29 protein-coding genes (1 of these 29 cut by a window edge) are annotated in these 45,502 nt (G+C 71.1%); 1 reads left to right on the top strand and 28 read right to left on the bottom strand.

The window, feature by feature from the left end:
* Positions 1 to 205: 205 nt before the first annotated feature.
* Positions 206 to 814, bottom strand: a complete 609-nt coding sequence (locus LUM46_RS25105) for a hypothetical protein (protein ID WP_274997838.1) — start codon at positions 812 to 814, stop codon at positions 206 to 208.
* A 331-nt stretch (positions 815 to 1,145) separates the two neighbouring features.
* On the opposite strand from LUM46_RS25105, the gene LUM46_RS25100 reads away from it, so the two are divergent.
* Positions 1,146 to 1,733, top strand: coding sequence for a hypothetical protein (locus LUM46_RS25100; RefSeq protein ID WP_274997837.1), 588 nt, complete (start codon positions 1,146 to 1,148; stop codon positions 1,731 to 1,733).
* Between the two features lie 28 nt (positions 1,734 to 1,761).
* Here LUM46_RS25100 and LUM46_RS25095 read toward each other — a convergent pair whose 3' ends face one another.
* The 27 genes from LUM46_RS25095 to LUM46_RS24965 form a co-directional block, all read right to left on the bottom strand.
* Positions 1,762 to 2,412 (bottom strand): hypothetical protein, encoded by a 651-nt coding sequence (locus LUM46_RS25095; RefSeq protein ID WP_274997836.1) that lies wholly within the window; start codon positions 2,410 to 2,412, stop codon positions 1,762 to 1,764.
* Positions 2,409 to 3,020, bottom strand: a complete 612-nt coding sequence (locus tag LUM46_RS25090; protein WP_274997834.1) for a hypothetical protein — start codon at positions 3,018 to 3,020, stop codon at positions 2,409 to 2,411. Before LUM46_RS25090 ends, LUM46_RS25095 begins: the two co-directional genes overlap by 4 nt.
* A 16-nt stretch (positions 3,021 to 3,036) precedes the next feature.
* Positions 3,037 to 4,482: a hypothetical protein gene (locus tag LUM46_RS25085; protein ID WP_274997833.1), complete on the bottom strand. Its 1,446-nt coding sequence runs from the start codon at positions 4,480 to 4,482 to the stop codon at positions 3,037 to 3,039.
* Positions 4,475 to 4,798 (bottom strand): hypothetical protein, encoded by a 324-nt coding sequence (locus LUM46_RS25080; RefSeq protein ID WP_274997832.1) that lies wholly within the window; start codon positions 4,796 to 4,798, stop codon positions 4,475 to 4,477. Before LUM46_RS25080 ends, LUM46_RS25085 begins: the two co-directional genes overlap by 8 nt.
* 179 nt (positions 4,799 to 4,977) lie before the next feature.
* A complete protein-coding gene (locus tag LUM46_RS25075) occupies positions 4,978 to 9,453 on the bottom strand; it encodes an FtsK/SpoIIIE domain-containing protein (RefSeq protein ID WP_274997831.1) in 4,476 nt (1,491 codons plus the stop codon).
* 12 nt (positions 9,454 to 9,465) lie between these two features.
* Positions 9,466 to 9,720, bottom strand: a complete 255-nt coding sequence (locus LUM46_RS25070) for a hypothetical protein (RefSeq protein WP_274997830.1) — start codon at positions 9,718 to 9,720, stop codon at positions 9,466 to 9,468.
* Complete coding sequence (locus LUM46_RS25065) at positions 9,717 to 10,433, bottom strand: hypothetical protein (protein ID WP_274997828.1); 717 nt, start codon at positions 10,431 to 10,433, stop codon at positions 9,717 to 9,719. The genes LUM46_RS25070 and LUM46_RS25065 overlap by 4 nt, the downstream gene beginning before the upstream one ends.
* Positions 10,434 to 10,500: 67 nt before the next feature.
* Positions 10,501 to 12,117: a serine/threonine protein kinase gene (locus LUM46_RS25060; protein WP_274997826.1), complete on the bottom strand. Its 1,617-nt coding sequence runs from the start codon at positions 12,115 to 12,117 to the stop codon at positions 10,501 to 10,503.
* A 37-nt stretch (positions 12,118 to 12,154) separates the two neighbouring features.
* Complete coding sequence (locus LUM46_RS25055; protein ID WP_274997824.1) at positions 12,155 to 13,930, bottom strand: FHA domain-containing protein; 1,776 nt, start codon at positions 13,928 to 13,930, stop codon at positions 12,155 to 12,157.
* Positions 13,931 to 14,039: 109 nt separating this feature from the next.
* Complete coding sequence (locus LUM46_RS25050; protein ID WP_274997823.1) at positions 14,040 to 14,846, bottom strand: PP2C family protein-serine/threonine phosphatase; 807 nt, start codon at positions 14,844 to 14,846, stop codon at positions 14,040 to 14,042.
* Positions 14,843 to 16,351, bottom strand: coding sequence for an RDD family protein (locus tag LUM46_RS25045; RefSeq protein ID WP_274997822.1), 1,509 nt, complete (start codon positions 16,349 to 16,351; stop codon positions 14,843 to 14,845). The genes LUM46_RS25050 and LUM46_RS25045 overlap by 4 nt, the downstream gene beginning before the upstream one ends.
* The gene (locus LUM46_RS25040; protein ID WP_274997821.1) at positions 16,348 to 18,822 is read right to left on the bottom strand and encodes a transglutaminase TgpA family protein; all 2,475 of its coding nucleotides are present in this window, start codon (positions 18,820 to 18,822) and stop codon (positions 16,348 to 16,350) included. The genes LUM46_RS25045 and LUM46_RS25040 overlap by 4 nt, the downstream gene beginning before the upstream one ends.
* Positions 18,819 to 20,138: a DUF58 domain-containing protein gene (locus LUM46_RS25035; RefSeq protein ID WP_274997819.1), complete on the bottom strand. Its 1,320-nt coding sequence runs from the start codon at positions 20,136 to 20,138 to the stop codon at positions 18,819 to 18,821. Before LUM46_RS25035 ends, LUM46_RS25040 begins: the two co-directional genes overlap by 4 nt.
* On the bottom strand, positions 20,135 to 21,109 hold the full coding sequence (locus LUM46_RS25030; protein WP_274997818.1) for an AAA family ATPase: 975 nt from the start codon (positions 21,107 to 21,109) through the stop codon (positions 20,135 to 20,137). The genes LUM46_RS25035 and LUM46_RS25030 overlap by 4 nt, the downstream gene beginning before the upstream one ends.
* A 103-nt stretch (positions 21,110 to 21,212) precedes the next feature.
* A complete protein-coding gene (locus LUM46_RS25025; protein WP_274997817.1) occupies positions 21,213 to 27,260 on the bottom strand; it encodes an Ig-like domain-containing protein in 6,048 nt (2,015 codons plus the stop codon).
* Between the two features lie 214 nt (positions 27,261 to 27,474).
* The gene (locus LUM46_RS25020; protein WP_274997816.1) at positions 27,475 to 33,552 is read right to left on the bottom strand and encodes an Ig-like domain-containing protein; all 6,078 of its coding nucleotides are present in this window, start codon (positions 33,550 to 33,552) and stop codon (positions 27,475 to 27,477) included.
* Between the two features lie 139 nt (positions 33,553 to 33,691).
* Positions 33,692 to 34,531, bottom strand: a complete 840-nt coding sequence (locus LUM46_RS25015; protein WP_274997815.1) for a hypothetical protein — start codon at positions 34,529 to 34,531, stop codon at positions 33,692 to 33,694.
* Positions 34,506 to 35,501: a type IV toxin-antitoxin system AbiEi family antitoxin gene (locus LUM46_RS25010; RefSeq protein WP_274997813.1), complete on the bottom strand. Its 996-nt coding sequence runs from the start codon at positions 35,499 to 35,501 to the stop codon at positions 34,506 to 34,508. Before LUM46_RS25010 ends, LUM46_RS25015 begins: the two co-directional genes overlap by 26 nt.
* A 157-nt stretch (positions 35,502 to 35,658) precedes the next feature.
* Entirely contained in the window at positions 35,659 to 36,747 is a 1,089-nt protein-coding gene (locus LUM46_RS25005; protein ID WP_274997812.1) for a polyprenyl synthetase family protein, read from the bottom strand.
* Positions 36,744 to 38,540 carry an NADH-quinone oxidoreductase subunit NuoN gene (gene nuoN, locus LUM46_RS25000; RefSeq protein WP_274997811.1) on the bottom strand — a complete coding sequence of 599 codons (1,797 nt, stop codon included), beginning with the start codon at positions 38,538 to 38,540 and terminating at the stop codon, positions 36,744 to 36,746. Before nuoN ends, LUM46_RS25005 begins: the two co-directional genes overlap by 4 nt.
* Entirely contained in the window at positions 38,537 to 40,120 is a 1,584-nt protein-coding gene (locus LUM46_RS24995) for an NADH-quinone oxidoreductase subunit M (RefSeq protein WP_274997810.1), read from the bottom strand. Before LUM46_RS24995 ends, nuoN begins: the two co-directional genes overlap by 4 nt.
* An 11-nt stretch (positions 40,121 to 40,131) precedes the next feature.
* On the bottom strand, positions 40,132 to 42,057 hold the full coding sequence (gene nuoL, locus LUM46_RS24990; protein WP_274997939.1) for an NADH-quinone oxidoreductase subunit L: 1,926 nt from the start codon (positions 42,055 to 42,057) through the stop codon (positions 40,132 to 40,134).
* A 108-nt stretch (positions 42,058 to 42,165) separates the two neighbouring features.
* The gene (gene nuoK / locus LUM46_RS24985; protein ID WP_253876018.1) at positions 42,166 to 42,465 is read right to left on the bottom strand and encodes an NADH-quinone oxidoreductase subunit NuoK; all 300 of its coding nucleotides are present in this window, start codon (positions 42,463 to 42,465) and stop codon (positions 42,166 to 42,168) included.
* On the bottom strand, positions 42,465 to 43,283 hold the full coding sequence (locus LUM46_RS24980; protein ID WP_274997808.1) for an NADH-quinone oxidoreductase subunit J: 819 nt from the start codon (positions 43,281 to 43,283) through the stop codon (positions 42,465 to 42,467). Before LUM46_RS24980 ends, nuoK begins: the two co-directional genes overlap by 1 nt.
* Positions 43,280 to 44,206: an NADH-quinone oxidoreductase subunit NuoI gene (gene nuoI / locus LUM46_RS26785; RefSeq protein ID WP_374726945.1), complete on the bottom strand. Its 927-nt coding sequence runs from the start codon at positions 44,204 to 44,206 to the stop codon at positions 43,280 to 43,282. The genes LUM46_RS24980 and nuoI overlap by 4 nt, the downstream gene beginning before the upstream one ends.
* Entirely contained in the window at positions 44,199 to 45,497 is a 1,299-nt protein-coding gene (gene nuoH, locus LUM46_RS24970) for an NADH-quinone oxidoreductase subunit NuoH (protein ID WP_274997807.1), read from the bottom strand. The genes nuoI and nuoH overlap by 8 nt, the downstream gene beginning before the upstream one ends.
* A protein-coding gene (locus LUM46_RS24965; protein WP_274997805.1) for an NADH-quinone oxidoreductase subunit G crosses the window boundary here: on the bottom strand, positions 45,494 to 45,502 show its 3' portion. It continues 2,586 nt past the right edge of the window; only the last 9 of its 2,595 coding nucleotides appear in the window; its start codon lies off the right edge, out of view — the gene reads right to left on this strand; its stop codon occupies positions 45,494 to 45,496. Before LUM46_RS24965 ends, nuoH begins: the two co-directional genes overlap by 4 nt.

Genomic DNA, 45,502 nt, shown 5'->3' with positions numbered 1-45,502 from the left:
AGCTCCTCGTAGGTCACATTCATGTTCGCCATGAGAATTCCCCTTCTTCAGATCCCGGCCGGCCCCCACGGCCGATCCGACTACCCCAGACAGTAACCAACGCCCTACCGACCGTCGATGGGGAGGGCTACCCATGACGACCCGACCACCAGCGCAGGCTCTGTCACGGGCTCCGCTGCTGGTGTCGACACAGCCTCGGCCGGGGTCAGGCCGGGAAGAAGCGCCCTCGGAACGCCCGGACTCCCAGGACCAGGGACACGAGCGTGAGCACGACCGCGACGACGAGGCACACCGCCCGCAGCGTCGGGTCGAAGCCCGGTACCACGACGGGGACCAGGAACGACCACGCGGCCCCGACCGGCAGCATCGCCTTGAACATCGGCCCGTCGAGGCTCCAGCCGGCGATGTAGAAACGCATCACCGCGTTGGTGAACCGTGTCGACCGGACCGGCTGCAGCGAGAGCGCCAGGTCGCCGACGGTCGGCGGGCCGATCGACTCGCCCCTCGCCTGGTACGTGGTGAACGACAGCTTCTCGCCCGCGTAGGAAGGCCGAAGCGCGCGCACCGTGTACGTCAGGCACAGGACGGCCAGCGGCCAGCACATGAACGGCAGGTGGAAGATCGCGCCCGGGCCCATGATGAGCGCGAGCAGGGGCACGAGGAAGACGACCATCGCGACCGCCTCGACGGGGTTCGCGAACCGCTGGCTCAGGTTGCCCACCACCGCCTCCGGGTCGTCGACCGCCAGATAGACGAGCGCGCCTGCCGGGATCGCGAGCGCGATCAGCCAGATCGACGTCCAGACGACAGTCATGCCCAGGTAACCGAGCGGCCGCAGGACCAGGGCAGCCGGTCCTGGCCCCTCGACCGTTCTCGTCGACCGACCGGCATCTCCCGCGACGACCTCGGACACTCGCTTCCCCCTCCAGTCCGTGCGACAGGGCTTCGGCCCTGTTTCGCCCAGCAACCGTAGCGAGCGCCGGGCACCCGGACCACACCGGGACAACCCAGGTCGGCTCAGGTGTGCCCGCTGCTACTGTCAGCCAGTCCGAAAGTTCGCCCGTGACGGGCCTGCACGGCAGGGGAGAAAGAAATTGGCACAGCTCGACTGGCTGCACACCGGGCCGCGCTCGGGGAAGCCCATCATGACCGCGCCTGGCAGCTCCGACACCGCCGACGCCGTCGCCCGGGTGGACGCGGCCCTCGACGGATGGTCAGGAAAGGTCCCCGCCTGGTACTCGGCTGTCGGCCGGATCGGCTACTGGTGGATCGCGATCTGCCTGGTCGGCGGCCTGGCCATCGGGCTCGTCGCCAACCCGTCGGAGATCGAGTGGCGCATCGCGTCCGGCCTCATGATCGGCATCGTCGCCATCCCGGTCGGCGGAACCCTGCTCCGGCTCATCGCGAGGTCCCAGAGCCGCGCGACCGGAGCCGCCGGCCCGGAGCGAGCCCTCGCTGACGCCGCCCGCACCGCCCGGCCCGTAGCCGCTGACGTCAAGAGGGCGATCGACGCGGTGCTGGCCAGGGATGCCCGGCAGGAGCCCACGGTCCACCGGCTCGCGTGGCGGAGCAACGAGGACGACGCTGCCCTCAAGGCGCTCGACGGGCTCTGGCGGCAGGCCGACCCCGAGTCCGTCGCCGCGCGGGACGCCGAGACGGCCGCCCTCGAGGCGCGCGTCGCCGTCGTCCGGGAGCAGGCTCAGGAGAGGGCACGCGCGAAAGGCAAGAAGTAGGTCCGCAGGCGTCTCCCCCGTGCACCGCTCAGCTGACGTTCGGCACCGTCGCAGGCTCCGCCAGGACCGCCGCAGGCTCCGCCTCGTCCGGCTCCGGGAACGAGATCGAGTCGATGATCTCGTTGAAGAGCAGACCGAACGGCTCCGCCCTCGGGATGTTCGGCACATTGGCACGCGCTACGAGCACCTTGGTGCCGTCCGGATAGGGCACGAAGTACTCCAGCCGGAGCGTCAGCATCTCCTCCTCGCCCAGCGTCTGGGTCAGGACCTCCCACCTCCGACCGAACGGGCCGTTCCGGGAGTCGCCCATCTCGACCGCCCCGAACGTCGCGGTCAGCGCGGCCTCGACATCGCCGTCGGCCAGCGCGCTGCGCGCCGCCTCGGTCCAGTCCTGGTCGAGAAAGAGCAGCGCCGCGGGGAACGGCACGCGCGGCAGGATCTCCAGCGACATCAGATACGTGTGCACACCGATCCGGGTAGCGTCGCGGGCCGATGCCACGAGGTCCTGGACCGTCTCGCGCCGCACCTTGGCAAGCCGGTCGGCCTTGCCTGTCTGCCGCTTCACGAACCGCTTGACGAACGCCACGGTCTGTTCCGGGTCGTCGAGGGGGATCTTCGTCCACGATCCCGGGAGGACGATGGTCATCCCGTCGACCGTCATGCCCAGCTGCTTCGTCACGCCGCCACCCCTCTCGTGACCTCGAGGTCCTCCAGCAGGCCGACGACGACCGCCGGGAGGTCCTCGAAGATGCCGATGCCCGCCGCGATGGCGGTCACGTCGATCATGTCCGGGCACTCGTGCGGGAACACACCCAGGTGGACGCGCTCCTCGAGATGGACTCCTGCCGGGTCCTCCTGGGCCGGGAGATGCCCGATCAGGAAGTGGGCGCCCCGGACGTCACCGGCCGGGACGGTCGCCTCGATCGCCTGCTTGCCCATCACCTGGGCCGTGTCCACGTTCTCGACGACGTGCTCGAGCTGCTCCTCGTAGGCCTCGAGACCGAGCTGCCGCCCGAGCACCATCGTCATCATGGCCTGGATGGTCGGCGCCTCGGGATGCTCGACGAGAACGGCCGAGTGCGCGCCACGCACGCGCGTCGCGTCGACCGACGCCTTGACCTCCAGCAGCTGGCGAGCGAGGGCGTCGACCGTCCCCTCAGGAACCGCCGCCCCCGCGACGACGGCGGCGGCCGTCACCTCGGCCCACTCGGGTGGCACCTCGCCCGAAGGGACGGGGTGCCACCCGAGTGGCAGCCCGATGGAAAAGCCGCTGATCGGTCCGGTCACCGGTGTAGCTCCGCTCTCAGAAGATTCCGTCGATGGTCTTGCCCCAGCTGACGGCCTTGCCCGGGAGCTGGGCGATGTTGGAGTAGACGCCCTCGACCACGGGACCGGTCGTCCCGATGACAGAGTTTGCCTGCGCCCACCCGTCATTGCCACCGAAGGCGGCATCGATGCCGATCGCGGACTTGACGCCGCTCGACGCCAGGTTCGCCAGCTCCATGCTCGCCGTCGCTCCGACCAGCCCGCCCGCGTTGTGGAACAGAGCCGGGTCCCTCAGGATCGCGGCGCTCCCACCGAACGGGTTCTTCAGAGGGAAGACGAAGGCTTCCTTGGCCGCCTTGCCCACGCCCTCCATGAAGCCCAGATTGCCGGCCTTCCGCAGCTCGAAGAGGTCGGCTGCGCTGTCGGACCGCGTGAACGGCGACTTGAGGACCGACTTGAAGCTCAGCAGGTTGTCGGCGTTGGCCATGGTCTCACCCGCCTCGTCGATGAGCTTCATGCCGTCGGCGATCTTCTCGGCCTGGTTCGCACCGGTCCCCAGTCGTGCCGCGAGCCGGGACGTCGAGTTGGTCGTCGCCACGGCGTTCGTGACGGCCCGCGCCTTCGCGACCTTCCCGAGGCTCGTGGCCAGCTTGCCGCCGAACAGGCCGACCAGGCCCAGCCCGACACCGAGGAGGAGCCCACCCCAGCCGATCTCACCCTTCGCGAACTTCACCACCGACTCGAGGATCGTCAGGATCGCACCGATCGCGGCGAGCACCAGGAGCACCTGGCCGAGGATCGGCACCCAGGACAGGAAGATGGCGAGGATGCCTGCGATGTCGCAGATGATCTTGAAGACCTTGTACACCCCGGACACGAAGTCGACGACCTTGTCCCAGCCGCTGTCGTGGAGGTCGTTCTTCTCGTCCCGCTCGAACTGCTCGTCGATCGCGTTGCGAGCCGTCCTCGCCGCCGTGTCCTTGGCGTCCTTGGCGTCCTGCCACCGACCCTGCCAGTAGATCAGGTCCGACTCCAGCGTCTCGACCTTGCTGCTCGCCGCGGTCGCCGCGCTGTTCGCCTCGGACTTGTCGGCCGGGGTCGCGTCGTCCCGGAGGTCGTCCACGCCGTTCTCCGCGTTGAACTTCGCGAGCCGCGCGTCGTACAGGTCGCTCTGGATCTCGGCGATCCTGGTCGCCGCGGTCTCCGAGGTTTCGATCGAGCTCGCGAGCGTCGGCGCGTACTTGTCCAGCGCGTCACCGGTGACCCGGTACCGGCCGGTCGCCTTCTTGATGTCGTCCCGCACGTCGCCGGCGAGCTCGCGCGTCTTCGCCATGGACTGCGCAGTGGTGCCGTTGTCGTCGACGATCGCGTCGAGCGCCGTCAGAGCGTTCTCGATGGATTCGGCGATCGCCTGGTACGACCGACCCTTCGAGAGGACGAGGTCCGCGTTCCCGTCCAGCTTCTGGTACTGGGCGTCAGACACTGGTGTACCCCTTGTAGTCCGTGGCCTGCTCGGCCTTCTGTTCCAGGGCTTTGGCGAGGTCGTCGTCGACCTGGGTAAACGTGTCCACCACCTGCTGGATGATGCCCTGCAGCTTGGTGACGTTGCCGCCCATCTCGTCGCGCTTGACGCGCCACTTGTCGGCGAAGTCCTGCACCTTGTCGCGCAGCTCGTCGTCGCCGGTCGCGTCCGCCGCGTCCTCCGAGTTGTTGTCCGCGTTCTTGAACTCGTCGGCGATCGCCTTCAGGTCTGAGGCCAGGCCCCGGAGCTGGCCCATGTTGATCTTCAGATCGCTCACTGCATTCCGCCCCCTGCCCACCAGTCGGTTGCCGCCCGCAGGAGCGGCTCAGTTGAAGTCCTGCCCGAAAGATATGCGCCCGCCGCACGGCGCGCCATGGGCAGGACTCCCCATCCGCACGGGCGGCACAGAAGGGCGGGCGGGCGCAGTTCCGCGCCCGCCCGCCCTCCCGGACCGCGTCAGCCCTCCGTGCCCAGCACCAGCGGCACCTGCACGCGGACGCTCTTGCCGCGCGCGATCCAGGCGCCGCGCCCCACGGGGAACTCGCCCTTCGCGGCGCGCGGGAGCGACGTCTTGAGGATGGTGTCGCCGTCGAGGTTCTCCGGCTGCAGCAGCAGGCCGCGGCGGCCGTTCTTGACCTCCGAGAGCAGCGGCCACGTGGCGCCCCACGAGCCGGTCTCGGCCTCGGCGACGAGCAGGTGGTCGCTCTTGCGGATCGCCTTGGTGAGGTCCTGGATTGGCTTGTCCGCGGGCGTCTGCAGGTACTCGTTGATGCCCTCGATCAGGACGACGATCCCCGGCTCGGTGTCCTCGTCCTGAACCGCGATGAGCAGCTCCTTGGCCATCTCGGCGACCTTGTCCACGCCCATCGCGACGTCGGCCCACGTCATCTCGCCCGCGATCGCGGAGCGCGACTGCGCGAACAGGTAGAGCCGTGCGTTCGGGTTGGCCCGCTGGACCGCCCGCGCAATGTGCACCAGGGCGTTCGATCGGCCCGCACCGGGCGGACCGGCCACCACCAGCGTGCCCGTCGGGTCGAACGGCAGCGGGGCCATCCCGATGTTCTCGATGCCGAGGACCGGGTGCCCGTTGACCGACGGCGGCAGCTCCTGCGCGGAGTACTCCGTGGGCAGCACCCTGACCGAGGGAGCCGGCCGCACGCCGGCCCGGCGCATCGACTCGGCCAGCCGGTCGGTGGCGACCGCCTGCTCCTGGACCGACGTCGTGCCGCCGACCACTGCCACCTGGACCTCGAGGCCCTCCAGGACGGCGCGCCCGCTGGGCGACGTCGCCGTGACGATGTCCCGCGGCGCGTTGAACGCGAGGAACCCGTCGTCGGACATCCGCAGCAGGATGTTGCGCTGCACCATCGACCGCACGTACGTCGGCACGGCGCCCGACCGGTCGGCGGTGAACATGACGTGCATGCCCAGACCTCGGCCGTCGTTCAGGATGTCGCGGAACACCTCGAACCACTCGGCGCGGCCTGCGCCCACCTCGTACTCGTCCCGGAAGTTCGCGAACCCGTCCACGAGCAGGAGGATGCGTGGCACGTCCTGCCGGCCGGTCACCTGCCGGTACTCCGTGACGCTCGCGGCGTTCACCGCGGCGAACGCCTCACCGCGGCGCTGCAGCTCGTCGCGCAGCATCCGCATCAGTCCGACGATGCGCTCGTTGTCGTCGCCCTTGGCGATGGTGCCCACGTGCGGCAGCGCCTCCAGCATGCGCAGCGCCCCGGCGGCGAAGTCGAGACCGTACACGTGCACGGGGCCGCCGCGCGGCGTGATGCCCGCGACCGCCGCGAGCGTGCGCAGGGTGGTCGACTTGCCGGACCCGCCCGTGCCGTAGATGCCGAGGTGGCCGTCCTGGTCCGGGTGGAAGTACTGGGGCGCCTGCGCCTGGTGCTCCGGGATGTCGGCCACACCGATGAGCAGCTCGGTGTCCGTGCGCTGGTACAGCCGCGTCAGGTCGTAGACGTCTGCGAGCGAGTCCAGCCATGGGCGGCGCGGGACCGGCAGGCGTCCCCGCTCGAAGGCCTCCTGGATCCGGGAGACCAGCCGCTGCTGGTCGTTGGGCCCGAGGTCCTTCTCGTCGAGGGAGACGTCCGAGTCGACGACGGGCTCCTCCCACTTCTCCTCACGGCCGAAGTGCAGGCGTGCCACCTCGACCTTCGCGCGCTCGGGCGCCCGGGTGCTCCAGGCCCCGGCGTAGCCGGACTGGAAGGCCTGCACGCGGCCGGGGCCGGTCTTGACGAGCCCGCGACCGGGGATCGACGGGTCGATGAACGCGGCGTCCTTCACGTCGACGACGTCGGAGGAGTCCGACTCGTCGGCCATCCGGAGGGCGACACGCATGTTCGTGTTCGCGCGCAGGTTGTCCTTGATGACGCCGGCCGGGCGCTGCGTGGCCATGATCAGGTGGATGCCGAGCGAACGGCCGCGCTGGGCGACGTCGACGACGCCGTCCACGAACTCGGGGACGTCACCCACGAGGGCGGCGAACTCGTCGATCACGATGACCAGGGCCGGCGGGGTCTCCGGGTCGCCGCGCTTCTCCAGCTCGAGCAGGTCCTTCGCCTTCTTGCGGTTGAACAGGTGCTCCCGGTGGTGCAGCTCGGCCCGGAGGCTCGTGATGGCCCGCAGCACCAGGTGCGGCGACAGGTCGGTGACCAGGCCGACACAGTGCGGCAGGTTCACGCAGTCGGCGAACGCCGAACCACCCTTGTAGTCCACGAACAGGAACGTCACACGGTCCGGGCTGTACTCGGCGGCCATCGCGAGCACCCACGCCTGCAGGAACTCCGACTTACCGGCACCCGTGGTACCGCCCACCAGGGCGTGCGGGCCCTGGCTGCGCAGGTCGAGGTGCTGGGCGTCCACACCGGCCGAGCCGACGATCGCACGCAGGGATCCGGGCCGCTTGCGCCGCGCGCCCTGACCCGTGCGGTCGTAGACCGACAGGTTCTGGCGCCAGCGCTCCATGACGGCGTCGGGGTTCTCGAACAGGTCGTGGCCCAGCAGGGCCGGCATCGTGATCGAGCGCGGCAGGTCGGACGCGTCCTCGACGATGGCGCCCGCGTCGAACACCGGCGCCAGCCGGCGTCCGTACTCCAGAGCCGCCTTGCCGTCGACCTCCTCGAGGACGACGTCGTCGACCCAGCGGCCCAGGCGCACCATGCCGACGCGGGGGCCGTCCGGGCCCACCTCGACGAACGTGCGGCACGCGGCCGGCAGGCCGGCCGTCTCGGCGGAGATCCACAGCGGGTACACGCCCGCGTCCGCGCCCATCTCGGCGAGCTGGATGAGCCGCGCGCGGTCCACGTCGATGTCGTCGGAGATGACGACGACCACCGCGGGGACGGGCGACTTGGTGCCCGCGTCCGGCCCGCGGTCGCCGACGTCGCCGCCCCGCTCCAGTGCCGCGGCGTCCTCGCCGACGGCGCCACGTCGGCCCGCTCCGCGCACCGCCTTCAGGCGGTTCGAGATCAGCTCCTCGAGCTGCGCCAGCAGGCGCTGCGCACCCGAGGCGGAGTCCGCGAGGTGGTGCCCGTCGATCGGGCTGTGGGCCGAGGACGTGTGCGGGATCCAGGTGAGCCACTGCAGGTGCTGGGTCCACACGGGGCTCACGATGCTGGTGACGACCAGCTCCGACGGCGAGTGCAGGCCGGTGAGCTGCAGCAGGGTCGCGTTCAGCGAGCCGATGACCCGGGGCGGCGGGCCCGCGAAGCCGAGCGCGCCCGCGTCGTAGAGGTTCTCCACCACGGGGACGCCGTCCACGTCCTCGTACTGCTCCACGAGGTTGTCCAGGATGTCCTGGTACTCCTTCATGAGAGCGCCCTTGCCGCCCGTCTTCACGCTGTTGCGCGACGGCATGGTGCCCAGACCGAACCGGACGTTGAGGAAGCTCCAGTGCTCCGGGCGGCGCGTCCACAGCAGCGGGCCGTGCCGCATCGCCTCGACGTAGACGTGCTGGGTGGCCGGTGCCTCGCGGAGGCGGACGGAACGCTCCGTCTCCTTCTCCTCCTTGAGGACCTCGCGCAGGGTGGACAGCCGCTCCTCGAACCGCTCGACGTCGCGCTCCAGGCGCTTGCGCTTCTGCCGCTTCTGCGTCATGTGGTTGCCGATCATCATGACGGGCGCCATCAGCACGAACAGCAGTGCCGTGGGGCGCTGCATGATGAAGAACATGCCGAAGCCCATGAGGATCGGCGCGAGCAGCGCCAGGAATGGGAACTCGGTCGGGTCGGCCTCCTTGGGCGGCTCCGGGGACTCGAACTCCTCCCCCTTGTAGCGCGCCTCGACCCGCGGCGACCGCGTGAACGCGACGGGGCCGGCCTTGGGCGTCACACCCGTGATGGTGCTCGGCCGGCGGCTCTCGATGGTGACCGCCGTGTCACCCAGCACCACACGCTGCGAGCCCTCGATGCGGAGGCGCTGCACGTGGGCGCCGTCGACCAGGATGCCGTTGGCGGACCCGAGGTCGACCACCTCGACGTCGTCGGACACGTCCAGGCGCAGGTGGTTCTTCGACACCATAGGGTCGTCGACCACGACGTCGCACTCCTGCGAGCGACCGAGGACCCACGAGCCCTCCGTGAGCTCCACGGTGCCGCCGCCCTCGATACGGACCGCCGCGCGGACGGCGTCGGACCCCGGGTAGTCGAAGCCGGGCATGGCCTGCTCCACCGAGGCGACGAACGCGCCCGAGCCGATCCACGCCTCACCGAGCGCGGCGTCGGCGGGGAGGCGGACCGGCCGGTCCTGGCCCGGCAGCTGCGCCTCGAGCGTGCGGGACCGACCCGGGGCGCCGGGCGCCGACGGGTCCACCCGGGCGATCGTGTCGGCGATCTCGCCGATCCGAGCACCGGCGTCGGCGGTCACCACGACATCGTCGTGGCTACCGTCCGAGCGTACGAGCGTCACCTTGACGCGCATGAATCCTCCCCGTCACTTCTTCTTGTCCCGGGAGCCGCCGACGACGGCGCCCACCACCCCGCCGACCACGGCACCACCCGCCGAGATCAGCCACGTCGACCCCATGGTGAGAACGCGCCCGAGGGCGCGGTAGGGGTCCAGGAAATCACCGGTGCCGGCGCCCGTGAGCAGCACCGACCCGAAGACCACGATCACCCAGACGATCAGCCCGCCGCCGATGGCGCCGGCCACCACGAGCTCGGGTGTGCTGCGCACGATCCTGCTCATGCCGTGGCTCCCTTCTCGTCGTCCGACTCGTCGAGGAGCGGCAGGTCCGACGGCGTCACCAGGCGGGAGGCCACCGCGTACTCGACCAGCCGCGCGCGCCGGTTGGTCGCGAGCGCGCCAGGACCGCCGCGCAGCCCCTTCACGCCGATCCGGTCGAGCTTCTCGCAGACGTTGTCGAGCTTGCGGTTGAACCGCGTGCTCGCCCAGCCGAGCCGCCGGGCGGCCGACGCCGACGACGGGATCTCGCTCAGGCCGGTGCCCTCGCGCCGCAGCATCGGCTCGGCGAGCGCCACGATGAGCTGCTTCTGGCTCTTCGTGAAGCTGATCGCGCCGATGGTGGTCGCGCCGGAGTCGTCATCGTCCTCGGACCGGATCTCGTGGTACGGCGCGTTGTCGAGCTGGGCGGTGATCTCGTACGTCGTGGGTCCGGCGGTGAACACGATCGACGTCGTGGGGAACACCATGGGCAGGCGGTTGCCCGGCGGGAGCCAGGACTGCACGCCGCCCCCGGCGTCGCACACGGTCGCGGAGATGAGGGAGCCGACGTTGGACAGCCACCAGATGCCGTCCTCGTGCGTGATGCGCAGGAACCGGCGGTGCAGGTAGGGGTTGTCGTCGATCGCGAGGTCGCCCTCGCGGCCGATGTCGAACGGCGCCCCCTCCTCGGACGGTCGAAACCACTCACCGGCGAACTCGATCGCAAGGCCGTTCATCCACTCACCTCCTTGATGTCCCCCTCCGGACAGGTCCCGCCCGGAGCTCTCTGCCGACACGTCGGCCCTACGGCGTCACGCAGGCGTTCTCCCCGCTCGACGCCTTGCTGGAACGCACCACGACGACCTCGACGCAGAGCTCCTGCTGGCCCTTGAGCGGCACCTTCACGGAGGTGCCGTTGCCCGGCACCGGCTGGGGCACGGGATCGCCCGTCAGCTCCAGCACGCTGTACGCGTAGGTGTCACCCTCCTCCAGCGACCGGGGCGCCGTCCATGAAAACACCGCCTCCTTGCCCTGCACCTTGCCCGTGAGCTCGACCACCGGCGGCACGTACCCGCCGGCGGGAGGGGGCGGCACGAAGGTGGCCGTCGCGGCCGTCTCCTCGCCCTCGGGGTCCTGGCCACCGGTCCCGTTCAGCGCCCACACGGACACCCCGACCACCGCGACGACGACCACCCCCACCACGAGCGCCCAGATGCCGCGCCGCGGCTGCTCCTCCGCCTCGGGTGCCGGGGCCCGCTCGGCCGGTGCGAGCGGCCCGACGGTGCCGGCCGTCGCCTGCGTCGACGGGTCGGTGGAGCCGCGGTAGACCGTGTCCTCCGACGGCGACGGGGCCGGTGCGGGCAGGGCGGGTGCGTAGGCGCTGCCGACCGCGGTCTGCTGGGCGCTGCCCGCGCCGCCGGGACCGAAGTTGCTCCGGCCCGGCCCGAACGCGCTCGGGCCGGCCGCACCGGCGCCCGCGGGGTCGATGGTGACGACCTGGCGCAGCCGGGTGCCGTCGGCCTCGGCCTCGTCCTCCTGCATGGCGCCGGACTCGTCCAGCAGGTCGATGGGGGTGACGTCCCGGGAGAGCTCGACCTGGACCTTCTGCAGCTCGCGCGCGAAGGCCAGCACCGTCGGGTACCGCGAGGAGGGGTGCTTCGACATCGCGATGCGCAGCACCCGCTCCAGCGACGGCGTGACGTCGCTGCGGCTCACCGCCGGCAGCTCGTCCTGCTCGATGCGCCGCACGAGGTCCGCCGAGGTGTTGGACCCGCCCGGCGTCTCGAACGGGGTGCGCCCGGCCAGCAGCGTGTAGCAGGTGGCGGCCAGCGCCCAGACGTCGGTGGCGATCCCGGACATCGGCGGGTCACCGAACGACTCCGGCGGCGACCAGGGGATCGACATGCCCTCGGCCGCCGCGGCCTCGTCCACCGTCGACGAGATGCCGAAGTCGGTCAGCGCCGGGTGCCCGAACTGCGTCACCAGGATGTTCGAGGGCTTCAGGTCACGGTGCAGGATGCCCAGCCGGTGCGCGGTCTCCACCGCGCCCGCGATCTGGATGGTGATGCGCAGGGCCTCGGCCACCGAGAACCGCTCGGAGCGGTAGCGGGCGCCGAGGTTCGGGCGCGAGCAGTACTCCATGGCCAGGTACGGGCGGCCGTCGTTCGCGACGCCCGCCTCGTACATGGTGACGATCGACGGGTGGTTGCCCAGCGTCGCCATCAGGTCCGCCTCGGCGTCGAACGCCGCGCGCTGCGTCTCGCTCGACCACTCCTTGAGCAGCACCTTGACCGCGATCTGTCGACGTGGTCGTTGCTGCTCGTACAGGAACACGTCCGAGAAACCACCCGAACCGATGAGCTTCCGGTACTCGAAGCCCTCGATCTCGGGTGGCGGGGACGGCTTCCTCTTGCTGCTCACACTGCTCCTTCGTCGGCGGTCGAGCTTGTCGGGAACCTCACCAGATGCCCTCGAACGTCAGGGTCACACCGTCACCCAGGTCGACGACGTCGCCGTCGGACACGAGCTCCTTCTCGTTCGGGTGCAGGCGGCGCGGAGGCTGGCCCGGCCGCAGCAGCGTGGTCCCGTTCGTGGTGGCCAGATCTGTCACGAGCACGTGCCAGTCCTCGAGCGAGATCTCGGTGTGGGACCGCGAGATGTCCTGCTGCGGGCTGGACACCGTGACGAGGCGCGGCATCTGGTCGGCCGACGTGTTGTTGGTGCGGGGCCGACGGCCCACGATCACCGGACGGTCCAGCTCGACCACCTGGCCACCGCGGACCCCCGTCGCACCGCCCGTGGCGGCCCCGGAGGTCACGACCATGCGGCCCAGCGGCGGGCGCGGAGCGAGCTCGGCCTCCGCCGACAGCGCGCTGCCGCACTCCCGGCAGTTCTCGCGGGCGGTGGGGTTGGGGTGGCCGTTCTCGCACGTCACCGCGAGGATCTTCGGCGCGTTCGGGTTGGCGGGCACGGAGAACTTCGGTGCCGACGGCGACGACGCGGCGGCCTTCAGGTCGGCGATCGCCGACGACATCACGGTGTGGCCGTCGTGGTCGTCGTCGGCCGCGTCCGCCTCCGCCGCGGCGTCCGCGGCCACGGCGGCCGCACGGTGCGCGGCGGCGGGCGTGGCACCGGACCAGCCGGGCACCCCGGAGATCGGGACACCGGAGATCATGCCGTCCGCGCCGGTATCGACCGGGTCGGACGCCGCGGGAGCGGGTGCCGGTGCGGGCGGGGCCGGCGACGGCGGAGGCGGCGGCGCGACGCTCGGCGCCGGGGCCTCGTCCTCGCCCTCCTCCGCACTCTCCGGCCGCACCGCGGCGGCCTCGACACCGTGGGCGACGGTGGCCCCCCACAGGTGCATGTAGTCGTCCTCGTCCGGGCCCTCGTCCTCGGCAGGCTCCGCCGCGGATGCCGGCGTCGGCGTCTCACCGCCGTTGTCCTCGGCCGGCGTGATGGTCTCCTCGGACGCCGGGACCATCGTCACGGTGCCCATCGGCGCGATGGTCTCGGACCCGGCCTCGACGGTGGTCCCGGCGGTCGAGCCCTCGACCTCCACGGGCGGGGCGGAGACCGAGGAACCGCCGGTCGGGACGGAGGGCTCGGCGGCCTCGACCGGCTCGACCAGCGACGGCGCCGGTTCGACCGGAGAGGGCACCGCGTCGACCAGCGAGGACGTCGGCGCGTCCAGCGAAGGCACGTGCTCGACCGGGGAGGACGCGGGCTCGACCACCTGGTGGCGCACCACGCCCGCCAGGACCACACCGGACTCGAGGGGGAGGCCGTCCGCGAAGCTGCCGAAGCCGGACACCCCTGTCGCCACCTCGACGGCGGTCACACCCTCGACGACCCGCTCGGTCCACGAGATCACGCCGGCGCCGGACACGGTCTGGGAGTCGTCGCCGGTCTCGATGGTGACCGTCAGCCCGTCACCGCGCGCCACGACGTGCGCGCTCGCGGGCTCGCCGGTACCCGCTCCCGTCAGCACCACCACCGCGAACGGCGGGACACCCTTGAGGCCACCCACCGCGGACGTCGTCAGGGTACCCAGGACCTCCGCGACCCCGGCGCCGGGCACCGCGAGGTCTGCCCAGAGCCCCGCCGCCGGATCGGCCCCGTCCGCCGCGGTCCCCTCACCGGGGAGCACGACGACGGCGTCGCCACGCACGATGACGCGTGCCTTCCCCGTCGTGTACCGGATCCCGGTGCGCTGTCCAGCGTCCGAGGTGCTCATGGTCGCCTCCTGTGTGTTGCTCTGCTCGTGTCCCGCCCCTGCCACAACCCCGCGTCAGACTCTATTGACCGCGCCCGGTTCCCGCGGCGCCGTTCCAGACCCGACCCGGTCAGTCACGCGGCAACGTGTCCTCGTCCGCGAACCCGCCGCGCGGCGAGGTGCTCGTCCCCGCCGTCTCGTGCGCCACGCCCGTCGCGTCCACGACGATGACCGTGATGTTGTCCCGGCCGCCCGCGGCGATCGCTGCCTCGACCAGCCGGCCCGCCGCCACCTGCGGGTCGGGGTGGCCCAGCATGATCTCGGTGATCTGCGCGTCGGTCAGCTCGCCCGTCAGCCCGTCCGAGCAGATCAGGATCCGGTCGTGCGCGCCGATCGGGATGTACCGGAAGTCAGCCCGCGCCTCGTCCCGCCCGCCCAGTGCCCGCGTGATCACGTGTCGGCGCGGATGGTTCCGTGCCTCCTCGGCGGTCAGCGTACCGGCGTCGACCATCTCCTGGACCTCCGAGTGGTCCACGCTCACCTGGTCCAGCACCCCGCTGGAGAGCAGGTACGTGCGCGAGTCCCCCACGTTCACGAAGAGCCAGTACGGGGCGTCGTCGAGGTACGCGACCACGGCGCCGGTGAGCGTGGTGCCCGCACCCCGGCCCAGGCCGGAGGTGTCGATGGCCCGGACCTGTTCCTGCGCGGTCTCCAGCAGCGCCTCCACGTGGTGCGGCTCCACGCGCTCGATGTCCGACAACGGACGCAGCGCGTCCAGCGCGGTGGCGCTGGCCACCTCCCCTGCCGCGTGCCCACCCATGCCGTCAGCCACGAAGAACGCGCCGCCCCCGGCGAAGTAGCCGTCCTCGTTGAGCTGGCGGCGCAGCCCACGGTCGGAGGCGGCCCCCCACGCGAGCGTCAGTGCCTCGTCGCTCATGCGGACGCCTGCGGGTGCACGATGACGCGGCGGTCACCCACGTGGATCGTCGAACCCACCGGCACGCGGACCCGGGCGCCCGGCTCCGCGACGCGCGGCGGCAGGCCCGGTGCCGAGACCACCGTGCCGTTGGTGGAACCGCGGTCGGTCAGCCACAGGCCCGCGGTGTCCACGCCGAGCTCGGCGTGCGTCTTCGACACCGAGCGGGTGGGGTCCTCCACCTTGATGAGGATCCATCCGGACGTGTCCGGTGCCTGCGGGTTGCGGCCGACGAGCGCCTTGGTGTCGACGACGTGGCGCTCGCCGTTCTCGACCTCCAGGACCACCGTCGCCACCGGGGCCGGCGACATCGGGCGGCTCATGTGCGTGCGCGTCATGTCGATGGGCGCCGAGTCCCGCTGCTCCGGCTCTGGCTGCGGCGCCTGCTGCACCGGCTGGGGCTGCGGCGCGGCCGGCATCGGGGCACGCTGCGTGAGGTCCGGCTGGACCGGCTGCTGCACCGGCGCCGCGGGGGCCACCGGCTGCGCCTGCTGGACCGGCTGCTGCGAGGCCTGGGCCGGGTGCGGCGTGCCACCGGACCCCGGGTGCGGCCGGCGAACCGTCGCCGGCTCCTCCTGCGGGGGCAGCGCCGCCGTGGAGGTGCTCGGGGCCTGGCCCGGGATCCCCGTGATCACAGCGCCGCCGGTCGGCGCGGAGGAGTCGGGGAAGTCCCACGGGTCCCGCGCCGGGGCCGCCGCGGTGGGCTGGGCCTGCTGCGCCGGGGCCTGGGCAGGGGCCTGGGCGCCGTTGCCGGCGGCGGTCCACACCTGCGACGTGCCGGCGGGGGCCTTCGCGGCGGTGCCGGCTGCGGGGCTCGCCGGCGCACCCGCCACGTCGGACGCCATGAGCACCACGGCGCGGCCGACCTTGTCGTGCCAGCCCTGCCGCTTGCCACCGCCGTCGAACGCCGGGGACACGAGCACGAGGATCTGGCCGACCAGGCACACCAGCGACCCGAGACCCACGATGAGCCAGCGCACGAACGCCCGGCCGAACCCGATCGGGTCGTGCGCGACGACGTCGACCGTGCGGATCTTGCAGACGAGGTTGCCCACCGTCTTGCCGGTCCTGCCCTCCCACGCGGAGACGCCCAGCCAGTAGCCCAGCACGAGCACGCTGCTGATCAGCTGCGGCACCAGCATCCTCGACACGATGACGTCCGGGGACATCAGCAGGGTGCCGGTGCCCCCGGCGGTGGCGAGCCCGATCATCAGGACGATCCAGGCCACCACCCCGATGACCGCGCCGTCCACGAGCGCCGCCAGGAACCGGCGCCCGGTGCCCGCGTACACCACGGGGACCGGCTGCACCGCCGAGACTCCCACCCGGGTGTGCGAGAGCGACTCCGGCACCGTGGTGCCTACGTCACCTGCCTGGGTACGTGGGAACGGGCGTCCGCACACGCCGCAGTACGGCACGCTGCCATCCTGTGCGGACCCGCATCCAGCGCAGACCACGTCCGTCATCGACTCTCCTTCGTCCGACGGGACCCGAGTCCCCCGAGTGCCGCGAGGATCCCGCGGCGACCACCGATTCGTGCCCAGACGGAGCGGAGCGACAACGCTGCCCGCACCCTCCGTCGGGTGCTCACGGTGGAGCGTAGCCCGCCCACGAGCTCGTCCACCTCGACCCAGAACGCCTCGACGTCGGCCGGGGTGGGTTCTTCCCGCCCGAAGACCGTCGCGTCGGCACGGTGCGCGAGCATGAGGGTCGACGGAACCTGGTGCGCCCCGGCGATCACCCCGGCGCTCTCGCGCCTCGTCGCCCCGCGCGGCACCATCGTCCCCAGGTCGGTCACGACGTCGACGACCTCGTGCCAGCCGCCGCTGACCCGGTCGGCGAGCTGGTCAGCGCTGCGGCGCGCCGCCCTGCGCCGGGCCTTGTACGCCAGGATCGCCAGGATCGGGCCGGCGATCAGCAGGAGCGGGATACCGACCGCCAGCAGGATCACGCCGAGCAGGCCCCAGTCGAAGAGGTCGTTCTCCGCCTCTTCCTTCTCGTCGTCCTCGACGCTGCCGGCCTTCGCCTTGTCCGGCTCCTCCGGCGGCTCCGGTTCCTGCAGCACCGGCGGCTTCGGCTCCGTCTTGCTCTTGGGCTCGGGCTGGATCTGCGGCTTCTCCTCCGGGACGGCGTCGACCGGCACCCAGCCGTACTCCTCGAACGGCACCTCGATCCAGGCGTGCACGTCGCTGCCGAGCACCGTCCAGGGCTCGCCCTCCTCGTACGTGCTCGTCTTGTCCGGGTAGAAGCCCATGACGACGCGGGCCGGGATACCGGCCTGCCGGGCCATGAGGGCGAGCGCGACAGCGAACTGCTCGTCGTCGCCGACCATCTTCTCCTCGGCGACGAGCGTGTCGATGCGCTCCGCGGAGTGGCCCGGGCGGGACGGCACCTCGCCGTCGAGCCCGCTGGACAGCACACCCGACTGCTGCAGGAGGTCCCGGATCTGGAACAGCTTGGTCGCGGGGTCGGTCTCCTCACCCACGAACTGTGCCGCCTTGGACGGCAGACCGGGCGGGAGCGAGCTCTGATCGGTCTCGGGCAGGTCCGCGTCGAGGTCGATCTCGCTCTTCTTCAGGGTCGCCTCGTCGGGCTCCTCCTCCACCAGCGTGTTCAGCGTGTACGTGTCCCCCGGCTGGACACCGGCCGTGGTGATCGCCGTGCTGGTGGTCGAGTTGTAGTAGGTGCCGTCCGTCTGGGCCTCGCTGTTCGGGCCGGACCAGCGCACACCGGTCAGGTCCCCGATCTCGGGCACCCAGACGCCCGAGTAGGCCGCGACGGTGACCTCGATCGGCGTCGGCGTGCCGTCGTCGGACGTCGCGATCTCCTCGCCGACGCGCGTGTAGAACCCGGTGTCACCGCCGTCGCCCGACGCGTCGTAGACCACGCCGTCGTACCGGTCGAGCGTCGCGAGCCGGATGCGGCTGCCCTCGGGCAGCTCGCTGACGGTGAACAGCTCTTCCTCGCGCGCGTCCTTCGCGTAGTGCCGGAACGCCACGAGCGGGCTCGTGAAATGGTGGATGTCCAGCGGCGGCACGATCGTCTCGCGCAGGACCGTGCGCGGCTGCTCCGGCATGATGATCGGCGCCGTGAAACCGGCGGCCAGCGCGGCGACACCGAGGATGGTGGCGCCCGTGCGGATGCGGTACCAGCGCAGCCGGCGGGTGGCCTCGCGGCTGGACTCCGTGCTGATCGAGTGCGTGCCGACGCGCGCCTCCATGACGCGGACCGCGCCCCAGAGCAGAGCGACGATGGCGATCACGAGGCCCTGGACCACCGGGAACGCGGCGTCGACCGTGCCCAGCAGGATCACGCCGACCAGGCCGGCGATGACCGGCAGGACGGCCCAGACCGCGTGCTTCGCACGCCACGAGATGGTGCCCGCGACCAGCGCCACGAGCAGCATGAGCAGGTAGGGCACGACGGCGAGGTCGGGGAACGACCGCATGGGCGGCACGGTGGTGACGAACTGCTTCCAGCCCTCCACCGAGCCGAGCAGCAGCTCGCGCAACGTGTCGAGGGTGGGTACGACGCCGGCGATGGTGGTGTGCGGCAGCGCGAGCGCGCCACCGAACACGAGGTAGCCCAGCACCGCGAGAGCCGTCACCGTCACGGCGGGGAAGCGCCGCCAGGCGCCGACCCAGGCCACCAGCAGGCCGACGACGGCGCCACCGACCGTGGGCAGCAGGTACCCCAGCGAGCCCCAGACGGGCCCGAAGCCGATCGCGACGGCGCCGAGCATCACGCCCAGCGCGGCGACGTCGACCAGGGCGAACCAGGTCAGCGCCCGGGGGCGCTCGGCGTCCTTGCGGCGCGTGGTGCCCCGGCCCGTACCGGTGCCGTACCCGGTGCGGGTGCCGCGGGTGCGGGACGACGGTCGGCCCGGGCCGGAGCCCGCGCCGACCGGTACGTTCCCGCGGGTGTTCTCGTCGCTCATCCGTCGCTCATCTTCTTCAGGGCAAGGGGCAGGTCGGCCAGGCGGCCCAGCGTGAGCACGCCGAGCTCCGCGATCGCGTGCCGGCCGAGCGATGCGCCCGGCACGCACTGGATGGCCATGACCTGCACCCCCGCGGGGACGCGGGCCGACGCCGAGCGCAGTTCCGTGGGCGTGACCCGGCTGCCGATGACGAACGCGATCACCGAGAAGTCGGCGGCGGCCATGGCGGCCGAACGGGCCAGGTCCACCAGCTTGGACCTGCGGGACTCGAGCTCGATCCGGGACAGGTCGTCCATCAGGCGGGTGCGGTGGTCGCCGCGCAGCGTGGCCTCGTTGACGAGCACCGTGACGCCCCGGTCCTCCTTGATGGCCTGCAGGCCGAGGGAGCCGCACACGCTCACGGCGAGCTCGAACTCCTCGTCGTTCGCGTAGTCCTCGGCGCGCGTGGACAGCAGCACCGCGAGGTGCGAACGCCGGGTCTCCTCGAACTGGCGCACCATCAGCTGGCCGGTGCGGGCGGTCGTCTTCCAGTGGATGTGCCGCCGGTCGTCGCCGGGCACGTAGTCGCGCAGGGCGTGGAAGTTCACGTCCGAGCTCGTGATGTCGTTGGTGACGCGCCCCTCGAGGTCCTTGAGGAAGCCCGTCGACGAGCCGGTGAGGTTCTTGACGCGCGGGTGCACGAAGACCTCCTGCTCTCCTGTCCACGTCATCTCGCGGCGCAGGAGCCCCAGCGGGTCGGCGCGCACGGACTTGACCGGGCCCACGGTGATCACGCTGCGGCGCCGGGTCGGGATGGTGAAGATCTCCTCGTGGGCGTCGCCGCCGCGCAGGCGCGGCACCGGGAACGCGGCGGTGCCGCTACCCACCGGGAGCTCCATCACCGACGGGAGCAGCGGGCGGCTCGACGCGTTGCGCACGTCGAGGCGCCCGACGGCGCGGTCGCCGACCGTCACCCGCGCCTGGGCCAGGTCGAGCACCACGTCGTACTTGAACCGGCCGAGCACGAACACGATGGCGCACACGAGCGTGACGGTGAGGACGATCGCCGCGACCAGCACCTCGAGCCAGCCGAGCACGAGCCCTGCCGCCCAGGCGCCGGCAGCCGTCAGCGTCACCGCTATGCCGAACGTGCTGAACGTGCGGCGCACCGGATCCAGCACGCGACCGACCGCCGCCGTCCGGGAACGGACGGCGGCGGTCAGGGTCACCAGGCCGCGGCGGCCACGCTGCACCTGCGTGCGCCCCGCGGCGACGACTCCGCCGAGACCGCGGGGCTTCTCCTGCCGCTTCCCGTACGCGATGCCCGACGCGGTCATGCCGAGGCCCGCTCCTGCGGAGCCGCGACGTCGGCCATGATCCGGGCCAGGATGACGTCGGGGCGGGAGCCGGCGAACTCGGCCTCCGGGTCCAGCACGAAGCGGTGGCCCCAGACGGGCTGGGCCAGCTCCTTGATGTCGTCGGGGAGCACGTAGTTGCGGCCGTGCGCCGCCGCCCACACCTTGGAGCAGCGGACCAGGGCCAGCGCACCACGGACCGAGACGCCGACCCGCACCTCGGCGGCGTTGCGGGTCTCCTCGCTGAGCTTGCTGACGTACTCCAGCACCGCGGTGTCGGTGTGCACGGTCATGGCCAGGTCGGCCATCTCCGTGACGGCCTTGGTGGTGATGATCGGCTGCAGCGCCAGGCTGCGGTCCTTGACCGAGGCACCCGAGAGGATCTCGACCGTCGACGCGTGGTCCGGGTAGCCCACGGACGTCTTCATGAGGAAACGGTCGAGCTGCGCCTCGGGCAGGCGGTAGGTACCGGCCTGCTCGATCGGGTTCTGGGTGGCGAGCACCATGAACGGGCGGCCGGTCCCGTGCGCGACACCGTCGACGGTGACCCGCCCCTCCTCCATGACCTCCAGGAGGGCGGACTGCGTCTTCGGCGAGGCGCGGTTGATCTCGTCCGCGAGCACGATCGAGTTGAAGATCGGACCGGGGTGGAAGTCGAACTTGCCGGTGTTCTGGTCGTAGATCGTCACACCGGTGACGTCGGACGGCAGCAGGTCGGGCGTGAACTGGATGCGGTTGTGCGTGCCCTGGACCGACGCCGCGATCGAGCGCGCGAGCATGGTCTTACCGGTACCGGGCGCGTCCTCCAGCAGCAGGTGGCCCTCGGCGAGCATGCAGGTGAGCGCCAGGCGTATCACCGGCGCCTTGCCCAGGACCGCCTGGCCGACGTTACCGACGAGCCGGTCGAAGGTCTGGGCGAACCAGGCCGCCTGCTCGGGGGTCATCGTGGTCATCTCGTGTTTCCCTACTGCTCGTTACTGCTCGTTCGTCGGGTGAAGTCGTGTTGATGATGGCGTGACCGGCCGCCGATGGCGCGGCGACCCGGTCACGACCGCACTACCAGTTCCGTGCTTCGTACAGCTTGCCGTCGATCCGGACGGCCACGTCGGTGTTCGCGTATCCGTAGTAGCAGGTCAGCTGCATTCGGCCGCTCGATGACCCGAAGTTACGGGTGGTGCCGCGGCCGTTCCCGACGATGTTGTGCCAGCCCGACTCAGCCGGGTTGGTACCGGACCAGCACTCCACGAAGTGGTCTCCCGTGCTGAAGTCGGACCAGTTGACCACGAAGTAGGCGCACGCCGGAGTGTTGCAGTCACCGGTGTTGACGCTCGAGCCACGGGTGACGAACGCCTTCGGGTCGGGACGCACGTCCGACCTCGCGCTGTCGCAGCTGGAGTTCTTCTGCCCCTCGGTGTCGGTGACCTCGACACATGCCTCCTTGAGGTCGCTGTAGCCGGCCGACGCGCTCTCCGTACCGCTCGCGGCGGAGCTGCTGATCGCCCCGGTGACCCGGACCGACGCGATGGGCCGTCCGTTGGTCGCCCGGCCGTTCCAGGTGAAAGTCACCTTCTGGTCACCACCGACGGCGCTGATGGTCGGCTTCGGCACCGGGCCGTAGGGCGTCACGGGGTTCGACGAGGCGGACCAGTTGGAGCAGACGTACTGGTTGCAGGCGCGCACCTGGAAGGTGTACGACGTCCCGTTGCTGAGGTTGGGGAACGCGTACGACGTGGTGTCGCCGACCGGCCTGCCGTTCGCGCCGTTGGCCTGCACCTCGTACCGGTGCCCTGGGCCGCGGAAGTCCGAGCTCGAGATGGCGTTCCAGCGCACGTCGGCCGCGCGGTCCCTCGGGTTGCTGGCCTGCACGCCGCTCGGGACGAGCGGTACGCCGTACGCCGGCTCGGCGGCGGACTGCGCGCTGACCGGGGACTTGCCCGCCTTGTTCTCGGCCTGCACCGTGAACGTGTAGGAGGACTCCGGGTTCAGCTGCTGCACCCGCTGCGACGTGCCGCCGGCCACGGTGAGCGACTTGGTCTTGCTGCCGTCCTGGTAGACGTCGAGGTAGTACGTCTTGACCGGGTCGCCGTTGTTGGCCGGGGCGGTCCACGACACGTCGATCTGGCCACCGGCCCCGGTGTCCACGCGCTTCGCGGCCGGCGCCGCCGGCTGCGCCGGCGGCGCGGCCGGCGTCTCGGGCGCCGACGGGTCGGACCAGTCCGACGGGTCGGGGGCGGCGTTCTTGGCCTGGACGCTCACCGTGTAGGCGGTGCCGTTCTGCAGCCCGGACCAGACGGTCGAGCTACCGCTGACACACGTCTTCTGGGTCACGCCGTTGGTCGGGGGCGGGCTGATCTCCAGGTTCACGCACTCGATCGGCGACCGGTCCGTGTAGGCCTGGTTCTTCCAGCTGACGGTGAGCTCGCTGTCGCCGAACTCGAGCGTCGGTGCCGCCGGCTTGTCCGGCTTCTCGTCCGGGCGCGCCTCGCGCGACGCCGGCGACGGGTCCGAGTCACCCACCTCGTTCGTCGCGACCACCGTGAACGTGTACTTCACGTTGTTCTTGAGCCCGCCGAACGTGCAGGTGGTCGTGGCGCACGCCTGCTCCTGCCCGGTGCTCGTCCGCAGGGTGTAGCCCGTGATGTCGGCGCCGTTGTTGTTCGGCTGGTCCCAGCTCAGCACCACCGTCTCGGAGCGGACCTCCTCGACGCGCGGAGCTCGTGGCGCCTCCGGGGCACCCAGCACCGTCAGCTTCACGATGCCGTCGACCTGCCGGTCCCGGTCCTCCGTGGCGTCCTGGACCGTGTAGCGCACGGTCATGACGCCGTGGAACTCGGCGTCCGGGGTGATCACCACCTCGCTGTCGCTGAAGGACACCTCGCCCCGGCCGGTCTCACCGGCGGCACCGACCACCTCGAGCGGGTCCTCCGGGAACGGGTTGGTGTCGTTGGCGAGCACCGGGACCGAGACCGCCCTGCCCTGGTGGGCGTCCGGCACCTCGTCCGGTGTGGTCTGGGCCAGCGGCCTGGTCGACTTGACGACCTGCACCGTGAGGGTCCCGCTCACCGGCGGGTTGTTGCCGTCGGAGACCGTGAGCGGCAGCTCCTGGGCCGTGCCCTTGGGGACCGACGGTTCCACGTCCGCGGACACCGTGGCGCCGGAGACCGAGGGAACGATGCCCGCAGCGCCCTTGACGTCGAACGTCAGGTCGTCCTTGTCCGGGTCCTTGACATAGCGGCTGAGGTCGACGGAGCTCGCGTCGCCGGCCGCCACCTCGAGCACCGGGGTGCCCGTGATCTCCGGCGGCAGGTTCTTCGAGGGGGTCACGTCGATCGGCAGGGTCAGCACCGCGGTCAGGCCCTCGGCGTCGTCCGGCCCGGAGCCGTCGGTCACCTCGAAGCTGACCGATGCCGCGCCGGCGAAGTCCTCGGCCGACGTGTACTCGAGGGTGTGGGCATCGACGATCCGGGCCTGGCCCTCCAGGGCCTTGACCGTACCGTCCTCGGTGATACGCGGCTCACGGCCCTCGCGGACCACCACGTACTTGTCGAGCTCGATGGTCAGCGGCTCGCCGCTCACGGCCTGCAGCGGGCCCAGGCCCGGCTTCACGTGCGGCCGCGACTGGTCGCCCGGTACACGGACGAAGGCCTTGGCCTCCAGCCCGTCCATGTCGGTGACCGTGTACGTGATGACGCGCGCGCTCTCGGTGAGCTGCACCTCGACCGCGCCCGACTCGGTGACCGTGACACCTTCCAGGCCCTCGTCCACCGAGACCTCGAGGTCGGCCGCGACGCCGTCCGGGTCGACGTCGTTCTCCAGGACGTTCACCGTCACGCTGGCAGAGCCTTCGACGTTGTCGGCCGTCACCACGTCGTCGTGCGCGATGGGGCGCAGCAGCGGCGCGTCCTTGTCCGAGTTGACGGTGATGGCGCCGGAGGCCTTGGCCTTGTAGCTGTCCTGGATGCCGTAGAAGAAGGAGTACGCCCCCTCGTCGTTCGGTGCCGTGACCACGACGTCGTCCTCCACGGCCCGGGGCTTCATGTCCTCTGTGCCCTCGAAGCTCTTGGCCACCAGGCCGATCTCGTCGCCGTCGGGGTCGGAGTCGTTGTCCAGGGCCGCGACGGCCACCGTACGGCCCGGCCGGACCGTCGTCTCGTCGTCGGCGGCCTGCGGTGCCTGGTTGCTCGCCGGCTTCGTCGCGATACCCACGCGGACGACGCCCTCGGCGGGTGCGCCACGCGTGTCGATCGCCTGGTAGGTGAACTGGTCGAGACCCGTCTCGTCCTCGGCGGCCTGGTAGTCGATGAAACCGTCCACGATGGTGGCGGTGCCCTTGGCCGGCGCCTCCGAGATCGAGCTCAGCGTCACGTAGTCCCCGTCGGGGTCGGTACCGTCCAGCGGGAGGGGGATGCGGACGATGCCGTCGCTGAGGACGCGCGCCTCGATGTCGGGCAGGGCGGGCGCCCCGTTCTCCTTGCCGTCCACCACGTTGATGGTGACCTGCGCGGAGTCCTTCTGCCCGTTGCCGTCCACCACCTCGTAGATGGCGTGCACCGTGCCCGCCTCGCTGCCCGCGCGGAAGCGCACGTCGTCCTCCGAGACGAACGCCTCGCCCGCCGACGCCGGCGGCGCCTCCTGGAGCTCGTCGTTGAGCGTGAGCTCCAGCCCGTCCGGGTGGGAGTCGTTCTTGAGCACCGGGATCGTCACGATGTCGCCGGTGTGCACGGTGGCCATGTCGGGCCCGGCCTCCGGGGGCCGCAGCTGCGCCGACGCCGGGATCGGCACCACGCGTACCTGTCCGTTGACCGCGCCCGTGCCGTTCGCGACCTTGTAGTCGATGAGCACCGGCTCGTCGAGGCGCTTGACCTCCGAGATCTTGAGGATCTGGTGGTTGAGCACGGCGACCTTCACCGGCGCGTCCGACGGGACGGTCACGCCCTGCACCACCAGCACGCCGCCCGCCGGGTCGGTGTCGTTCGCCAGGACGTCGACCAGCGCGGTGCCACCCGTCGGCAGGAGCACCTGGTCGGACACCGCCACCGGGGCGCCCGCGCCTTCCGGCGGGTCGACGACGTCCACGCGCACCAGACCCGTCACCGGGTTGGGGCCGTCGCTGACCTGGTAGGTGGCGTCGTACGAGCCCGGCTCATCACTCTGGAACTTGAACGTGCCCGCCGTCTGGTTCGGGGAGATCGTGACGGACTCCGGCCCGTCCACCCGCGTCAGGCGCAGCTCGTCGCCGTTCGGGTCGTGGTCGTTCTTCAACGGGCTGATGGTGATCGGCTCTCCGGTGAGCACCGTGGCGTGGTCCTGCACGGCGACCGGCGGCGCGTTGCTCGCCACCACGTTGACGATGAGCTTGCCCTCCACCGGCAGACCCTCGGAGTCCGACACCGTGACGTCCACGTTCTTGCGGCCGATGGCCGTGCCGCCGTCCCGGAACTCGATGGTGCCGTCCGGCCGGAACCGCACCTCGTCGAGGGGGTCGGCGGTGCTCGCGTTGGAGAGGAACAGGTCGTCGCCGTCAGGATCCTTGAAGTACGGCAGCACCTTGATGCTCGCCAGGCCCTCCTGGCCTACCTGCAGCACCGGCTCACCCGACTGCTCCGGCGGGTTGTTCTCCTCCATCGGTACCACCTTGACCGTGACGGACTCGGCCGCGGTGCCGTTCTCGCGGCCGTCGTCGACCTCGTAGTCGAAGGTGGTGGTGCCCGTGGCGTCGGCCGGCACGTTCGCCTGCAGCGCCGCGCCGTCCAGCACACGGTCCACGCTGATGGCGCCCTCCGGGTCGGACAGGGCCCGCACCGTCATGACGTCGCCGTCCGGGTCCATGTCGTTGCCCAGCACGTTCAGCACCGTGGTCCGGCCCGGGCGCACGCCGAACGTGTCCGCCTTCGGCTCCGGCGGACGGTTCGCCTTGGTCCGGTCGGCCACGAACTGGTCGACCTGCTCGGGGGTCGCTTCCTCGGACTCGGTCTTCTCGCCCTTGGCGTCCTCGGGCATCTTCAGGTCCCAGTCATCGACCTTCTCGAACTCGTCGGCGGCCATCCACAGGGAGCCGTCCGCGACGTCGTTCAGCACGATGACATTCCGGTTCACCCGGTAGACCAGCCTGGCGGAGGAGTCCACACCCTCCAGGACCTGGTCGACGTCGTTGTCAGGGCCCGGGCAGTCACGCACGACCTGGCCCGAGACCGACCAGGCCCCGTAGGCACAGCCGCCCAGCTGCACGGGGGCCGACGGCTCACCGGTGGCGGCACCGGCCGCGGTGCGCGTCGTCGCGTCACCACCACCGAGCGGCTGGGTGACCAGGCCCTTCTTCGTCGCCAGCACCACGTTGTCGGCCGCGTCGGACGGCTGCTGCAGCGCGCCCTGCGCGCCATCCTCCACCGTGGCCGTGTCACCGCCCGGCAGAACCAGGTTGCCGGTCGACTCGTCCAGCACCACCGGTTCGTCGCCCACCGCGGAGACCTGGACCTCGGCGTCCGCCTCCACCGGCAGGTCGGACTTCTCGGGCTCCTCGGCGACGCCCTGCGTGCTGGTCGGGACCGTGTACAGCGTGCCGTCGGACGGCACCGCGAGGAACACCGTGCCCTCGTTGCTCACCGTGAGCTCGCCGTTCGTGCCGGCCTTCAGCTGCGGCTTGAGCTTCTCCTCGTCGAAGCCGGTCGCGCCGTCGAAGGGCAGCACCCAGAGCCGGCCCGTCTCGCCGTCGTACACACCGGTGGCGGAGCCGCCGGCGGCGACCTGCGCTCCCGCCGGGAACTTCATCGTGCCGGACAACGCGAGCAGCGCGGGGTTGACCGGGCTGGCGGCGGAGCCGCCGATGTCGTCCAGGAGCACCCGCTGCGCGTCCTGCTCGACGTCGAAGTTGGCGGAGTTGGCCAGCAGAGTGCCGTCCAGGGCCTTGGCCTCGTAGTTGAACCGTCCGAGCTGCCCCGACGCCGTCTGGGTCACCCAGACCCCGGAGTCGTTCAGCTCGACGTCCGCCGTCGCCTCACCCTCGTAGAGGAATGCGAAGGCGACCAGGCCCGCACCGAAGAGAGCCACCGCTCCGGCCGATGCCGCTGACCGGCGATTCTCGTACACGCGTGAGACAAAGCTCATGCGTCCTCCTCATCATTACTCCACCGAAGTCTGCTCACCCGGACAGCACACACAGGCGCAACGGGAGCACCTTACCGGGGCGAAGGGTGAATGGTCGTGGACTTTCGGTGGGCAGGACTACCCATGGCGAACGCCCAAATTGTAGGAGTCTGTCTGGTAGGCGTCACGGAAAGTCAGCGTGCTGCGACGCCGCCCGTCAGGTCCGAGCGCCACGTCACCACGTCACCCGGGTCGCGTTGCCCCACGAGCCGGTCTGGACCCAGACCTGCGAACCCGACCGGCCCCAGGTGCAGGGCATGTCCACGTCGAGGTTGCCGTCGCCGTCCAGCCGCAGGCGGTTGCCGTGCCGGTCGTCGGCGATCCAGTGCCGCTTGCCGTCGTCGCCGAACGTCGTGGGGTAGAACGGCTCACCGTCGGCATAGCACTGGGCCCAGAACGAGATGTCGGGCTCGCCGCCACGCACCACGAACCTGAGGTAGTTCTTGCCGCCGCCGGCGCTGCTGCCCTTGAGCGTGCGCAGCGTGCGGTTGGTGACGCTGCTGCCGGTGCTGCCCGAATCCTGGGCCCAGGCCCCGCACCCGGCCACGTTGCAGCTCCGGGCCTTGACCGTGTAGCTCTTGTTCGGCTCGGTCGGGACGCCCAGGCGCCGCTGCACGTTGGTCGTCTCCCCGCTCGACGTGCGGTCGCCGCTCATCACCCACTCGGTCCTCGTGATGTCCCGGCCCCCGTTGTAGCTCGCCCGGCGCAGTGCGAAGTAGCCGTCGTCCGTGCGGTCCCGGAACCACTCGACGGTGGGCCGGCCGGGGACGGTGTACGGGTTCACGGCGTTCGAGCGAGCGGTCCAGCCGGAGCAGGCGAAGCTGTTGCAGGCGCGCACCTCGAAGGTGTGGTCACGGCCGTTGGCCAGGTTGGTGAAGTCGAACGGCGAGCCGGACGCGCGCTTCGCCGCCGAACCGTCCGCCCGCACCTGGTAGTACGGGCCGTTGCCCCGGAAGTCGTTGATCTCTCGCCAGGAGACACGTGCCTTGCCGTTGGTGTCCCCCTTGATCAGCGCGGCCTTCGGGGTGCCCGGCACCACCGGCGTGCCGTACGGCTCCAGGGCGGCGGAGCGGCCGCTCACCGGCGACCGTCCCGCCTTGTTCTCGGCGACCACGGCGAACCGGTAGGCGGACCGCTGGTCGAGGTCCTGCAGCTTCTGCGAGGTCCCGGCCACCGTCATCGTCCGCTCCTTGGTCCCGTTGCGGTACACGCTCAGGTAGTACCGGTCGATGGGAGCGCCGTTGGTGGCCGGCGCCGCCCAGCTGACGGTGATCTGCCCACCCACGGCCGTGTTCACGCGCGTCGCCGTCGGTGCCGACGGCTTCGCGGGCGGCGCCGCGGGCGTCTCCGGGGCCGACGGGTCGGACCACGCCGACGGGTCGGGGGCCGCGTTGCGCGCCTGGACCCGCACCGTGTACGCGGTACCGTTCCGCAGCCCCTGCCAGACGGTCCGCGTGCCGTCGAGGCAGGTCTTCTGGATGCGGCCCGACGGCGGCGCAGGGCTGATCTCGAGGTTGACGCACTCGATCGGCGAGCGGTCGGTGTACGCCCGGTTCTTCCAGGTCACCGTGAGCTGCTCGGCGCCGAAACGCAGGGTCGGCGGCGCCGGCGGGTCCGGCTTCTCGTCGGGTCGTGCCTCCTCGGAGGAGCCCGACTCGTCCGAGGTGCCCACCTCGTTCTCCGCGGTCACCGTGAACGTGTAGACCTGGTTGTTCGTCAGGCCTGTGATGGAGCAGGTCGTGGTGGGGCACGGCGTGACTCCGCCCCTGCTGGACCGCACGCGGTACCCGGTGATCTCGGCGCCGTTGTCGGACGGCGGGTCCCAGCTCAGCACCACGGTCTCGGACCGCACCTCCTCGACCACCGGCGGGCGCGGTGTCCGTGGCGCGCCGAGCACGGTCACGCGGGCGGTGCCCTCGGCCTCCCGGGTGACGTCGCCCGTGGCATCGGCGATCCGGTAACGCACCACGGTCACACCGTGGAAGTCGGCGGGCGGGGTGACGACGACGCCGTCCCCGGCCATCTCGACGGTTCCACGGCCGGACTCGAGCTGCGCCGAGACGAGCTCCAGCGGCTCCTGGGGGAACGGGTTGACGTCGTTCTCCAGGACGTCCACGGTGACCGGCTCGCCCTGGTGGGCGTCCGGCACCTCGTCCGTGGTGGCGCGTGCGAGCGGGCGTGTCGAGGCCACCGCGGTGATCGTGAGCTGCCCGGCGACGGGCGGGTGCCCACCGTCGGACACCGTGAAGCCGACGGTGCTGCTGGCGCCTCTCGGTATGTCCGGCGCCGCCGTGACCAGCACGGTCGTGCCCTCGGTGGCGATGCTCAGCCCGTCCGCGCCGCCCTCGACGGTCACCGTCAGCGGGTCGTCCTCCGGGTCGGTGACGAAGCGGGCCAGGTCGAGCGCCGTCTCCTCGCCGGCCGCGGCCTCCAGCGCAGGTGTGCCGCTGATCTCAGGCGGCTGGTTCTCGCCGGGCAGCACGGTGAGCGGCAGGCTCAGGACGGCGGTGCGCCCCTCCGGGTCGTCGGCGCCCGCGCCGTCGGTGATCTCGAAGCTCAGCGCCGCCGGGCCGGAGTGGTCCTCGTACGCGGTGTAGGTGACGGCAGCCGGCCCGGTGACCTCGTGGGCACCCTCGGTGGCGGAGACCTTCGCCTCGTCCGTGAGCCGCGGTGTGCGACCCTCGGCCACCACGACGTACTCGGTGAGGTCCAGCGGGGTGGCCTCGCCCGCGGTCACCTCGACCGGCTCCAGGTCCTCGCGCAGCCGGGGCAGCGTGCCGTCCCGGGGCACCCGCAGGAACGCCCGGCCCGTGAGTCCATCAGGGTCGGTGACCTCGTACGTGATGACCTGCGGCACGCCCGTGAGCGGCACGGCCACGTCGCCGTCGTCGGTCACGGTGGCACCGTCGGGTCCCTGGCCCGGCACGGTGACCTCCAGGTCGGCGGCGAGCCCGTCCGGGTCGAGGTCGTTGCCCGTCACGTCCACGGTCACCGTGGACGACGTGACGTCCTCCGGGGCGACGGCGTCGTCCCGGGCGACCGGGCGCAGCAGCGGGGCGTCCCGGGCGACGTCGACGGTGATCGCTCCGGTGGCCCGCGCCGCGAACGAGTCCTCGATGCCGTAGTAGAAGGTGTGCGCGCCCTCGTCGCCGGGCGCCGTGACGACCACGAGGTCGTCCGCGACCGCCGGCTCCAGCTCCGGCGCACCGTCGAACGACTTCGGGACCAGGCCCACCTGGTCGCCGTTCAGGTCGGAGTCGTTCGCCAGGGCGTCGATGCCGACGGTGCGGTCCGGGCGCACCGACACCTCGTCGTCCACCGCGAGCGGGGGCTGGTTGACCTCCGGCGGGGTCGCGACCCCTACCCGGACCGTCCCGGTGGCGGTGGCGCCGCGCGTGTCGGTGACCGAGTAGCTGAGCCGGTCCTCCCCCGCGGCGTTCGCCGACGCCGTGTACTCCAGGTGCCCGTCCACGATGTCGACCGTGCCCCGTACCGGCGGGGAGGTGATCGCCTCGAGCCGCACGTGGTCGCCGTCGGGATCGCTGCCCTCCAGCGGCAGGCTGACCCGGGTGCTCGCCCCGGCCAGCACCCGCGCCGTGACGTCGGGCGGCTGCGGGGCGGCGTTCTCGCCGTCGTCCACGACCGTCACCGTGACCTGGGCGGAGTCCTTCTGGCCGTTGGGGTCGGTGACCTCGTAGACCAGGTGGACGGTGCCGCTCTGGTCCGGGCCGGCCTTGAAGCGCACCGTGTCCTCGGAGACGAACGCCTCCCCTGCCTCGGGCTGCTCCACCAGGTCCTCGGCGAGCGCGAGCTCCAGCCCGTCCGGGTGGGAGTCGTTCCGCAGCACCGGCACGGAGACCACGTCGCCCGCGTGCACGGTCGCCTCGTCCGCCGCCGCTTCCGGCGGCCGTAGCTCCGTCGCGGCCGGCACAGGCACCACCCGTACCTGTCCGACGGCGGTGCCCGTGCCGTTCGCCGCCGTGTACTCGATGGTGACCGGCCCCTCGGGACGCTTGGTCTCGGTGATCCGCAGCACGTGGTGGTCCAGCACGGCCGCGGTGACGGGGGCACCGTCGGGCACGGTCACGGACTGTACGACGAGCACGCCGCCGGCCGGGTCCGTGTCGTTCGCCAGGGCGTCCACCAGCACGGTGCCGCCGGCCGGCAGCAGCACCGTGTCCGTCACCGTCACGGGCGTGCCGTCCTGCTGCGGTGGAGGCAGCACGTCCACCCGGACCAGGCCCAGCGTGGCGTTCGGGCCGTCGCTGACCTGGTAGGTGATGTCGTAGCTGCCCGGGTCCTGGCTCACGAAACGGAACGAGCCGGCGGGGAAGTTCGGCGTGATCGTCGCCGGGGCCTGCTCGGTGACGTCGACCAGGCGGAGCTGGTCACCGTTCGGGTCCGTGTCGTTCGTCAGGGGACGCACCGTCACCGGCTGCCCGGCGGGGACCGCGATGTGGTCGCCGACGGCGACCGGCGGCTGGTCCGAAGCAACCACGTCGACCAGGAGCCGGCCCTCGCCCACCAGCCCGCCGCTGTCACTGACGGTGAGGTCGACGAGCTTGCGACCCGTCGTGCTGCCACCGTCGCGGAACTCGACGGTGCCGTCCGGACGGAACCGGATCTCGTCCGCGGCGTCGCTGGTGACCGCGCTCGACAGCACGAGGTCGTCGCCGTCGGGGTCCCGCCAGTACGGCAGCACCTTGATCGTCGATGCGCCGCCCTGCGCCACCCGGAGCACCGGCTCGCCCGCGGGCGCCGGCACCTCGTTCGAGTCCGCCGGCACCACGCGGACCCGCACCTTCGCCGTGGCGGTGCCACCGCGCCCGTCGTCGACCGTGTAGGCGAGGGTGACCGAGCCCGATGCCTCCGCGGGCACGTCCGCCTGGAGCGCCAGTCCGTCGAGCACCCGGTGGACGGTGATCTCGTCGCTCTCTGCGGGCGGCGCCACCGATGCCGTCAGCACGTCGCCGTCGGGGTCGGTGTCGTTGCCCAGCACGTTCAGCACGGTGGTGCGGCCGGCGCGCACACCGATGTCGTCGTTCGCCGGCGTGGGCGGCCGGTTGGGCCTGTCCCGCTCGGCCACGAACTGGTCCACGAGCTCGGGCGTATCGGTCTCGATCTCGGTCTTCTCGCCCTCGGAGTTCTCGGGCATCGTGAGGTCCCAGTCGTCGACCTTCTCGAACTCCTCCGCCGCCATCCACAGGGTGCCCGCCGAGACATCGTTCAGCACCACGACGTCGCGGTTCACCCGGTAGGCGAGCTCGCCTTCCGCACCCTCCAGGTGCTCGTCCACGTCGCGGTCCGCACCGGGGCAGTCCCGCACCACCTGGCCGGTGCCCGACCAGGCGCCGAACGTGCAGACGCCCACCTGGACCGGGGCCGCGGGCACGCCCTCGGCGACGCGCGTCGTCGCCTCACCACCGCCCAGCGGCTGCGTGACCAGACCCTTCGGTGTACCGACGACGACCGAACGCCTCGCGTCGGACGGCTGCTGCAGCCGGGCCTCGGCACCGCCGGGCAGGTCGATGACGTCGCCATCGGGCAGGACCAGCGTGGACGCGGTCCGGTCCAGGACGACCGGGTCGTCGCCCACGGCGGTGAGCTCCAGCTCCGCATCGTCGGTGACCGGGAGATCGCTCTCGGTGACCTCGCCGGGCGCGCCCTGCGTGCCCGTCTCGACCCGGTACAGCGTCCGGTGCGACGGGACCGCGGCGAACACGGTCCCGTCCGTCGCGACGGTGAGCCGTCCGCCCGCGCCGAGCTCCGCCGTCGGATCGAGCTCTTCCTCGTCGAAGGCGGTCACACCGTCGAACGGCAGCACCCACAGGCGGCCGTCCTCCGGGTCCAGGATCGCCGTCGTCGGGCCGCCCGACGCGACCAGGGCGCCGCGGGGAGCCTGGACGGGTCCCGACAGTGCCAGCTGGGCGGGGTCGACCGGGCTCGCCGAGGACGCACCCTCGTCGGTCAGGAGCACGCGGTACTCGTCCTGCTGCACGTCGAACGTCGACGATCCGGCGAGGAGCGTGCTGTCCAGTGCCTGGGCCTCGTCGTTGAAGCGGCCCAGCTTGCCCGACGCGGTCTGCGTGACCCAGACGCCGGAGTCGTTGAGATCGAGGTCCGCCGTGGCCTCGCCGTCCTGCAGGACGGCGAGGGCCACCAGCGCGCCGACGAACAGGGTCACCAGGAACCAGGACACCAGCAGGCCAGGTGTTGCCCCGCGCCTGCCCTCGGCCGCTACGTCATCCGCCACCACACCGCTCCCTCGTCAGGCTGCATCGTAGCCAACCGTCCGCTGGCCGGGGTGGCCGAGATGCACACGAGGTCCCGCGATACTCGCGGTCGTCTGAGAGGTGGGACCCCGGACGGATGAGAGGCGGCGCGAGCGGGTTTCAGGTACGGACGCCCACGAGACCTTGTGTCAGGGCGTCGATGAGTTGCTGCCGCCGCGACAACCCACCTGGCCATTGCTGGCCACTGCCCAGCTTGAACGAGCGCACCAGCAGTTCGGCGTCTCCCGGCCAGCGTTCGATCAGCTCATCTGATCGCTGCGAACCGATCATCTGCATGACGTCAGCACCAAGGAGGCGGGCGGCGGTGCGTTCTACGTCGAGTTCCTCGGCCAACAGAATCTCCATCCCGGCGTCAGTCTCGTAGAGGCGATCTTGGACATGACTGGATTCCGCGTACCAGTAAGCGACAAGCGCCAGGTCGGCGGCATCTTTGGTTTCGCCCCATTCCGACCGGTCAAGCCATGCGCCTAGTTTCGCCGCCGCATATCCCGCGACCCCTGGGATCCGGATCCGTAGGGTCGTCGACAGTTCGAGCGCAGATGAAGCAGCGAAGATCTCCTCGAATGCCCACACGCTGATCGACTCCGGCCGCGTCGGCGGCACTACAACACCATCCGGATCCTCCACGTCCCCGAAGGGAAGGAGATCGACTGGCCATCCTGCGATCTTGTATCGAATGCCGGTGTTGCCCGCTCGAGGAAAGTGACCAGCAAGCTCCTCGAAGACATCCCAGCTCGACAGAGCAAGGCCGAGATCGATGTCGCGGGTCGCCACGGTGAGGAACGAGTGCCCTAGTCCGGCGTGCAAGACATCTCGGCACGCGGCGCCGACCACCATGATGTCCGACGGGTCCAGTTCCGGAGTTCTCCTACGAACTTCTGACACCACATCACGAACCACTTCGAGCAGCGAATCAGGGACGCCAGAGAGATTGAGCATGACGATCCTTCCATTCTCTGGCAGCGGCTCGCACCCGCGGGTCGGTGGAGGCTAGAAGGTCCGCATACACAAGCGGCCACGGAGCAGGAACCGGCCCGCCGCCCCCAGGCCCTCGCGTATCAGGCGGTTCCCGCCAGAAGCTCCGGCGGACGACGATGTTTGGAGTGCCGTCGGTGCGCCACCGGTTGACAAGGGCCAAACGGGGTTTGAGTTCCGCGACATAGACGTCGAGCGTTGCCGGTCTGAGCAGACTGTCGGCCGCGACCTCGCCCGAGATGTACAGCCGATCGGTTCTGTCGATCGGCCGCACCTGCTCGGCGGAGCCATGGAATGTGCCAAGGAGCAAGCTCCGCCCCAGACCTGCCGGATAGGCAGCTGCCCACAGTTCTAGGAGATCTTCGTCCGGACGCCGCATCGCGTCCGGCCCGAAGCCCCCTCCTTCGAGGGTCGCCAGCGCATCATGCGCCTTGCCCAATGACACCCCCGCGACATGGGCGACTTCCCGACGCGTTGCTCGCCACAGCACCGGCCATGCTAATAGCGCGAAGACCACCTGCGCGCTTCCCGGGCTGAACAGATTGCCACGTGGCATCGACCGCACTGTCGAACCGATGCGTCGACGTCCACGAACGTCGACCAGCACGGAACTGAAGCTGATCCATGCGTTGCCGGCCTCATCCAGGTACTGAACACCAGCACGTCGGAACGCCGCTCCCGTGGTGTCAGGCACGTAGTCGGTAAACACGAACCGCGGCAGATCGCCTCGTGGCACGCCCGCCAGGTCGGAGACCCGCAGCCCTCGACCCCAGAGCATGTCGAAGCGCTGCGCGGCGGCCGCGCGCGAAACCGTGACCTCGGCTCGCCCAGTCGCAGCCGTCGCGCCTGCTTGAGCCCGTGCTTCAAGTCCCAGCTCGGCCAGGCCCGCGAGCAACGCGGCAGGGACCTGAAGCTCATCGTTCACTTTCGCCATCTGTTCAGTTTAAGTGAACAGTGCAAAAATCTGAACACGACGGGGATTTGCGGTTCTCATGTCGGCACGGGGCGCCCTGGTCAATGCACCACCGTCGGCGATCTGTCGAGAGGGTTGCCCGCCGGGACGTCCTCGACCAAGGTGCTTGCCACCCCCGTCAGACGGCGCGGTCCGCCAGCACCTGGGCGAACTGCTCCAGGGACTCCTTGACCGGGCCCTCCGGCAGCGGCGCCAGCTCGGCCGAGGCCGCACGCGCCCACTGCACGGCGAGGTCCCGCGTCTCCGCCAGGACGGCGTGCGCGCGCAGGCGTTCCACCGCGGCGTCGAGGGCCTCGTCGGAGGACAGGTCGCCGTCGAGGGTGGCGAGCAGGTCCCGGTCCTCGTCGGTGGCCGCGTCCGACGCGACATGCTGGCGCAGCAGCAGCACCGGCATGGTCGGCACGTGCTCGCGCAGGTCGGTGCCCGGCGTCTTGCCGGAGGTCTCGCCGGACGAAGCGACGTCGAGCACGTCGTCGGCGAGCTGGAAGGCGACGCCCACCTTCTCTCCGTAGGCGCCCACCGCCTCGATCTGCTCCTGCGGCGCCGCCGCGAGCATCGCGCCCAGGCGGGCCGAGGCCGAGAGCAGCGACGCCGTCTTGTCCGACAGCACCTGGAGATAGTGCGCTACCGCGTCCTCGCCGTCGTCGGGGCCCATGGTCTCGTGCAGCTGGCCCAGGCACATCCGCTCGAACGTCCTGGACTGCAGGATCACCGCCTCCGGCCCCAGCTCCGCGACGCGCGCGGACGCCCGCGCGAACAGCATGTCGCCCACGAGGATCGCCACCGAGTTGCCCCACACCATGTGGGCGGCGGGCGCTCCGCGCCGCATCGGCGCGGAGTCCATGACGTCGTCGTGGTACAGCGAGGCGACCTGCGTCAGCTCGACCACCACCGCGGCGTCGACGACGCCGGGCGCGGCGCCGTCGCCCAGCTCACCCGTCAGCAGGGTGAGCAGGGGACGGAACCGCTTGCCACCGGCGTCGATGAGGTGCCGCGAGGCGCCGTCGGCCAGCTTGTCCGCGCTGGCGACGGCCGCCAGGAGCGCCTCGTCGACCACCGTCAGCCGTTCCGCGAGCCGGGCAGCCAGCTCCGGGTCGGAGATCGGCAGGCCGAGCGCGGTCGGATCGGGCAGGTTCGACGGAGCGGCCGGAGGAGCCGACGCGGACGTACCCGTCGTCGTCTGGGGCGGCAGCGGTGCGGAGGTCACGGCACGAACTTACTTGCCTGTTCCACCAGAGCGAGAACCGGAGACGGGAAAACGCCGAGAATCACTGTCGCGAGCGCGCAGACGGCGATGGCCACGGCGGCCGGCCCACGGGACCGGACCACTGTCACCTCGATCCGCTGCGCGGTCGTGACCTGCACCGTGGTCAGCGTGGCGGTCGCGCCGGCGCCGGTGGTCGCGCCGGTCGAGACCGCACCGCTGGTCGAGACCTCCGCCTCGCCGGGCGCGGCACCCGGCGTCGCCTCGGCGAGCTTGACCTGCGGCTCCGCCGGGTCGTCCTGCGCCCGCTGGAACACCATGACCACGAGCAGCCGCAGGTAGAACGCGACGGCGACCACCGACGCGAGCACACCGAGGACCGCGAGCCACCAGAGGCCGCCCGTGGTCGCGCCGGTGAACGCGCCGAACTTGGCGATGAACCCGGCGGTGAGCGGGATGCCCGCCATCGACAGCAGGAACAGCGCGAACGCGGCGGTGAGCCACGGGGCCTTGCGGCCCAGCCCGGCCCACTGCGCGATCTCCGTCGCCTCGCCGAGCACCACGCCGTCGTCACCCACCGGGCCGTTGTGCTCGCCCGCGCCGGGCGTGACCCGGCGCTCCCGGACCAGCGTGACCACGCCGAAGGCGCCGATCGTGGCGATGCCGTAGGCGATCAGGTAGAAGAGCGTGGACGACTGGACCTGCGCGTTGAAGCCCGCGACGCCCACCAGCAGGAAGCCGGCGTGCGCGATCGACGAGTAGGCCAGGAGGCGCTTCACGTCGGTCTGGACGGAACCGACGACCGTGCCGACGGCCATCGTCAGGACGGCGACCACGACGATGACCATCTGCAGCTGCCGCATGATCTCCGGGTCCACCGCCTGCACGCCGATCGACACCCGGTACAGCACCTGGACCAGCGCGGCGACGGCCGCCACCTTGGTGCACGCGGCCATGAAGCCCGTGATCGGCGTGGGCGCGCCGGTGTAGACGTCGGGCGTCCAGGCGTGGAACGGCACCGCCCCGACCTTGAACAGCAGGCCGACGACGACCAGCAGCACGCCGGCGACGAGGAGCACGCTCATGCCCTCGAGCGGCAGACCCTGCTGCAGCCGCTGGGCGATCTCCAGGAGCCGCACCGTTCCGGCGAACCCGTAGATCAGCGCGACGCCGAAGATGAACAACGCCGAGGCGAACGCGCCCAGCAGGAAGTACTTGGCAGCCGCCTCCTGCGACAGGAGCCGACGCCGGCGCGCCGTTGCGCACAGGACGTACAGCGGGAGCGAGAGCACCTCCAGCGCGATGAACATGACGATGAGGTCGTCGGTCGAGGCGAACAGCATCATGCCGCCCGCCGCGAACAGCAGCAGCGGGTAGATCTCCGTCTGCTCCAGGCCGGACCGGCGGGCCAGGTCCTCGTACGAGGTGCCCGGCACCGCCGAGGCGGTGGGCGCGAACGCGTCCTGCCCCGTGGCCGTGCGGTCGGCCACCACGAGCACACCGAGGAAGGCGAGCACGGCGATGATGCCCTGCGCACCGAGCGCGAAGGGCGTGAGGGTCAGGCTGCCGCCCAGCACCTGCACGGGCTGGGCCACGATCTGCGGCCAGAGCACGGCGACGAAGGCGAACCCGCCGGCCAGTGCGGCCAGGGTCAGCACGATCTGGGTCGCACGGCGGGCCTTCGCGGGCACGAACGCCTCGATGAGCACACCCACCACGCCCGCACCCAGCACCACGATGAGCGGCGCCAGGGCGAGCCAGTCGATCTCGGGTGGCACGAACTCGGACTCGATCACTGGTCGCTCCCCATCTGCGTGGCGTCATCCGCCGGTTCGTCGACCGTCGTGAGCGCCACCGACTGCTCGGCCGGCGCGTCGACGTAGGTCAGGGCCAGGCCCGGCACGAGGCCGAGCACCAGGAGTCCGACGACGAGCGGCGCCGCGACGACGCGCTCACGCAGCCTGAGGTCGGGCAGGGCCTCGAGCCCGGCCGCCGGCGCTCCCGTGAAGATCTTCTGGTAGGTCAGCAGCACGTAGACCGCTGCGAGCACCACACCCGGCACCGCGGCGATCGCCCAGCCGGCGGAGCCGGCGGGCGACCCGCCGAACGCGCCGACGAGCACCATGATCTCGCTGACGAACGTGGCCAGGCCGGGCAGCGACAGCGTCGCGAGACCCGCGACGAGGAACGTCCCGGCGAGCACCGGCGTGACCGACCGCAGACCGCTGTAGTCGGCGATCTTCTGCGACTTCTCCGGGTGCCGGGACACGAGGAACCCGGCGACCAGGAACAGCGCACCGGTGGCCAGGCCGTGGTTGAGCATCATGAAGCTCGACCCGGCCGTGCCCAGCGGCGTGAACGTGAAGATGCCCAGGATGATGAACCCGAAGTGGCTCACCGATGTCCAGCCGACCAGGCGCAGCAGGTCGGTCTGCATGATCGCCATGATCGCGCCGTAGAGCACCGAGATCACGGCGAGCGCGATCACCAGCGGCGCGGCCCAGCGGGACGCCTCCGGGAACAGCGGCAGGCACAGCGTCAGCATGCCGAACGTGCCGACCTTGTCCAGCACGCAGATCAGCAGGGTGGACGTGCCCGGGGTGGCGTTCCCCGCGACGTCGGGCAACCAGCTGTGCACCGGCACCATCGGCGCCTTGATCGCGAAGGCGATGAAGAACCCGACGAACATCAGGCGCTCGGCGGTGGTGCCCAGGTCGACGGCGACGAGCTCGTCCACGAGGAACGCCCGGCTCGGGTCCACCCCGGCGCTGACGCCCAGGAAGTACAGCGCGATCACCGCGGCGAGCATGATCAGCCCGCCACCCAGGCTGAACATCAGGAACTTGACGGCCGCCTTGCGCCGTCCGGCGCCCTGCCCGAACCCGCCGATGAGGAAGTAGGCGGGGATCAGCATGGCCTCGAACAGCACGTAGAACAGGAACACGTCACGGGCGCAGAACACCGCGACCATGAACGCCTCGAGCAGCAGCACGAGGCCGACGAACCTGCGCAGCCGCACCTCGTCCCGCCCCTGCTCCTTCCAGGCGGCCAGCAGCACCAGTGGCACGAGCACCACGGCCAGCGCCACGAGCAGCAGGCCGACACCGTCGACGGCCACCGCGTACGAGACGCCGATCTGCGGGATCCACGCGTAGGTGGCGCCGAGCTGGTGCTCGGCGGCGGCGCCCGTGTCGAAGGCGGCGAACGCACCGACGAGCAGGGCCACCTCGACCAGCGAGAACAGGAGCGCCAGGGGGCGGGCGAGGCCCACCCCCGCGCTCGCCGGACCGGTCCGGGACCGGCCGAGCGCGCTCAGACCTACCAGGGCCGCGCCGACCAGCGGCCACGCGATGAGCGCGGTCAGCCAGGGAAACATCTCTCCTCCGATCACTGGGCACCACCGAGGCCGGCCACGAGCCAGACGACGACGGCGATCACGAGGACGCCACCCGCCATGCCTGCCGCGTACGAGCGGACGTAGCCGCTCTGCGCCTTCCGGAACGCCGCACCGAACCACGACACGGCCTGGGGCAGGGCGCCCCAGCCGCGGTCGACGACGTCACGGTCGCCGACCTGGACCAGGCGGGCCACGCCGTGCGCGGGCTTGAGCACCAGCGTCTCGTTGGCGGCGTCCTGGTACAGGTCCCTGCGGGCCGCCCGGGTCAGGACGGAGCCGCGCGGCGCCTCCTCCGGCACGAGGGAGACCGCGTACATCCGGAACGCCAGGAGCGCCCCGAGCACCACGACCACGAGCGTGGCGGTGATGATCACGGGCACCGGCAGCACCGGTTCGTGGTGCTCGGCGTGCCCGACCACCGGCTCCAGCCAGGTGACGAACGTGCCGCCGATGCCGAGCACGGCACCCAGCGCGGCGGAACCGACGCCGAGGAACACCAAGGGCCACCACATCAGCGGCGAGCTCTCGTGCGGGTGCTGGTTCTCCGCCCAGCGCGGACGGCGTCCGCCGAACGTCATGAAGAACAGGCGGGTCATGTAGAACGCGGTGATCGCGGCGCCGAGCACCGCCACCGTGCCGAACACCCAGGCCCGCCAGGGCTGGCCCTCCACGGGCATGAAGGCCGCCTCGATGATCCCGTCCTTCGACCAGAAGCCGGAGAACGGCGGGATCCCGAGGATCGCCAGCCAGCCGAGCCCCATGGTGATCCACGTGATCGGCAGGAACCGCGACAGGCCGCCGAAGCGGCGCATGTCGGTCTGGTCGTCCATCGCGTGCATCACGGAGCCGGCGCCGAGGAACAGCCCCGCCTTGAAGAAGCCGTGCGTGAGCAGGTGGAAGATCGCGAACGCGTACCCGGCCGGGCCGAGACCCGCCGCGAGCATCATGTAGCCGATCTGGGACATCGTGGAGGCGGCCAGCGCCTTCTTGATGTCGTCCTTCGCGGTACCGACCACCGCACCGAACAGCAGGGTCACGGCACCCACGATCACCACGACGAGCTGCGCGGTGGGCGCGGCCTCGAGGATCGGGCCGGAGCGCACCATGAGGTAGACACCGGCGGTGACCATCGTGGCGGCGTGGATCAGCGCGGACACCGGCGTGGGGCCGGCCATCGCGTCACCCAGCCAGGCCTGCAGCGGGAACTGCGCCGACTTGCCGCAGGCGGCGAGCAGCAGGCAGAGGCCGATGGCTGTGGCGGTGGGTTCGGACAGCGAGCCGACGGCGTCGTCGGACAGGGTGGTACCGAAGTCCAGGGCGCCCGTCCCCGCGAACAGCAGCGCCATCGCCGCGATGAGGCCCATGTCCCCGATGCGGTTCATGACGAAGGCCTTCTTCGCCGCCACCGCGTTCTCCCGGGCGGAGGGCCGCCCCGTGTCCCAGAACCCGATGAGCAGGTAGGACGCGAGACCCACACCCTCCCAGCCCACGAAGAGCAGGAGGTAGGAGTCGGCGAGGACCAGCGTCAGCATGGCCGCGACGAACAGGTTGAGGTAGCCGAAGAACCGACGCCGGTGCGGGTCGTGGTCCATGTAGGCCACCGAGTACACGTGGATGAGCGTGCCCACGAAGGTCACGAGCATCACGAACGTCAGGGACAGCGGGTCCAGCCGGATACCGAGATCCACGTCCAGGCCGCCCGCGGACAGCCAGGTCCACAGGTGGTGGTCGATGGACCGCTCCTCGGCGGGCGTGCCGATCATGCGGAACATCAGGATGAAGCCGATGACCGCGGAGGCGGCCGAGGCCGCCACCCCGAGCCAGTGGCCCCAGCGGTCGGTGGCCTTGCCACCCAGCAGCAGGATCGCTGCGCCGATCAGCGGAAGGCCGACCAGCCAGGGGGCGAGCCCGATCACGTCGTTCACTGTCTCCCCCTCAGAGGTTCTTCATGGTGGGTGAGTCTCCGGTTCCGCTGCGGGCGAGTGCCTCGTTCCTCGGCCCGCACCCTGCGCTGCACCTCCGCCTCACCCACGGAGCAGGTTGACGTCGTCGACCGAGGCCGAGCGGCGGGTACGGAAGATCGTCACGATGATGGCGAGGCCGACGACGACCTCGGCGGCGGCGACGACCATGACGAAGAAGGCGAGCACCTGGCCCGTCAGGTCGCCGTGCATCCTGGCGAAGGTGACGAAGGCGAGGTTGGTCGCGTTGAGCATGAGCTCCACGCCCATGAACACGACGATCGCGTTGCGGCGCAGCAGCACGGTCGTCGCCCCGATGGCGAAGAGCACGGCGGCCAGGACCACGTAGTTGGTGATGTCCATCAGGCGTCCTTCTCCGACTCGGGGGCCGAGCCTGTCGTCCCGCGGGTCGAGCTTGTCGAGACCACCGCCGGGCCGGGCGGCGCAGGCCGCTCCTGCCCGCGGATGCGCAGGACACGCGACACGGACTGCGGTACCTGCTCGCCGTCCGGGCCGAGCGCCGGCGTGTCCATCGCGTTGGACCGGGCGTAGACGCCGGGCGACGGCAGCGGGGTGAGGATGACGCCGTCGGGCAGCGCCTTGATGCGCGCCTCGGCGACCGACTCCTGCGTCTGCTTCGGTGCGAGCCGGCGCCGGTGCGTCAGCACCAGCGCGCCGACCGCCGCGGTCACGAGCAGCACGCCGACGGCCTCCATGGCCAGCACGTAGTCGCCGAACAGCACGCGTGCCAGGGCCTGCGGGTTGGCGACGCCACCGGGGTCGCCTCCCTCCAGGCCACGGGCCGGCGGGAACGCGGCGTTCGCCACCACACCGCCGAGGATCGCCGCAAGGCCGATGCCGATGAGCAGACCGATCCAGCGCTGCCCCCGGATGGTCTCGGTGAGCGAGTCGGACGCGTCGACACCGACGAGCATCAGCACGAACAGGAACAGCATCATCACGGCGCCCGTGTACACCACCACCTGGACGACGCCGAGGAACGGCGCCTCCTGCGCGATGTACAGGATCGCCATGCTGACCATCACGAAGACGAGGCACATCGCCGCGTGCACTGCCCGCTTCACGAACAGCAGGCCCAGCGCGGCGAGGACCATGAGGGGGGCGATCACCCAGAACAGGACGGTCTCGCCGCCCGAGATCTCGAAGCCGGTGGGGGTCATGCGCGCGCCTCCCTGCCGGCGGCCGGACCGGTCGAGGCCCCGGCGGTGAGGTCCGCCGCGGACGTCGAGCCCGGCTCGCTGGTCTCGCGCGCACCGGTCTCGGCGACGTTCACCTGCGAACCGTCGGCCAGCACCCGTACCGAGCCGACCGAAGCGGCACCCGCCGACTTCTCGGCCGCACCGGGACCCTCCTCCGGGCGCAGCTCGTGCTGCTGCTGCGTGGGCGCCGGAGCCTTGCCCGACACCACCGCCTCTGCCGCGTCCAGCGTCGGGTCGTCCGGCCGCTGCTCGCGGACCCACTCGACCTGCGCCGCCGTCGGGCCGAGGACGTCACCGCCGTAGTAGTCGGTGTCCGTGGTTCCCTCGACCATCGGGTGGGGCGCGGCCAGCATGCCCTCGGAGAGCGGGGCCAGGAGGTCCTGCTTCTCGTAGATCATGCCGGCGCGCGTCTTGCCGGCCAGCTCGAAGTCGTTGGTCATGGTCAGCGCGCGCGTCGGGCAGGCCTCGATGCACAGCCCGCAGAAGATGCAGCGCAGATAGTTGATCTGGTAGACGGAGCCGTACCGCTCGCCGGGGCTCATGTGGGCCCCGTGGGAGTCGTCCGCGTTCACGTCCAGGCCGGCGTTCTGCGGCAGGGCCGCGTTCGACGCGCCCTCGACGTAGATCGCGTCCGCCGGGCACGCCCAGGCGCACAGCTCGCAGCCGATGCACTTCTCCAGCCCGTCGGCGTACCGGTTGAGCTGGTGGCGCCCGTGGAACCGGCGCTGGGTAGGCACCTTCTCGCGGGGGTACTGCTCCGTGACCGTGGGCTTGAACATCGACGACAGCGTCACGCCGAAGCCCGCGACGGGGGCGAACATCTCCCCGATGGGCCCCGGCTGGGGCCGCAGGGGCTGGTACTCACTCGCCTGACGCTCACTCACCGTGGACCTCCTTTCCGAACCGCTTGGACGGGGGCAGCTTCTCGCCGGGCAGCGGCGGTACCGGGAACCCGCCGGCGAAGGCGTCGACGGGCTCCTTCTCCTGGTCGGCGCCCGGTGGAGCTTCCTTCTTCTCGGGCCAGAACCACATGACCGCGATGAAGACGACGGCGGCGCCGACGATCACCGGGATGAACTGCTGGTAGGTGACGCCCTGCACGCGCTGCAGCCACTGCACGACGGCGAGCACGACGACCCAGCCGAGCGCGACCGGGATGAGGACCTTCCAGCCGAAGATCATGAACTGGTCGTAGCGCAGGCGCAGCAGCGTGCCGCGCACCCACACGAAGAAGAACATGACGCCCCAGAGCTTCACGAGGAACCAGAGGATGGGCAGCCAGCCCTCGTTCAGGGCACCGCCCAGGAACCCGTCGGGCACCGGCGCCCGCCAGCCGCCCAGGAAGAGCGTGACGGCGACGGCGGAGACGTTGAGCATGTTGATGTACTCCGCCAGGAAGAACCAGGCGAACTTCATCGACGAGTACTCGGTCATGTAGCCGGAGACGAGCTCGCCCTCGGCCTCGGGCAGGTCGAACGGCAGCCGGTTGGTCTCGCCGACCATCGAGATCACGTAGATCACGAACGCGGGAGCGAGCGGGATGAACCACCAGATCTGCGTCTGGCTGTCCACGATCTGCGACGTCGACATCGACCCCGCCATGATGAACACGCTCACCAGCGACAGGCCCATCGCGAGCTCGTAGCTGATCACCTGCGCCGTCGAGCGCACGGCGCCGAGCAGCGGGTAGGTGGAGCCGGAGGCCCAGCCGCCCAGCACGATGCCGTAGACACCGAGCGCCGCGGCGGCCAGCACGTACAGCACCGCGACGGGGAAGTCGGTGAGCTGCGCCGGGGTGGTCCAGTCGGTCCAGAAGAACGACACGCTGGGCCCGAACGGGATGACGGCGAACACCAGGAGCGAGCAGAACACCGAGATCATCGGTGCCAGCAGGTACACGAACCGGTCGGCCCGGGTGACCGTCAGGTCCTCCTTGAGCAGGAGCTTCATGGCGTCCGCGAGCGACTGCAGCAGGCCGAACGGCCCGTGCCAGTTCGGGCCGGGGCGCACCTGCATGCGCGCGACGACCTTGCGCTCGAACCAGATCGCGAAGAGCACGCTGGTCAGGAGGAACACCACGATCAGCACGGCCTTCACGATGGAGGCCCAGATGGTCTCCTGCGAGAAGTCGGCGGTCACGCCGGGTGCGGCCGCGGCCAGGATCACCGGGTTCATCGAGC

The sequence above is a fragment of the Promicromonospora iranensis genome, assembly GCF_028994805.1.
GTDB classification, from domain to species: Bacteria; Actinomycetota; Actinomycetes; order Actinomycetales; family Cellulomonadaceae; genus Promicromonospora; species Promicromonospora iranensis.
Note: the sequence above shows the minus strand (reverse complement) of the source record. Positions and strands in the feature narration are given on the sequence as shown.

Coding starts and splice junctions, on each gene's coding strand:
- LUM46_RS25010 (WP_274997813.1), bottom strand. CDS start 35,501: ATGGCGAAAGTGAACGATGAGCTTCAGGTCCCTGCCGCGTTGCTCGCG.
- LUM46_RS25045 (WP_274997822.1), bottom strand. CDS start 16,351: ATGACGGACGTGGTCTGCGCTGGATGCGGGTCCGCACAGGATGGCAGC.
- LUM46_RS25025 (WP_274997817.1), bottom strand. CDS start 27,260: ATGAGCTTTGTCTCACGCGTGTACGAGAATCGCCGGTCAGCGGCATCG.
- LUM46_RS25030 (WP_274997818.1), bottom strand. CDS start 21,109: ATGACCACGATGACCCCCGAGCAGGCGGCCTGGTTCGCCCAGACCTTC.
- LUM46_RS25035 (WP_274997819.1), bottom strand. CDS start 20,138: ATGACCGCGTCGGGCATCGCGTACGGGAAGCGGCAGGAGAAGCCCCGC.
- LUM46_RS25055 (WP_274997824.1), bottom strand. CDS start 13,930: ATGAGCACCTCGGACGCTGGACAGCGCACCGGGATCCGGTACACGACG.
- LUM46_RS25050 (WP_274997823.1), bottom strand. CDS start 14,846: ATGAGCGACGAGGCACTGACGCTCGCGTGGGGGGCCGCCTCCGACCGT.
- LUM46_RS25065 (WP_274997828.1), bottom strand. CDS start 10,433: ATGAACGGCCTTGCGATCGAGTTCGCCGGTGAGTGGTTTCGACCGTCC.
- LUM46_RS25105 (WP_274997838.1), bottom strand. CDS start 814: ATGACTGTCGTCTGGACGTCGATCTGGCTGATCGCGCTCGCGATCCCG.
- nuoH (WP_274997807.1), bottom strand. CDS start 45,497: ATGAACCCGGTGATCCTGGCCGCGGCCGCACCCGGCGTGACCGCCGAC.
- LUM46_RS25015 (WP_274997815.1), bottom strand. CDS start 34,531: ATGCTCAATCTCTCTGGCGTCCCTGATTCGCTGCTCGAAGTGGTTCGT.
- LUM46_RS25040 (WP_274997821.1), bottom strand. CDS start 18,822: ATGAGCGACGAGAACACCCGCGGGAACGTACCGGTCGGCGCGGGCTCC.
- LUM46_RS25075 (WP_274997831.1), bottom strand. CDS start 9,453: ATGCGCGTCAAGGTGACGCTCGTACGCTCGGACGGTAGCCACGACGAT.
- LUM46_RS25070 (WP_274997830.1), bottom strand. CDS start 9,720: ATGAGCAGGATCGTGCGCAGCACACCCGAGCTCGTGGTGGCCGGCGCC.
- nuoK (WP_253876018.1), bottom strand. CDS start 42,465: ATGGACATCACCAACTACGTGGTCCTGGCCGCCGTGCTCTTCGCCATC.
- LUM46_RS24980 (WP_274997808.1), bottom strand. CDS start 43,283: ATGACCCCCACCGGCTTCGAGATCTCGGGCGGCGAGACCGTCCTGTTC.
- LUM46_RS24995 (WP_274997810.1), bottom strand. CDS start 40,120: ATGTTTCCCTGGCTGACCGCGCTCATCGCGTGGCCGCTGGTCGGCGCG.
- LUM46_RS25100 (WP_274997837.1), top strand. CDS start 1,146: ATGACCGCGCCTGGCAGCTCCGACACCGCCGACGCCGTCGCCCGGGTG.